Annotated in this window: 47 protein-coding genes (1 of these 47 only partly in view); 12 read left to right on the top strand and 35 right to left on the bottom strand. The window is 55.5% G+C overall.

Going from position 1 to position 57671, the window contains the following annotated elements:
• Positions 1-8: 8 nt before the first annotated feature.
• Positions 9-398: a YmaF family protein gene (locus K2F33_RS13780; protein WP_076173580.1), complete on the bottom strand. Its 390-nt coding sequence runs from the start codon at positions 396-398 to the stop codon at positions 9-11.
• A 14-nt stretch (positions 399-412) separates the two neighbouring features.
• Between K2F33_RS13780 and K2F33_RS13775 the strand changes: the two genes are divergently transcribed.
• Positions 413-637, top strand: coding sequence for a hypothetical protein (locus tag K2F33_RS13775; RefSeq protein ID WP_143811887.1), 225 nt, complete (start codon positions 413-415; stop codon positions 635-637).
• Between the two features lie 86 nt (positions 638-723).
• On the opposite strand, the gene hflX is transcribed toward K2F33_RS13775, so the two are convergent.
• From hflX to K2F33_RS13760, 3 genes are all read right to left on the bottom strand, one after another.
• Positions 724-1995, bottom strand: coding sequence for a GTPase HflX (gene hflX / locus K2F33_RS13770; RefSeq protein WP_263882008.1), 1272 nt, complete (start codon positions 1993-1995; stop codon positions 724-726).
• A gap of 508 nt (positions 1996-2503) precedes the next feature.
• The gene (locus tag K2F33_RS13765) at positions 2504-4102 is read right to left on the bottom strand and encodes a sensor domain-containing diguanylate cyclase (RefSeq protein WP_263882007.1); all 1599 of its coding nucleotides are present in this window, start codon (positions 4100-4102) and stop codon (positions 2504-2506) included.
• Between the two features lie 301 nt (positions 4103-4403).
• Positions 4404-5195 (bottom strand): TatD family hydrolase, encoded by a 792-nt coding sequence (locus K2F33_RS13760; protein WP_076173577.1) that lies wholly within the window; start codon positions 5193-5195, stop codon positions 4404-4406.
• A gap of 182 nt (positions 5196-5377) precedes the next feature.
• On the opposite strand from K2F33_RS13760, the gene K2F33_RS13755 reads away from it, so the two are divergent.
• Together K2F33_RS13755 and K2F33_RS13750 are read left to right on the top strand one after the other, a co-directional pair.
• Entirely contained in the window at positions 5378-6061 is a 684-nt protein-coding gene (locus K2F33_RS13755; RefSeq protein WP_263882006.1) for a DUF6273 domain-containing protein, read from the top strand.
• 24 nt (positions 6062-6085) lie between these two features.
• Positions 6086-6994, top strand: coding sequence for an RCC1 domain-containing protein (locus K2F33_RS13750; protein WP_263882005.1), 909 nt, complete (start codon positions 6086-6088; stop codon positions 6992-6994).
• Between the two features lie 134 nt (positions 6995-7128).
• On the opposite strand, the gene K2F33_RS13745 is transcribed toward K2F33_RS13750, so the two are convergent.
• The 4 genes from K2F33_RS13745 to K2F33_RS13730 form a co-directional block, all read right to left on the bottom strand.
• Entirely contained in the window at positions 7129-7299 is a 171-nt protein-coding gene (locus tag K2F33_RS13745; RefSeq protein WP_167372905.1) for a hypothetical protein, read from the bottom strand.
• Positions 7296-8312 carry a TIR domain-containing protein gene (locus K2F33_RS13740; RefSeq protein WP_076173574.1) on the bottom strand — a complete coding sequence of 339 codons (1017 nt, stop codon included), beginning with the start codon at positions 8310-8312 and terminating at the stop codon, positions 7296-7298. The genes K2F33_RS13745 and K2F33_RS13740 overlap by 4 nt, the downstream gene beginning before the upstream one ends.
• A gap of 300 nt (positions 8313-8612) precedes the next feature.
• On the bottom strand, positions 8613-11477 hold the full coding sequence (locus K2F33_RS13735) for a glycoside hydrolase family 78 protein (protein ID WP_263882004.1): 2865 nt from the start codon (positions 11475-11477) through the stop codon (positions 8613-8615).
• 503 nt (positions 11478-11980) lie between these two features.
• Positions 11981-12574 carry a nitroreductase family protein gene (locus K2F33_RS13730; protein WP_152398799.1) on the bottom strand — a complete coding sequence of 198 codons (594 nt, stop codon included), beginning with the start codon at positions 12572-12574 and terminating at the stop codon, positions 11981-11983.
• Positions 12575-12818: 244 nt separating this feature from the next.
• Between K2F33_RS13730 and K2F33_RS13725 the strand changes: the two genes are divergently transcribed.
• Positions 12819-14264 (top strand): esterase-like activity of phytase family protein, encoded by a 1446-nt coding sequence (locus tag K2F33_RS13725; RefSeq protein ID WP_263882003.1) that lies wholly within the window; start codon positions 12819-12821, stop codon positions 14262-14264.
• A gap of 106 nt (positions 14265-14370) precedes the next feature.
• Here the strand turns inward: K2F33_RS13725 and K2F33_RS13720 are convergent, their stop codons facing one another.
• From K2F33_RS13720 to K2F33_RS13655, 14 genes are all read right to left on the bottom strand, one after another.
• Positions 14371-16296 (bottom strand): PAS domain S-box protein, encoded by a 1926-nt coding sequence (locus K2F33_RS13720; protein WP_263882002.1) that lies wholly within the window; start codon positions 16294-16296, stop codon positions 14371-14373.
• 289 nt (positions 16297-16585) lie between these two features.
• Positions 16586-17116 (bottom strand): hypothetical protein, encoded by a 531-nt coding sequence (locus tag K2F33_RS13715; protein WP_263882001.1) that lies wholly within the window; start codon positions 17114-17116, stop codon positions 16586-16588.
• Positions 17110-18096: a Gfo/Idh/MocA family protein gene (locus K2F33_RS13710; RefSeq protein ID WP_263882000.1), complete on the bottom strand. Its 987-nt coding sequence runs from the start codon at positions 18094-18096 to the stop codon at positions 17110-17112. Before K2F33_RS13710 ends, K2F33_RS13715 begins: the two co-directional genes overlap by 7 nt.
• Positions 18097-18161: 65 nt before the next feature.
• Positions 18162-18743 (bottom strand): SLOG family protein, encoded by a 582-nt coding sequence (locus K2F33_RS13705; RefSeq protein ID WP_076173566.1) that lies wholly within the window; start codon positions 18741-18743, stop codon positions 18162-18164.
• A 339-nt stretch (positions 18744-19082) separates the two neighbouring features.
• Positions 19083-19715 (bottom strand): HlyD family secretion protein, encoded by a 633-nt coding sequence (locus K2F33_RS13700; protein ID WP_076173565.1) that lies wholly within the window; start codon positions 19713-19715, stop codon positions 19083-19085.
• Between the two features lie 41 nt (positions 19716-19756).
• Positions 19757-21394: an MFS transporter gene (locus tag K2F33_RS13695; RefSeq protein WP_076173564.1), complete on the bottom strand. Its 1638-nt coding sequence runs from the start codon at positions 21392-21394 to the stop codon at positions 19757-19759.
• Between the two features lie 158 nt (positions 21395-21552).
• Complete coding sequence (locus K2F33_RS13690; protein WP_240913402.1) at positions 21553-21981, bottom strand: MarR family winged helix-turn-helix transcriptional regulator; 429 nt, start codon at positions 21979-21981, stop codon at positions 21553-21555.
• Positions 21982-22353: 372 nt separating this feature from the next.
• Positions 22354-23316, bottom strand: a complete 963-nt coding sequence (locus K2F33_RS13685) for a glycoside hydrolase family 43 protein (protein ID WP_263881999.1) — start codon at positions 23314-23316, stop codon at positions 22354-22356.
• A 38-nt stretch (positions 23317-23354) separates the two neighbouring features.
• Positions 23355-23615: a DUF6171 family protein gene (locus K2F33_RS13680; RefSeq protein ID WP_263881998.1), complete on the bottom strand. Its 261-nt coding sequence runs from the start codon at positions 23613-23615 to the stop codon at positions 23355-23357.
• 60 nt (positions 23616-23675) lie between these two features.
• The gene (locus K2F33_RS13675) at positions 23676-25160 is read right to left on the bottom strand and encodes an alpha-N-arabinofuranosidase (RefSeq protein ID WP_263881997.1); all 1485 of its coding nucleotides are present in this window, start codon (positions 25158-25160) and stop codon (positions 23676-23678) included.
• A 53-nt stretch (positions 25161-25213) separates the two neighbouring features.
• Positions 25214-26059: a carbohydrate ABC transporter permease gene (locus tag K2F33_RS13670; RefSeq protein WP_263881996.1), complete on the bottom strand. Its 846-nt coding sequence runs from the start codon at positions 26057-26059 to the stop codon at positions 25214-25216.
• A 51-nt stretch (positions 26060-26110) separates the two neighbouring features.
• The gene (locus K2F33_RS13665) at positions 26111-26986 is read right to left on the bottom strand and encodes a carbohydrate ABC transporter permease (RefSeq protein ID WP_089548564.1); all 876 of its coding nucleotides are present in this window, start codon (positions 26984-26986) and stop codon (positions 26111-26113) included.
• A gap of 180 nt (positions 26987-27166) precedes the next feature.
• Complete coding sequence (locus K2F33_RS13660) at positions 27167-28381, bottom strand: extracellular solute-binding protein (protein ID WP_412974001.1); 1215 nt, start codon at positions 28379-28381, stop codon at positions 27167-27169.
• Positions 28382-28774: 393 nt separating this feature from the next.
• Complete coding sequence (locus K2F33_RS13655) at positions 28775-30370, bottom strand: arabinosylfuranosidase ArfA (RefSeq protein ID WP_105444973.1); 1596 nt, start codon at positions 30368-30370, stop codon at positions 28775-28777.
• Between the two features lie 302 nt (positions 30371-30672).
• Between K2F33_RS13655 and K2F33_RS13650 the strand changes: the two genes are divergently transcribed.
• Both K2F33_RS13650 and greA read left to right on the top strand, forming a co-directional pair.
• Positions 30673-31590 carry an ArsR/SmtB family transcription factor gene (locus K2F33_RS13650; RefSeq protein ID WP_076173556.1) on the top strand — a complete coding sequence of 306 codons (918 nt, stop codon included), beginning with the start codon at positions 30673-30675 and terminating at the stop codon, positions 31588-31590.
• Between the two features lie 103 nt (positions 31591-31693).
• Positions 31694-32167 carry a transcription elongation factor GreA gene (greA, locus tag K2F33_RS13645; RefSeq protein ID WP_076173555.1) on the top strand — a complete coding sequence of 158 codons (474 nt, stop codon included), beginning with the start codon at positions 31694-31696 and terminating at the stop codon, positions 32165-32167.
• Positions 32168-32616: 449 nt separating this feature from the next.
• On the opposite strand, the gene K2F33_RS13640 is transcribed toward greA, so the two are convergent.
• The 4 genes from K2F33_RS13640 to araA form a co-directional block, all read right to left on the bottom strand.
• Entirely contained in the window at positions 32617-34308 is a 1692-nt protein-coding gene (locus tag K2F33_RS13640) for a ribulokinase (RefSeq protein WP_076173554.1), read from the bottom strand.
• A 41-nt stretch (positions 34309-34349) separates the two neighbouring features.
• Positions 34350-35045, bottom strand: coding sequence for an L-ribulose-5-phosphate 4-epimerase (gene araD / locus K2F33_RS13635; protein WP_076173553.1), 696 nt, complete (start codon positions 35043-35045; stop codon positions 34350-34352).
• An 82-nt stretch (positions 35046-35127) separates the two neighbouring features.
• Entirely contained in the window at positions 35128-36228 is a 1101-nt protein-coding gene (locus K2F33_RS13630) for a GntR family transcriptional regulator (RefSeq protein ID WP_263882354.1), read from the bottom strand.
• A gap of 125 nt (positions 36229-36353) precedes the next feature.
• Positions 36354-37844, bottom strand: coding sequence for an L-arabinose isomerase (gene araA, locus K2F33_RS13625; protein WP_263881994.1), 1491 nt, complete (start codon positions 37842-37844; stop codon positions 36354-36356).
• A gap of 391 nt (positions 37845-38235) precedes the next feature.
• Here araA and K2F33_RS13620 point away from each other — a divergent pair, with 391 nt between their 5' ends.
• A complete protein-coding gene (locus K2F33_RS13620; RefSeq protein WP_263881993.1) occupies positions 38236-39135 on the top strand; it encodes a 3-hydroxyacyl-CoA dehydrogenase in 900 nt (299 codons plus the stop codon).
• Between the two features lie 121 nt (positions 39136-39256).
• Positions 39257-39841, top strand: a complete 585-nt coding sequence (locus K2F33_RS13615; protein WP_263881992.1) for a TetR/AcrR family transcriptional regulator — start codon at positions 39257-39259, stop codon at positions 39839-39841.
• Between the two features lie 33 nt (positions 39842-39874).
• Here the strand turns inward: K2F33_RS13615 and K2F33_RS13610 are convergent, their stop codons facing one another.
• Positions 39875-40738 carry a VOC family protein gene (locus tag K2F33_RS13610; RefSeq protein ID WP_263881991.1) on the bottom strand — a complete coding sequence of 288 codons (864 nt, stop codon included), beginning with the start codon at positions 40736-40738 and terminating at the stop codon, positions 39875-39877.
• Positions 40739-40919: 181 nt separating this feature from the next.
• Here K2F33_RS13610 and K2F33_RS13605 point away from each other — a divergent pair, with 181 nt between their 5' ends.
• Entirely contained in the window at positions 40920-41258 is a 339-nt protein-coding gene (locus K2F33_RS13605; RefSeq protein WP_076173548.1) for a TFIIB-type zinc ribbon-containing protein, read from the top strand.
• Positions 41259-41321: 63 nt separating this feature from the next.
• Here K2F33_RS13605 and K2F33_RS13600 read toward each other — a convergent pair whose 3' ends face one another.
• On the bottom strand, positions 41322-44345 hold the full coding sequence (locus tag K2F33_RS13600; protein ID WP_263881990.1) for a glycoside hydrolase family 2 TIM barrel-domain containing protein: 3024 nt from the start codon (positions 44343-44345) through the stop codon (positions 41322-41324).
• A 140-nt stretch (positions 44346-44485) separates the two neighbouring features.
• The gene (locus tag K2F33_RS13595; protein ID WP_263881989.1) at positions 44486-45979 is read right to left on the bottom strand and encodes an arylsulfatase; all 1494 of its coding nucleotides are present in this window, start codon (positions 45977-45979) and stop codon (positions 44486-44488) included.
• Between the two features lie 406 nt (positions 45980-46385).
• Between K2F33_RS13595 and K2F33_RS13590 the strand changes: the two genes are divergently transcribed.
• Both K2F33_RS13590 and K2F33_RS13585 read left to right on the top strand, forming a co-directional pair.
• Positions 46386-47612, top strand: coding sequence for an ROK family protein (locus tag K2F33_RS13590; RefSeq protein WP_089550361.1), 1227 nt, complete (start codon positions 46386-46388; stop codon positions 47610-47612).
• Between the two features lie 264 nt (positions 47613-47876).
• Positions 47877-49103 carry a formylglycine-generating enzyme family protein gene (locus K2F33_RS13585; RefSeq protein WP_318672447.1) on the top strand — a complete coding sequence of 409 codons (1227 nt, stop codon included), beginning with the start codon at positions 47877-47879 and terminating at the stop codon, positions 49101-49103.
• A gap of 169 nt (positions 49104-49272) precedes the next feature.
• Here K2F33_RS13585 and K2F33_RS13580 read toward each other — a convergent pair whose 3' ends face one another.
• Positions 49273-49632: a winged helix-turn-helix transcriptional regulator gene (locus K2F33_RS13580; RefSeq protein ID WP_076173545.1), complete on the bottom strand. Its 360-nt coding sequence runs from the start codon at positions 49630-49632 to the stop codon at positions 49273-49275.
• 134 nt (positions 49633-49766) lie between these two features.
• Here K2F33_RS13580 and K2F33_RS13575 point away from each other — a divergent pair, with 134 nt between their 5' ends.
• Positions 49767-50396 (top strand): FMN-dependent NADH-azoreductase, encoded by a 630-nt coding sequence (locus K2F33_RS13575; protein WP_263881988.1) that lies wholly within the window; start codon positions 49767-49769, stop codon positions 50394-50396.
• A 306-nt stretch (positions 50397-50702) separates the two neighbouring features.
• On the opposite strand, the gene K2F33_RS13570 is transcribed toward K2F33_RS13575, so the two are convergent.
• The 5 genes from K2F33_RS13570 to K2F33_RS13550 all read right to left on the bottom strand — a co-directional run.
• Positions 50703-51512: an AAC(3) family N-acetyltransferase gene (locus K2F33_RS13570; RefSeq protein WP_263881987.1), complete on the bottom strand. Its 810-nt coding sequence runs from the start codon at positions 51510-51512 to the stop codon at positions 50703-50705.
• Positions 51513-51820: 308 nt separating this feature from the next.
• The gene (locus K2F33_RS13565; RefSeq protein WP_263881986.1) at positions 51821-52858 is read right to left on the bottom strand and encodes a glycoside hydrolase family 18 protein; all 1038 of its coding nucleotides are present in this window, start codon (positions 52856-52858) and stop codon (positions 51821-51823) included.
• A 99-nt stretch (positions 52859-52957) separates the two neighbouring features.
• The gene (locus K2F33_RS13560; RefSeq protein WP_263881985.1) at positions 52958-55582 is read right to left on the bottom strand and encodes a transglutaminase domain-containing protein; all 2625 of its coding nucleotides are present in this window, start codon (positions 55580-55582) and stop codon (positions 52958-52960) included.
• Positions 55579-56610, bottom strand: a complete 1032-nt coding sequence (locus K2F33_RS13555) for a carbohydrate-binding family 9-like protein (RefSeq protein WP_263881983.1) — start codon at positions 56608-56610, stop codon at positions 55579-55581. The genes K2F33_RS13560 and K2F33_RS13555 overlap by 4 nt, the downstream gene beginning before the upstream one ends.
• A 35-nt stretch (positions 56611-56645) precedes the next feature.
• Positions 56646-57671, bottom strand: the 3' portion of a protein-coding gene (locus K2F33_RS13550; RefSeq protein WP_263881982.1) for an alpha-mannosidase. 1731 nt of this gene lie beyond the right edge of the window; 1026 of the gene's 2757 nt are visible here — the last part of the coding sequence; its start codon lies beyond the right edge, outside the window; the stop codon is at positions 56646-56648.

The following is a 57671-nucleotide window of genomic DNA, read 5'->3' as shown; positions in this document are numbered from 1 at the left end:
GGATCGGCTTAATCCTCCTCGTTCCCTGTTCTGCCTCCGTACCGATGCGAGTGCGGGATTCTGCCGTTTACCGTGGTATAACCCGCAAAATCGTGATAATGCCCGCCTCCCGGCAAAGGAATGGCCGGTCCCGTCGTCCCTTGAATATAATGAACATGCTGATCGTTAAAAGATGTTTCCACATGATAACGGTGGACATGGGGAACGCCGCTGGGGGCAGGTTCTGTTGTTCCGGCGTAGTGATGATAGTGCCCCACGTCAAACGAAGTATCACCTGAAATCGGATGAACATGGACCCGGACCGGCCTTCCGTCCCACGATGTAATAAGCAGGCTGTGATGATGCTCAGAACCGGAACCTTCAGAATGAAACAGCAAACCTGTGATTGGGATTTCCAATTGACTAACCTCCTATGATTCAAGTTATCGGTTTGATCAAGCAAAAAAACATCGGCTTCATCATACGCAGAAATCATATGGCGTTAGCCTGTTCCATTATGCAGAAATATGGTTTATGGTTAAAAATCTTACAAACGGTTGAAACGTTCAGCCATGGCGGTCATCCATCCGATGGACGGGCAGCAAAAAACCTGCCGGTCACGACACCAGATTGTCGTGAATCGGCAGGTTTTTTGTAGATGATAGAATTCATAAATTTTCAGCGGAGCTGAACCAATGCTTTCGGTCTCCGGCGAACGTACGTCGATAGACGTTTAATTCCGCATTATTCTATAACGTATTCGCGATATTTCTCAAAGTCCTGAAGCCGGCATTCCAGCGAGAGCCGTGTACCTTCATTTTCATACTCGGTCGCGTGGATGCTGGCATGCTCGTTCAAATACGAAACCACCTGGCCCCGGTCATACGGGATCAGCATTTCGCAGGTGACGTAATCCTTGAACACAGAGCTGCGGATCAGATCCACCAGCTCGGTCATCCCGATTCTCGGCTTGGCTGCCAGATAGACGCTTTTCTCCTTGATCTCTGGAATGTCCACGCCCGCCAGATCGCATTTGTTATAAGCAAAGATGGTCGGAATGTCCGTAACGCCGATGTCCTTCAGCGTGTCCTCCGTAATTCGGATCAGCTGCTCATACTTCGGGTTCGAGTAATCCACGACATGGATGAGCAGGTCCGCCTCGGACACTTCCTCCAGCGTTGACCGGAACGCCTTGACGAGATGATGGGGCAGCTTGCTGACGAACCCGACCGTGTCGGTGAGCAGAAAGGATTTATGATCCTCCAGCTGTATGCTCCGCACGGACGTTTCCAGCGTGGCGAACAGCATATCCTTCTCGAATACCGCCTTCTCGCCGGTCGGTCCGGCCGCAGAATAGGCCTCCAGCATAGCATTCATGATTGTCGATTTGCCCGCATTGGTATAGCCGACCAGCGACACGACCGGAAGCTCGTTTTTCTTCCGCTGCTTCCGCTGCGTCTGCCGCTGAAACACCAGCGATTCCAGCTCCTTATTCAAGGCGCTGATCTTCTCCTCGATCCGGCGGCGGTCCAGCTCCAGCCGCGTTTCGCCTGAGCCGCGGTTGTGCATGCCGACGCCGCCGCCCTGCCGTCCGAGAGACTCGCGCAGGCCAACGAGGCGCGGCAGCATATACTGCAGCTGAGCAACCTCCACTTGAAGCTGGGCTTCCCGCGTTTTGGCCCTTTTTTCGAAAATGTCCAAAATCAGAATCGTCCGGTCGATGACCTTGCACTCCAGATCCGCTTCCAGGTTGCGGAGCTGCGACGGCGAGAGCTCGTCATTGAAAATGATCAGATTCGCCTCGAGTCCCCGGAATAAGCCGCCCAGTTCCTCAACTTTCCCGGTACCGATGTAATGGGATTTGTTGACGCGCTCCATATTTTGCGTCAGCTGCCCAACGACCTCCACCTCGCAGGCTTCGGCCAAATTGCCGAGCTCCTCCATGGAGTATTCGAAATCGGGCTGATTGTTCAGGTTCACGCCGACCAGTATCGCTTTTTGTTGAATGGGTTCCATATATTTTACCTCCGGATTAGCTTAAATTGTTCGATGAAACGAAAAAACCGCAGGCTGTACCCTGTGGTTTAAAGCGAACGGATATATCAGCGCTGGAAAAGAAGAACCCCCTTGCTCGATGACAGCTGCCCGTCAAGCTTAAGGTGTCCTAAGCATTCTCCAATCAGGCTGGTTTTATGTTATTGCATGAGGAACGCCCTACGGCTGCCTGAAGACAGCAAAAAGAGGGCGGATCGCCCTCCCTCTCATACACCCGGCATAACTCAAATAATGAGCACACTCGGCACGTATATATCGGGTTCCATAAGATATGCAGACCAATCCCGTTCGCTCCGCACAGGGGCAGAGCCTTTGAGCACTATTCAGTTAGCGGCACAAAGTGAAAAAACGGAATTTGATGTAGTACATATCTTATTCGAACCCTCCGATCATTATAAGTATCCTCATGTTAACACAACAGCGCGGCGGATACAATTCCCAATTACCAAAAAGATGAAAAGATTTGCCGCTACCTTCCTGATCGTACCTGCTTAACCTCCGCTTCCCCAGACAGCGTGACGCGGTTGCGCCCGCCCGTCTTGGAGCGGTACAGCGCCTCGTCCGCTTTCAGGATCAAATCGCGCGGTGAGCGTCCATGCTCGGGATACGCCGCTACGCCGGCCGAGATCGTCACCGGCACTCCGATCGGGTTCGCGGTTCTCTCCATCTCTTTTCTTAAACGTTCGGCCACTACGCCGGCTTCCCTCGGCCCGCTGCGCTGCACCAGAATCCCGAATTCCTCGCCCCCATAGCGGAAGCACAAATCCCCTTCCAAGGACACGTTTCGCATCAGCTGGGCCAAGTGCTTCAGCACCTGATCGCCGAGCACATGCCCATAGGTATCGTTGACTCCCTTGAAGTGGTCAATGTCTATTAAGATGACTGCAAAGGGCACATGGTACTCAGTCCACTGCTGCAGCACCGTATCCAGCGTCCTCCGGTTGGCCAGCCCGGTCAGCTCGTCGACGCCCGCCTCGTTCCGAAGCTGGGTCAAATCCTGATTCAAGTGCTGGAACGCGATTTTGACGCTTTGCGACAGCAGCCTGACCTCATAATAAGCCGATTTAATGTCGGGAACGTTCTGCGGGCGTGCCGAGCCGAGCGTGGCCTGGTCGGAAAATTGAGCCAGCGTATTGAGCGGTTTGGCAATGCGGCTGGCCACCCACCATCCCAAAATGAGGATCAGCAGCAGGAACGGAAGGGAGGCGAGAAGCACCCTTTTGATCAAATCATGAAGCGGCTTGTCAATGACCGACGTCGGCGTCTGGGAAATAATCCCCCACGAGCTGCTCGGTTCATAAGCGTAACCCGCAAAGAATTGGCCCCCTTCGGAATTCGTCACCCGCTGCGACCCGCTTTTTTTCATCAGGACGTTCTTCACGACCGGATTGCTGATAACCGATTTGCCGATTCGCTGCTTGTCCGGATGAAAAATGATGGCCCCGTTCTTTTCCACTACGTAAACGTAAGACCCGTTGCCGAAAAAGTGCTCCTTCAGCATCGTGCTGAGCACGTTTTTATCTTCGAGATAAATGGTTCCGCCGACAAACCCTTGATAAGCGCCGGATGCATCGACGATTGGTGCTGAAATGAGGATAATGTACCTCCCTGTCGTCGCCCGGTAGGGGTTCGAAATAAAAGGCGCTTTCAAGGAAACCGCCATTTTGCTCTGGGCCGAGGTCAGCTGATCCCCGACTTCAATGCCGATCGTATGCGGACTGAGCGCCCGGACGATGCGGTCGGCGTCCGCAACGACTATAGAGTTAAAATACTGCGTATTCTCCTGAAACAGATCGTCAAAGAGCTGGGCGTCCATCTCCTGGCTCCGTCCGGATATTTTGGCAATCGCATTGATATTTTGCTGCATCGTAACGAGAAGCTCGTTCGTATTGGAAGCCAGCTTTTTGGCATACTGCTCGTTATTCTGAAGATAATTGCCAATTAAGGAGGCGCGGTTGACTTGAACGGCTGAAGTGATGCTGGTCAGCATCGTAAGCAGGATCGCAATAATGACAAGCAGGCTGATCGTAAACCGGAGCGTAAAACCTTTTTGGATCAAATATTTCAACGTTATATCCACCTTGAGTCTAAAAATAGAAAAAGATGTCGCATCGTGACGCTTTACATTATACATGAACGCCGGAAGTGCATCTATAGCGTGTTGTGCCATCTGCTGTAATAAGAAAAACGTCTATCGACGTACTTTCGAAGAAGACAGACCGCGTCTAGAGGAAGTTTTTCTTACGAGATCAGGAAGCAGAAGCTCCGAAACTTATACTTTCTTATCTCTTAAAAAAGGGCAGCCTTGTCGGCTGCCCGCTGCGGCTGTCCTGGGATGTCCAGCGTTAGGAGCGGCGTTATGCCGCGTCTTAAATTCCGAAAAAGCGCCGGGTCGTCCTTACCGTAGCCGCAGCCAGCGCCGCAGGCTCTTCCCCCCTGCAGTCGGCGATGACCCCGAGAATGTGCGCCAGGAAAGCGGGCTCGTTCCGTCCGCCCTTCGGCTTCGGCCGCAGATCACGCGGTGTCAGATAAGGCGCATCGGTCTCGATCATCAGGCGGTCCAGCGGAATGTCCCGGACGAGCTCACGCAAATGCCCGCCCCGCCGCTCGTCGCAAATCCAGCCGGTGATGCCGATGTGCAGCCCCATCTCAAGGTAGGTGTACAGCTCTTCTGCGCTGCCCGTAAAACAATGCACAACCGCGCGCCGAATCAATGCCGGGTGGTCTTTCAGCATCGCGGCAAAATCGGCATTCGCGTCCCTTTCATGCAGAAACAGCGGCATGTCCAGCTCTTCCGCCAGACGCAGCTGCTCCTCAAACCAGCGGCGCTGCACGTCGCGCGGGGAAAAATCCCGGTTGTAGTCCAGCCCGCATTCGCCGATCGCCACCACCTCAGGCAGCCCGGCCAGCCGCCGCAGCCGCTCCGCCGTATCCGGTCCGCAGTCCTTGGCGTCATGCGGATGAACGCCTGCCGTCGAGAACAGCCTGCCAGGATACGACTTTGCGTAGTGCGCCGCCTCCTCGCTGCTCTCCACAGACGTTCCGGTTATGATCAGCTGCTCTACGCCCGCTTCAGCGGCCCGGGCCAACACCTCCTCCCGGTCCCGGTCGAACGATGAATTCATCAGGTTAACGCCGATATCAATGATCGGTAAAGTCATGGCTGCCAAATCCTTTCGTTATCTATCTTAAGGCATCTACCTTAAAGTCAAACCATAAAGTACGGCACCAATATTATAGGGGACAACGATCCTCTGCACAAGGATTCCTGGCATTTCAAATGAAATCTTGCATGAATGTTATATGATCGAAGTTGAATTGAAAAACGGAGGAGGAAAACTTCATGGAAAAGGATCATTTAGCTTTTACGCACCGGAACTTAAAGCCCGGCGAATTCATTATGTTCGGCAAGTATCCGCAGTCTGCAGACGGTCAAGAACTGGCGATACAATGGCGTGTTCTTCATCATTCAGGAAGCGAGCTGTTTGTTTTGAGCGAGTATATTTTGGACTGCAGGAGGTATCACGGCAAGAACGCGGATCTGAAATGGCGCGAATGCACGGAAATAACTTGGCAGGACTGCGATTTGCGCGAGTGGCTGAATGATGAATTCTATAACGCCGCGTTTAGTGACGCCGAAAAGGAGTTCATTAAGACGACACCTTGCACGGACAACGGAGAAGGCTGCCCGGACACAGAGGACAAGGTTTTTCTGCTTAGCGCTGCCGAGCTAGAGAAGTTATCCGGGGTTCACGGCAAGGATGTGAGGCGTGCGGTTGGAACCGATTTTGCCAAGACGAACAAGCCCGATGGATGCCGCTTATATGTATATGACAAATCGAACAAAGACAACTATATCCTGAGGGACGGCGAAGAAACCGGCTGCTCCTGGTGGTGGCTGCGAACCCAAGGTAACAAGCCTTCACGCGCGTATTTTGTAGGGACAGGCTGCAGTATTCGCAGCTATGGGAATAACAGCATAAGCGGATATGGCGTACGTCCTGCTATAAAAATAAATCTTTCCTGAGTCTTGTTTTTAAGGGAGGCAGACATGGATGGCATGACATCGAAGGAAGCGGCGTTAAAGGTGAAACAGTGGCCTAGGCAAACTATAGCGGCGGGTCCTCGTCATACCGTTGGTCTAAAATCTGACGGCACGGTAACAACTGCGGGCGATAATAAATACGGCCAATGTGATGTAAGCGGCTGGCGTGATCTGGTGGCGGTTGCGGCCGGTAATGTTCATATGGCGGCGAACACAGGCAATGCTCATACCGTCGGTCTGAAGTCGGACGGTACGGTGGTCGCGGCGGGTTGGAATAAGCATGGCCAATGCAGCGTAGACGGTTGGCGCGATATTGCAGCGGTTGCGGCAGGCTGGCGCCGTACCGTCGGCCTGCGATCGGATGGCACCGTAGTAGCCGTGGGCCGAAACCATGAAGGCCAATGCAACGTCGGCGGCTGGCGTGATATAGCTGCGGTCGCAGCGGGTGACTGGCATACCGTGGGCCTTCAATGGGACGGCACGGTAACGGCTGTAGGTAATCATCGGTATGGCCAATGCAATGTTAGCAGCTGGAGCGGCATGGTCGCAACAGCCGCAGGTTACCTTCATACCGTCGGGCTTCACTCGGATGGTGCGGTGGCGGCTGTGGGTCTGAATAAGCATGGTCAATGCGATGTAAGCGGCTGGAGCGGAATGGTGGCGATTGCGGCGGGCAGTTATCATACCGTCGGCCTCAAATCGGACGGCACGGTGACGGCTGTGGGTCACAACGAATATGGCCAGTGCGATGTCAGCGGCTGGCGCGATATGGTGGCCGTCGCGGCGGGATGTACGCATACCGTCGGCCTGAAATCGGATGGCACGGTGGTGGCTGTGGGTCACAACGAATATGGCCAGTGCGATGTCAGCGGCTGGCGCGGCATCCTACTGCCCGGCACTTCGTTATCAATATAATAACTTGACATTCCACACGAAAACATGAGCTGGACTTCGAATTAGGCAAGGGGTATGCGACATTGAATCAGGCGGGTTGACACCGCCCGATCATATAAAAAGACCGCATCCTGACGGAGTGCGGTCTAGCGTCATTATTTGTATACGGGTTTGCCGTATTCCGCCTTCTTCTCAAAGAGAACGGTATACGTTTCGTCTGGGCCGTCAACGGACGGGGCTACCACTTTCTTCAGCCCGCTCAGAGGCAGGATCGCCGGACTCCTAAGACCATATTTGCGAAATGTGGGTCTGTGTCGTTGACTCATGACGATTCCCCTCCTAATAAATCATGAATTGAATCCAGTAACGCTTTATTGAGATAACATATCTCCTCAAAAATCTGCTCCGTGACCTGGACGGAACCTCTCAGGTGGACCGTGAACACGTATCTTCTCGCTAAAGGATAACACAAGATATATTCCTTCACAACCGATTTGCGATTTCGTTGACTAAATGTCACATTTCCGCTGGCGTGAACGTCCACCACATGGATCGGTTCTTCTCCCGGTCTCAGGTTGACATTGGCATCCAAGGAATATTCATAGCCGATTTCGCCAACCCCGTCGCTGCCGACCTGCTTTATTGTACGGTCCCCGGCTTTGAAAAGTGCTGTGCCGCTGACCGTATACGGCGTGGAAATAAACGACAGCCGCAGCGCCCGGCAGATCCGGTTGTAAATATCCGTATCGAGTGCAGGCTTATGATTCAATTCCTCAAAAAAGCCGATAATCTTCAGCAGCCTGTCCCTCTCCTCTTCGGATTCACGGAGCAGATCGTAAGGATCGCTCTGTTTGCTGCCCCAATGCTCGATCATGCTGCCGATTTTACTGCACGAGACGCCCACGGCCGCATTCCAGTTGCGCGGGTTCATCTGATAGGTGAGCGTGGTCATGCCGAACAGATCCGAAGGCGTCTTAAAGCCTTCAATCCGTTCCTCCTCCTCATCCTCCTGCTCAGGAATATGCGACGGAACGAGAAAAAATACCCGTTCTCTCCCCAGTTTACTCCAAAACAAGCCCATCTCAAACACCGTATTATCTCTGGCTGTATAATATAACTTACCCCGCACGAGCGTCACGTCATCAGGGTGGAACACAAAAACCGCAAAATCGCTACCCTGGATCTGGGCTTCCAAGTCCTCCATCGTATAACGGTTGGCGTGAAACACTCCTCTATGCCAAGGAGTCACGACCGCGTAGTGCTCCAGTTCCTCCTGCACCGCATTCACGATCGGAATGGCTTCCCTGGATGAGCCGATGAAAACGAAAGGTTTGTCCATAACTCCCTCCAGAACATCCATAATCTACCTATTATCAGTATATCATAGCATGGTAGATTCAATGACTGTTACTTTTCGCGCTTACGAAAGTCCGCCCATGATTTCAAAGTTTGCTATGTATGCCTGACAGAACTTGTCTATATAAAAAGGTTACAAAAAGTAAAGGACTGCGGACAGCCCTGCTGAACCGCAGCCTTCGTGTACAAGCCAATTACCGGGAACGGACGACCTGCCTCACAGACAGCATCTGCCGTATAAGGTACGTCTCCACCATAAACGCTTGAATGATATCCTTTTTCGCTATACCAGCTCAACTTCACCCTGCATTCCTTCCGGAAAACGCACCTCGACCTCCACATCGGCCGGAGACTCCACGCGCAGCGTCATCCGGTTGTCCGAAACGTTCCAGCGGACGCGGATTTCGCCGCCGGCCGGCAGCGGAACGGTCCCACTGGCCCAGCTTAGTCCGCACGGCTGGGGAGCGACCGCCACCTTGCTCCATCCGTCCTCCAGCCGTTTTACGCCGAGAATGCATTCGCCCAGAAAATATCCCGGGGCGGCGGACCAGGCATGGCAATGGCTCCGGGTAAGCTGGTTCGGATTGGCCCGGTTTTCGCTGAAGTTCGGGTACATCTCCCAGCAGGTGGTGGCGTCGTTATCGATCATCTGCCCGTAATGGGCCCGAATGTCGGCGAGCAGCAGCTCGAACTGGCCGGCTTCCTCCAGCGCCTCGTAATAGAAGAAGGACATGAACGGGCTGCCAATCTGCACGAAATCCGCGGGAGGAAACTTCAAATAGGCTTCCATCAGCGTTTTTCTGCCGCCGGAAGCGGCCCCGCACAGGTAGGCGACCACCTGGGTCTGCATGCTGAAGGTATCGGAACGGCGGCCGTCCGCATGGATGCAGTCCAGATAGGCGTGGCGTTCATCGGACCACAGATGCCGGTTAATGGCTTCCGTCAGCCGACCGGATGCTTCCTCATATGCGGCGGCGGTCCCTTTCTGCCCGGCCGCGGCCGCAATGGCTGCCGCATCGCGCAGCGCCTTGGCCAAGAACAGGTTCTGATGGGTCACGATGCCTTCGCGCGGCTGATCGATCGGGGCCCAGTCCAGGAAGTTCCAGCCCTTCATCTCCAGCAGTCCGTCCCCGTTCAGATGTTCCAGGTAGGCCTCCATGGTCAGCTGAACCGCCGGCCAGATTTCCGCCGCAAACGCCGTGTCGTTCGTATGGGAAATAAATTCGCGGCAGGCGATGGCCCAGAAGAAGGTCCAGTTCGGGATCACGCTGTTCCAGGCGCTCGGCACCTGGTTCAAATACAGCGGCGTCATGTCTGCCGATCCCGGAACCAACCGCAGGCAGCGTTTGACGATGTCGGTCACGCCGAACACATAATAATTGACGAGCGCCTCATTGCGGCTGTCCCCGACCCAGAACACCTGCTCATAGGAAGGGCAGTCGATGAACGTGTCTTCCATGCACAGCCGGGTCGTGTGACGGCTGATGTCCCAAATATCGTTCAGCCGGGCGTCCGAGCAGCGGAACGCGCCGATCTCGGCGGCGGGATACGTGCTCTGACGGATGTATACTTCGTGAAGCTTCACCGGACCACGCTGTTCGCGGATGGTCAGAATCAAGTACCGGAAGCCGCGGCGGACGGGCGACAGGTAGGACTGGCGGCCGGACCGGCATATATAACGGAACGTATTTTCGAGGCCGTACGTATGCTGCCGGTAATCGTCCTTGATGTATTCGACCCCGTACGCATCAATGACCGTGCCTTCCGGCGCGTCCAGTTCGAAGCCGATAAAACCGGAACGCTCCTTGCCCAGATCAATCACGATCTCGCAGTCACCATCGGGGAACGCCTCGAGCTGTGCGAAGTTCTGCGTCGGCAGCACCGCAAACTGCAGCTCCTGCGGCACCCGGTGTTTTTCGCTCAGCGTCCGCCACACGCTGGCCCCGAATACATCCACGGCCGAATACAGCTGTCTCGACACGGGCTGCATCCAGCGTTCATAGCCCCGAAGCTCCTGCTCGGTCCGGATCGTCTTCAGCCGTAAATAGTCCGGATCGTCCCTGTGGAGCTCCCGGCCGTCCTTGTAATCGATATACTCAACCGCATCGAAAGGGCCGACGGCCGTAAACGGATTGCCCTCCTCATTTCGTGCCGCGTGAAGTGGAGCCCGCAGCGTAAACGCCGCCTCGCTGTCCACTCCGATGTGGAACACCGAGCCATGGTCGCCGGACGTAATGTCCATCAGCAGCAGATGACTCCCGCTGCCCAAGGTCAGCGTGTAGTATGTTTCCGGCTGATCCACATGCGTCGGGGTGCAGCGGATGCCGTCGACGTACAGATCGTCGGCCCGCGTGCCGGTCGGAAAGCCGATGGCTACTTCGCCGTCCTCTTCCATGACCAGTACCGCAGCCAAGAGGCCGGTAAAGCCCACCGGATTGGCGTGTGTGATGCTGTCCTTCACCATCTGGTTCCGCAGGTCGATGGCGGCCGTGAACCTTGGTGCCTTGACGCGGGCCAAAGACATCACCTTGGACGGGTACTTCTTCTCCTCCGTCAGGAACGGGATGTCCCTTGGAATGAGCCGTGTCCACGGCTGCGTGCCTGCCGGGCCAATTTCCAACGCGGCACTCCAGGAGGCGTCATCGTATCCCGGCTGGTTCCATGCCTCATCCCACAGCCTGGCGTCGTACACTTCAGCAAATCCCTGCTGACAAGACATCCGCGGGGAAGTGCTGTCCTGGGCCGCCAGCTTGGCCGTTCTCCAGGTCCGGTCCGTGGCGGCGATCACCTCGTCCCCATACTCCACCTGGGCGATCAGTCCTCCGCGCCCGGCGAGATAATAGAAGTTGGCCAGTCCAAAATGAAGGACAAGCACCGCAATCGTATTGTCCGCCCCCGGACGCAGCAGGTGCCCGATGCTGTATGTATCATACATCTGCTCCTTCGGCCAGGAGCGCGTCGTTCCCCTGCCGGCCAGGTAACCGTTTACAAAAAGGACGTAGCGCGAGTCCGCGGTGATGCTGAGCGATACGGGCCGTCCCCGGTCCCCCTCATAGGCAAAGGTCTTGCGGAAGCATCTCCATTCATTCCGGGGGCTCGGCTCTCCCTCTCCCCAAATCCACATCGCCTTCCAATGCTTATCCATCATTAAGCCTCCTCTCTGCCCTTAGCTTTGTACAATCACCGCCCTGTTGTCAAGTAAAGCGGTGAAATTCAACTCAAGGAATTCAGTCACTCGGTGTAGAATGGAAAACACAGCATTGTAGCTGTACGCCTTGAATTTACGGTTATGTTATTGATGGTGAGGAGGAGGAAGATTTGAGGCTAGAAATCAGGAATATAACGGAGGGCAAATTGGACGAATTTTTTTCCATTCTGAGAGAAGCTTCGTTATGGTTACAAATCGAAGGCAAGGCGATGTGGGATCCCCATCAATTAACCCCTGAACATATACTGAAAAGCTGCTCCATCGAGCAATGCTATGTTGATTTAGAAAGGTGGACGAACGAATGATGTTTGGCGTCTATCCAACCGCATTTTATGAAATAGGCTCCCCCTGACGGGTCATCTTCCCGTTTCACGAAAAAAAGCCCGCGCTTGCCGCGCAGGCTCTTCTTCCCCACTAGAGCAGCCGGGTTATTCAGCCACCCTCTATTTCTTTAATGCATCCGCCCGGTCCACCCAGACGGTCAAGTCCTGGTAAGGCGTGCGTTTTCCTTGAGGCGCCTGTCCTTCTGCCGGAACGCCCAGATAAATAAAGCCGAGTACCTTGTCGTTCGGGCCAAGACCGAAATGCTCGTTCATCTTGGCGTGGTATGTCGGCTCGCCGGTTCTCCAGATCGCTCCGAGGCCCAGGGCATGCGCTTCCAGCAGCATATTCTGGATCGCCGCGAACACCGCTCCGTACTCCTCCAGTTCAATCACCTTGGGGTGATCCTTCGGCGTGACCGCCACCGCGATGACAACCGGAGCGCGCATCGGCTTCTGCCGGGCCGATTCCGCCGCCGCTTCGGCTTCCGGGGATCCTGGTCCGCCCGCCTGCTCCACAGCGACTTCCGCCAATGCGTTGCCGAGCAATTCCCGTCCTTCCCCGCGAAGGACGAAGAAGCGCCATGGCTCGGTCATCCGGTGGTTCGGCGCCCAGGTGCCCGCCTCCAGGATTTGTTCAATGGAAGCGGCAGGCACTTCCTCCTGCGTCACTTTCCCGATGCTCCGTCTGGAGCGGATCGCTTCCGAAACGTTCATATCTCATTCCCCACTCTCTTTAAGAATGCTTATTCAAGTCCTGTGTACTATTGTAGCAAAAAACGGACCGCGATTTCTAACCCGGCGATTCCACCGGGCTTCTCCAACTCCAAGGCAGCGTCAAGATGGATGATCCCGCCTTTTACCCTGCGGTGACGTTCCGATAATGATGCGTTAACACTGCAAGCGTACACTGAAGCAGACAAGCTGTTTATACATATCCTTCGGGAAGGGGTTCATCACTATGACAAAAAAATGGTTCGTTTCCTCCCTCGCGGCCTTGTCCGTGGGGGGCACAGCCCTGCTTCAGAGCGCATCGGCAGCACCGGCCGATGTGAAGTATTCCGTTAATGGACAGTCGTTTACACCGTCCGTCCCTGCCGTTGAGCAGCAGGATCACCTGTATTTTCCGATCCGCGACATCGGCAACCTGCTCGGCAAGTATGTCGACTGGGACGAAGTTCGCCAAACGGCTTCTTTTACGGACAAGCCCAAGCTGACCGGTAAGTACACGTTGGATCATGCGGATCTGGCGGAGGGCATCAAATTTGGCATCGGCTCCTCGCTGGCACATATCCCGGGCGACCCGGATAACGTCTTCTATACGACGGCTGACCGCGGCCCGAACGGGGAAATCGACGTAAACGGCGAGACCCGCCGGACGTTCCCGCTGCCGAACTATACGCCGTCCATCTATAAAATCCAGCTGGATCAAGGGAAAATCGCCGTCCTTGAGACCATTCCGCTCAAAATCAACGGAACCGATCCCGTGACGGGCAGCAGCAAGATTACAGGACTGCCGAACCTAAAATCCCGGGACGAGGTCCCTTATGAGACAACTGCCCAGAAAGTCATCTCTTACGATCCTTATGGACTTGATGTCGAAGGGCTTGCCTACAATCCACAAGACGATACATTCTGGATCTCCGACGAGTACGGCCCTTACCTTGTACAAGTAAAACGCGACGGTACGCTGGTGCAGCGCCTGGCGCCCCAAGGGATCAGCTCCGAGCTGAACACGGCAGCGCTGCCGCTGAAGGATACGCTGCCTGCGGTTTATTTGGACCGCCGCCAGAATCGCGGTGCAGAAGCGGTCGGAATTACGCCGGACGGGAAGTGGATGTTCATGGCGATGCAGAGCCCGCTGCGGAATCCCGACAAGAGCGTCGATAATTCCCGGGCGCTCCGCATTTTGAAGATCGACCTGGCCACTCTCAAGCCGGTGGCCGAATACGCCTATCTTACTGAAGACGCTGGCCAGTTCAAGGACCTGAAGCAATCCGATATCGTCATTTCTGATCTTAACGTCATCGATGAGAACACCCTGCTGATCGACGAACGCGACAAAAATGCCGGCGATGCCGCCCAGCTCAAACGGATTTATGCCATCAACCTGACCGATGCAACCAACATTCTCGGCAAGTATGACGAGGCGGGACCCAGCGGCAAAACGCTGGAGCAGATGAGCCCGGCCGAGCTTCGCCAAGCCGGCATTATGACGCCGCTCAAGCGGACTGTGCTCGATGCGGTGGAATTCAACTATCCGAACGAGAAAATCGAAGGCATCTCGCTCGTGAACGGACATACGCTGGTCATCGTGAACGACAATGACTTTGGCGTCACCAATCCGGATGCCAAGGAAAACGGTACGGACCTGTGGACCTTCGAGCTTCCCTACGATTTAAAATAAGGCGCAAATCCATAAAAGACCGGCCATGGAGACTTCCTCCGTGGCCGGTCTTTTTGGGTTCCGCGAAAACCCGTTTGGGAATTGGCGGTCAATCTTCGCCCTGCCGTTACCGCCGGCTGCCAACCTTTCGCTTGACCTGCTCCAATACAGCAAGAACAGGCTGGCTTTTGACGGGCTTGCTGATGTATTCGTCCATCCCTGCCCCGAGGCAAATATCCCGGTCCTCCTTCAGCGCGTTGGCCGTGACCGCCACGATCATCGGGCAGCTGTCCTTCGGCAGGATCGCCCGAAGCTTGCGGGTCGTCTCCAGACCGTTCATGCCAGGCATCTGGACGTCCATGAAGATGATGTCATACGTCGTGTTTTCGGCCGCGCGCAGCACATCGTGGCCGTTGGTGACGACGGTCACCGCATGGCCCTGCTTCTCCAGCATTTTGCGCAGCACGATCTGGTTGATCTCATTGTCCTCCGCAATCAAAATGTTGAGCGGATCGGTATCGGATGTTTCCTTTTGTTCGCAGCTATTGGCATGCTCAGGCTCCTGTCGATTCTTGAGAAGGACCGTAAACACAAAGGTCGTTCCGGGTCCTTCCTTTTTCTCTACCCATATATGGCCGCCCATGACGTTCACGAGCTTCTTGCTGATGGCCAGCCCCAGCCCGGTTCCTTCATAATTGCGGGTCATGAAATTGTCCACCTGGGAGAACGGTTCGAAGATCGCTTCCAGCTTGTTATCCGGAATGCCAATGCCCGTATCCGATACCTTGAATTCCAGATCAATCAGCTCGTCCTCCTCGAACACCTTCCGGACGTTGACCGTAATCCCTCCATGAAGCGTAAACTTCACCGCGTTGCCCACGAGGTTCATCAGAACCTGCTTGATCCGCTTGGGATCCCCGAAGAGCATCTCCGGAATGTCGTCCTCAACAGTAAAGGACATCTCCAGCTGTTTGGCGCTCGCCTTGGCGGACACCATATCGAACGTTTCCTGGATGCACTGCTTCAGATCGAACATATCCTCCTGCAGTTCCGTCATACCGGCTTCCACCTTGGAAAAATCCAGAATATCGTTGATGATGGCCAGCAGCGTTTCACCGCTCTTGCGGATAATTTCGATATATTCCTTCTGCTCATCGTCGAGGTCCGTCGTCGTCTCCAGCAAATCCGTCATTCCGATGACACCATTCATCGGCGTCCGGATCTCATGGCTCATCATCGCCAGAAATTCGCTTTTCGCTTTATTCGTACTTTCCGCCAGCTCCTTGGCCATAATGAGCTGCCGCTGCTCGGTGAAATCCTTGGCAATGATATAGAAGCCCACATTTTTGTTGTTGATGATGATGGGTGCCAGCGTCGTGATGACCTCCACCATGTGGCCGTCCTTATGCCGGAGCGTCTTGATATCCTGCTCTACGGTCGGGTTGTTCAGCGCTTCCTTCAACACCCGCTGCAGGTTCCGCTCCCCGATAAAGCGCGCAATGCTCCTGCCCGCCATCTCGCTGACCTTGCAGCCGGTCATCTGCTCGGCTCGGGTATTGGCATTCAAAATATTTCCATTTAAATCGAGTGAAATGATCGCGTCGTGGTTATATCTTTTTAGGGAGGTATACCGCTCGACGGTTTCCTGCAGCTTCTGCTCGGCAGCCTTCGTATGGGAAATATCGTTCAAAACGACTATGTAATGTTCGGGATTTCCCTCCGCGTCCGGCATAATAGAAATATGCACGGCCGCCCACACGGTTCTCTCATCTTTCCGGATGTAGCGGCCTTCGATTTCGACGGAAGTCTGCTCTGGATAATTTTGAATAAGCTTCTTCACCTGGCTCAAATTGGTTTCCAGATCTTCGCGGTAAATCAATCTTTCAAAACGCTGTTGCTGAAGTTCCTCCCAGGAATATCCCAGAATGCGGGTGAGCGCCGGGTTTGCTTGAACCCATTCTCCCCGGACGGTAATCACGGCAACACCAAAAGGAGCATTTTGGTACACATGCTGTAAATAAGAATACTCCTCTTCATTCTGTACTCTGTTCATTTTGCGCCTCCTGCCATGGTAGTACAGCCTGGTTTTTGTATTTTTCTCTCCATCGCGTTTATATCTTAAAGGAACTGTAGTCCGACCCCTGACAAACCAAAATAAGCATAAGCATGCTTATAAAGAGATATAAACAAAATTGACGATTTTGAAACCTCTTTGACGATAATTATGACAGAAATGTGGCGAAATTTATAGTTCCAACCTTTGCCGGAAGGCAATGCTATAGCGAACGTAATGATAAATCGGCAGAAAGAAAAAACCTGCAGATCTGCAGGCTTCCTTGCGTTTATTCGGATTTCAGCAGCGCGGTCAGTTCGTCAAGGGTCCGGACGACATGCTCCAGCAGCCCCGGCAGATCCTCCATCTGTTCCTCGCCGATTTTCCGGGCAAACCGGATTTCCGCCGTATTCGACAAGCGTTTTGTCTCATCGCCATAGCGCCAGCTGAGCGTCTGGGATACCGACTGCTCCGGCCACCGCTGTTCCAGCAGGCTCTGGATGACAGCACATTCCTCGCCCTGCGGACCGACTTCCATATAAAAGCGGATTCGGATCGTGCACCCTGGCTGTGCCTCCTTCTGCTCCAGCAGCTCCGCGGCCAAATCGGCCAGCGAGGCGGCAAGGCCGATCTCTGCGGTCACCGCTTCGTTCCCGCTGCGCACGAACCGAATCGCAAATTCCCTCGACATGACCGACATTTCCATCCGGTCGTCGCGGCCGGTGACGCGAACCGCACCGTCCAGGTTGTCCAGGTCGTAGACCAGGTTCTCCACTGCCACCTTCAGGTTGTCGAAAATGCTCGGATCGAACATCACCATACGTCTGCCGCATATTTGAGACCGATCTGGCGTCTCGCATCCTCCATAATTTCAGCCACGATGAGGGAGCTCTCCAAAGAATTGATCTTGCTGTCGCGTTTGCCGCGTTCGATCAGCCGGATAAACTCGTCCAGCTCATAGTACATCGATTCATGGGTCTGCAGCTGCGTGAGGTCCTCGACCGTGCCGTCCCTGTACTGGATTTTCACTTCATAAGGCTGGTTGATCCGGTCGATGACCATCGTTCCGTTCTCACCCTGAATCTCGGCAGGCAGGAAGGAGTCGGATATTTTCGAATACATGATGACCGCGTCCATCTCCGGATAGCGCAGCACCATGCTGCCTTCCCCATCCACGCCTGATGACAACATGATACCTGTCGCCTTCACGTATTCAGGCCGGCCAAAGAGCGAAACCATCGGATAGATGCAGTATATGCCCAAGTCCATGAGTGAACCGTTGGAAAACTCGGGATTGAAGGCGTTGAGCACCGTCCCCTCCTTAAAGGCGTCATAGCGCGAGGAATATTGACAGTAGCTGGCAAAATACCGCCGGATCTGGCCGATTTTGTACAGGTTGTCCTTCATGATTCTAAAATTCGGCATCAGCGTGGACTTCATCGCTTCCATGAGCAGCACGTCATTGCTGCGGGCCGCCTCGATCATCCGCTTCAGTTCCAAGCTGTTCGAAGCCATCGGCTTCTCGCACAGCACATGCTTGCCGTGGTTCATGCACAGGATCGCCTGGTCCGCGTGAAAAGAGTTCGGGCTGGCGGTGTAGACCGCGTCTACAACCCCGTCCGACAGCATTGCCTCGAGATCCGTGAACACCCGCGGAGATCCGTGCTCTGCGGCAAAAGCCTCTCCCTTTTCCAGGGTCCGGGAATATACTGCGGCAAGCTGAAACTGGTCATTCTCCGCGGCAGCCTGCAGAAACCGCTCCGTAATCCAGTTGGTTCCGATTACCCCGAATCGTATCATCTTCTCGCTTCCTCTCCTAACTTGTCAGTTCTGTCTTTGTGAATACTCACGATGACTATATTGTCTCATTCCCCAAAGAAGCTGTCCACTTCGGAATCCATGTCATGAGCGGCCTCGCCCACCATGGACTGAATATCTTCAGAGCTGATGTTAATATACTCATAGCCCTCTTCCTGCTGCTTCTTCAAGGCTCTCTCCTTATAAAATTTGCCGGTGCCCTCGCCTGCATCCTCGTCATATACGAGCACGATGCCGTCCGTCTTCCGGAACAGCAGATCATCCCTGGCTGCAAACTGCCACGGGCCGCTGTAGGGCTGGTTGCTGACGACGCCGTAATAGTCGATCTCTCTGAGAATTTGCCGGTAATACTCCTGCTTGTCTTCCTTCCACTTCTCTTCCGGGCTGGCAAAGGCCGAAATGATCGAGCATTTGAGCTCTGGATACTGCTCTTTCAGCGCAATAGCCGCCTCGATGCCCCACAGGTCCACGCCGTACTGCCCCGGGGTGATAACCCACTCCAGTCCCTCTTCAAGGAGCGGAATCAGCTTGGCCGTAATCGCCTGCTTAATATACGGAATGCCCGGATGCTTCTGCCCAAAGATGTTCAGCTCATGCGCCCGGTATCCGGTGACCAGACAATTTTTCATACCATCAACACCTTAACTTAGTTGGAATGCCTCTTCCTCAACAGATGATCCGCGAGTAATTCATTCCTTCTATCATACCTTGTTTTGCCTTGCGGCTTCCACCGCAAATTCAGATTGTGCTCGGTGCCGCTCTTCCCTTGTTGAAGTGATAGCGGCAGGGGACAGCCAAAAAAGGCACCCGCCGCCAATCCATCGTGGCGGGGAGGTACCCCTTTACAGAAATATATATAAGTTAAACCGTAGGTTCAATAAAATCAAGAAATCCGAAAACAAGAGCGATCGCAGGGACATTTTACGTACTTGCCCCATCATCCATTTCAATGTTTCAACTTATATAGATTACAACGAAATTTTCACTTCGGCGTTCATGCCGGGAAGCACTTTATCCGAAGGCTGGTTGATCGAAATTTTGACAGGCACCTTCTGGGTGACCTTGGTGTAGCTGCCGGTTGAGCTTTGCTGCGGAAGCACCGAGAATACCGAGGTCGTTGCATAGCCGATTTCGTCGACCGTTCCGCTGAACGTTTTGCCCGAATCTCCGTCCACGTTAATATCGACGCTTTGGCCGACCTTCAGGTCCTTCAGGTCCTTCTCCTTAATATTGGCGATGATGTACATATGATCCAAGTCGGCTTCCTGTGCGAGCACCTGTCCCGCCTGAACCAGCTCGTTCTTCCGCGCATCGCTCTTGATGATTTTACCGTTCATCCGGGTGCTGACCGGTACGGCCTTCGTTCCGTCGGATACGGTGCCTACGACGTCCTTGTCCGTCACGTTCGATCCGGTCTTGACATGCCAGTCGGTCAGCACACCGCTGTAAGTGGATACGACGGGCATCATGTCCGCGGACACGACCGCGTCGCTTGTTTTGATGTAATTTTCATTTTGGTAATAAACATAGGCGCCGGCTGCGATCAGTATAAACACGACCAGCACGCCCACAACATTTCCGATGATTAAACGAATGTTCATCTTGCCTGTTCTCCTCCATATCGTTCTATTCTGAATTTATCTTAAGAATGGGAATCCGCTGTTACTCTTTCCTTGGGACCCGGCAGGGCAAGCGGCTTTTTCGGCTTTTGCACCAGCGAAAGGCCTTTGCCTGTCACGATTTTTCCGATCGACGCCAGCAATATAATGACTGCAAGAACCAGCATCATCGTAAACAAGTGATGGTACGCTCCTAGGATGGCCGCCCGCTTCGTATTAGCAATCAGCTCATAGGAAGCCGTGCTCTGCGCCTGGGCCGCCGTCATTCCCGATCCCATCAGCTTCCGGGTCATCTGTGCCAGCTCCAGCTTCGTTTCGGCATCAAACTCGCCCAGATGGGAACGGATCTGCTCGTAATTCACGGTGTTCTGCCGGCTCAAATACCAGCCCAGCAGCGGAGACAGCACCGCGCCGACGATATTTCGCATCGTATGCAGCGTCGTGGAGCGCATCGAGGCTTTGTGAATATCCCCCGCGAGGGCCGTGCCGAGCGCTCCGCTGACCAGAGCCATGCTGACGCCGCCGCCAAGGCAGGCGGCCTGGAAGTAAAGCTTAGGCAGCGTTACGGTTGGCACCAGGTTTCGCCAGCTGAGGCAGACATAAATAATGGCCAGCGATCCGATAAAACCCAGGACGCCGGCGCCGAGCCGGTCGTACAGCAGGGTTTTCAAAATAGCCGTGATCAGAATGCCGACGAAGAACCACAGGAAAAAATGGGACAAATAACTTGGCGACAAGCTGACGTTATTTTTCAAAAAGCCGGTGATTCCCGCAATCGCAAAGATGAGCACCGCATGGGACGCGATCGCCATGATCGTGCCCGAAATCGGCTTGGGCGCCTTCAGCGTACGGAATGGCACGAGCGGCGTCTTGGCCCTGAGGTCGACGATGACGAACAGAACCGCCAATATGACGGCGACGGACAAAAACGGCCACACCTCATACGAAGTGAACCCCTTTTGCATTAAATTGCACAGCGGAATCACCAGCGAAATCATGGTCAATACAAACAAAAACACTCCCGTTTTATCCAATGGCTCGTGCTCGCCGTGATGCTCCTCCGACTTCGGGAGGCCGTAATAGCCAACGGCCAGACAGAGGACGGCGGAGACGACGTTCAGCACGTACAGCCAGCGCCAGGCGTCCAGGCTGAGGGAGACGGCTCCGAAATAGGCTCCGACGGCACTTGCCCCAAACAGGCCCGTAATGACCATAAACAGAAATGTATTGCGGATCTTGTTCGGAAATGAACGGAGGCTCACCGGCAAAATCGCCAGAAACAGCGTACCGGCGCTGAGGCCCTGGATCACCTTCCCGATCGTCAAGGCGGCCACATCAGTGGACACTGCGTTAATCAACGAGCCGCACAAAAAAATAAACACCATCGTCAGATAGTGCGCCTTGAGGCCGAATCTGCGGGCCAGCACCGGTCCAAACGGTACTCCGAGCGCGAAAGCCAGGTTCGACAGCGTGGACGGCAGCTGCAGATCATTCGAGCTCATATCCAGTCCGTTCTGAATTATCACTTGGTTGATGGTATAAGCCAGATTGCTGAAGTATTGGGGCCCGATCGCAAAAATCGTCAGCAGCGATATGATCAAATACTGCGGAACGGCCACCCTTTCTTTCTCCGACATCGGAGTGCTAATGAGTTGACTCATCCGGATTCCTCCTTTCGTCTTGTATATGATTACGTCCGTATGCAGAACAACTTGTAAATAGCAAGTTGTATTATACAACATATGCAGATCAGCTGGCAACGGGATTTTCGCAGGCAGCGAGAAAAAGCTATTGGATAAATCCACAGCTTTTTCCTGATCTACTTATGCCGTTGTTTCAAATCCCGGTTAAGCCGGGTCAGGCTGTCCTCCAAGTGCTGCAGCCCATCACCGTTCCATTCCTTGAGGATGTCCGCGTACGCATCATGTCTGGCTTTCTGGACTTTGTGGAGAATATCCAGCCCGCCGGGTGTAATCTCAATGAGGCTGATTCGGCCATTGTTCGTGTCCGGATACCGCTTGACGTAATCTTTGGATTCCAGCACGGCGATTTGCCTGCTGGCCGTGGACAGGTTCAGCAGCAGATGCTCTGCCAGCACGTTGATCGCCAGCGGGCCCGCGTGCTCCAGCTCGCTGAGCAGGAGATATTCCGACCGGTCCAGGTTCCCGAATCTGGGGCTGAGCGCCGTCGTCAGCCGGACCAGCAGGGCGATCTGGTACTCGATCATATCCAGTCGATCTTTGTTCAACTTCCTCCCCCTCTTCTCTCGCTAAACCGCTCTCATAAATATATCATACCACTGTGCGAAGGGACTTTGCATCCGGAGGGCCTGGGTAAATAGAAAGAACGTCAATCGAGTACATTCATCATGTTACTAAGTTAAAAAGTCGAGATGGATGATAGTGCAAGTACGTAAAATGTCCCTACGATCACTCTTGTTTTCGGATTTCTTGATTGGATTGAACCATTGCATGGTAGAAATCCGAAAGCCAAATGTGACCGCTTCGCTTCTTCGGAATTATTTTTCTCCCTTGCTTGCATCGTTTTCGTTAATTCAACTTAAAAACTTAAAAGAGCCTGCAGCCAAGCTGCAGACTCTTTCGATTTTATTCCCGGCAAATTACCGTTCTCCGTCCTTCACCGGCACCCCGAAATTCGGCGTCCCGTCCTCATTCCAGCCGAACACCTGCATCCGCGTATGCCGGTTCGGATCGTACAGCGGATCGCCGATAATTTCTTTATAATTCCGGGCATGATAAACGATGACGTCCTCCCCGTCCTCGGATACCGTGAAGCTGTTATGTCCCGGCCCATACTGCCCGTTCTCCTCGTTGGTGGCGAATACCGGCTCCGGCGACTTCACCCAGGAGGCCGGATCGAGCAGATCCGCCGATTCGTCGGCATACAGCAGGCCCATGCAGTAATTGTGGTCGGTGGCGCTGGCCGAATAGCTGATGAAGATGCGTCCGTTCCGCTTCAGTACGGCCGCCCCTTCGTTGACTTTAAAGCCGATTACTTCCCACGGAAACTCCGGGGTCGAGATCATAACCTGTTTGCCCTGCAGCGTCCAAGGATTGCTCATTTCCGAAATGTACAGATTTGAATTGCCCTCGATGTCCGGGTCTTTCTGGGCCCAAACATAGTACAGCACTCCGTTATGCTCAAAAGTGGTCGCGTCCAGCGCAAAGGACTCCCACTGGGTGCGGATCTTTCCCTTCTCCGTCCAGGTTCCTTCCAGCGGATTGGCCGAGTCGTTCTCCAGGACATACATCCGGTGGTCGAACAATCCGTCATTGGTCTCGGTCGTCCGCGCCGCCGCAAAGTAGATGTACCATTTTCCGTGATTAAAATGAATCTCCGGCGCCCAGATGTTCGCGCTGAGCGGTCCGGTCTCGTATTTGCGCCATGCCACAACCGGTTCGGCTTCACCCAAACCCTGCAAAGTCTTGGAACGGCGGATTTCGATCCGGTCGTACTCCGGCACAGAAGCCGTGAAATAATAATAACCATCCGTATGCTTGTAAACCCATGGATCGGCGCGCTGCTCCACGACCGGGTTGTTGTAAGTTTCGTTTCTCTCCATATCAGGCTCTCCTTTATGTCTAGGTCTTCATGCCAAAATCAGTTCCATTTCGGGGCAAAAGGATAAGGACAGGCGGATTCCAGCAGCCGGGTCTTCACCTCAACGAGACAGCCGCAGTATTGGCAGGTCGTTCCGTATTGAAGCCCCGGACACTGTTCGCACTGCCCGATCCGCTGGCGGTATACCTCTTCGGATGCCGTCTCCCTGCCGCGGGTCGCGATCTCTACGAGCCGCTGCAGTTTTTCCGGCGATACCTGGACGCTCTCGCTGCACCCTTTGCAGCCTTCCTGACGATCCATGACAATTCACCCTCCCTATTTGTTGTAAATGTAATGGCACTGCACGCAGCCAACCTTCGATTAATGAATGGCCAGCGTAACGACGGACATCGGCGGCAGCTTCACGCTCAAACGACCGCCCTCAACATTGGCGCCGTCAAACGATTTTGGTGCCACGGCGTCCGGCTGCTCGAACGTATTGTGCGCGTTCATCCGGTCGGCCGTCAGAATCGTGCCGGAAGCCTGCACGCTTTCGGCAGCAAAGCCGCGAAGATCCAGGCTGATTTCGGCTTCGCCGGCATGGTCGATATTGACCAGGCTGACATGCACCTTGCCTTCGGCATCCTTGGAAGCCGACACGGTTACCTGCGGCAGTGCCTCTCCACCCATTTCATAGCTTCCGACCGCAGACTCGACGGCCAGCACCTCGGCATCCTGATGGACCTTGAACATATCGAACACATGATACGTCGGCGTCAGGATCATCTTCTCGCCTTCGGTCAAAATCATTGCCTGAAGGACGTTCACCGTCTGGGCGATGTTCGTCATCTGGACACGGTCCGCATGGTTGTGGAAAATGTTGAAATGCACGCCGGCCACCAGCGCGTCGCGGATCGAGTTTTGCTGGTACAAAAATCCCGGATTTGTGCCCGGCTCCACGTCAAACCAGGTGCCCCACTCGTCGATGATCATGCCGACGCGCTTCTCCGGATCGTATTTGTCCATGATCGTGCTGTGCTTCGTGATCAGTTCGTCCATATGCAGCGCCTTCTTCATGGTGATAAACCATTCGCCTTCTTCAAAATCGAGCGCCGAGCCTTTGCCCAGCCAGAAGTCGCCCGGAATCGTATAGTAGTGCAGGCTCAGACCGTCCATCAGCCAGCCGGCATTTTTCATCAGCACTTCCGTCCAGTTATAATCGTCCACATTGGCGCCGCCGGCGATTTTGTAAATCTTATTGTCGCCGTAATTGCGCACGTACGTCTGGAAACGGCGGTACAGATCAGCGTAGTATTCGGGACGCATGTTGCCTCCGCAGCCCCAATTTTCGTTGCCGACGCCGAAATACTTCAGCTTCCACGGCTGCTCTCTGCCGTTCTCCTTGCGCCAGTTGGCCATCGGCGATTCGCCGTCAAACGTCATGTACTCCACCCACTCGGACATCTCCTGAACCGTGCCGCTGCCGACGTTGCCGCAAATGTACGGCTCGCATTCCAGCAGCTCGCAGAGCAGCAAAAATTCATGGGTGCCGAAATGGTTGTTTTCGACGACTCCGCCCCAGTGCGTATTGACCATCCGTTTACGGCCTTCCCTTGGGCCGACGCCGTCCTTCCAGTGGTACTCGTCGGCAAAGCAGCCGCCCGGCCAGCGCAGAACCGGCACCTTGATGTTCTTGAGTGCCGCCACAACGTCGTTGCGGATCCCCTTCGTATTCGGAATCGGCGAATCCTCGCCGACCCAAATCCCTTCGTAAATGCAGCGGCCCAGATGCTCCGCAAAATGGCCGTATATATTTTTATTGATTTTTCCTTTGGAAATATCCGTATTGACGATCACGTTATGCATAACTGAATCCTCCCACGAGATGCTAAGTCTTTTATTTTGATAAAAACTTCCTATTATCCTTTAATGCCAGAGTTCAAATTGATCGACTGAATAAAATATTTCTGGGCGAACGCGAACAGAAGCAGCGTGGGAATGATCGCCAGCATCGCCGAGCCCATCAGCTGCCCGATCATGCGGTAGTTGCCGTAAATATCCTGAAGCAGCAGCAAGCCCGCTGTAATCGGCATTTTATCCACGTCCGTATATACGATAACCGGCCACAGGAAGTCGTTCCACGATCCGACGAAGGAAAATAGACCGCACACGATCAGCACCGGCTTGATGAGCGGCAGGATGATCGAAAAATAAATACGGAAATCCCCTGCGCCGTCCACACGCGCTGATTCGTCCAGCTCGCCCGGAATACCTTTCATAAACTGCCGGACCAGAAAAATGTTGCCCATACCTGCGAGACCGGGGATGATCATGGCCCAAGAGGTGTTCACCCAGCCGAAGGCGTCGATGATTTTATAGGAAGGGATGATGTTGACGACGCCCGGAAAAAACGAAATGCCCAGCAGCGTGAAGAACAGCGTGTCTCTCCCTTTGAAGTTCATGCGGGAATACCCGTAACCCGTAAGCGAAATAATGACGATGACGAGCAGGGTGTGCGATACCGCGATAAAGACGGAATTGAACAGCCAGCGCATAATCGGCGCCGTGGACGTATTCTCCAGAATGGCGACGTAATTCTCAAATATCCATTCCTTCGGAAACAGCCGAAAGCCCGAGGACACGACCTCAGTCTGCGAACGGAAGGAAGTCGTAATTCCGAACACGACCGGAATCACCCAAATGACGCAAAGCACGATCAAGAACAGGTAAGCGATATATTTGGAGATACTTACTTTTTTGGACATTTTGATTAACCCTACCTCTCGTATCCTAAATCCAGCCTCTGCCTAAGCGGCCTACCTCGTATTTCGATTCATGACATAGTACTGCAGCGCCGAAATGACCAGAATGACCAAACCGAGCAGTACGGCCATCGCCGACGCCATGCCGGCAATCGATTCCCCTTGGCCGAAGGCCAGCTGGCGGATGTACATCATCAGGACGTGCGTGCTCTGTCTCGGTCCCCCATCGGTCATCATTAACGGCTGGCCGAACACGTTGAACGCGCCTGCCGTCGTCATGACGAACGTATAGATCAGCGGGAAATTGATGGATGGCAGGGTAATGCTGAAAAATCTGCGCACGGATCCGGCTCCGTCGATTTCCGCCGCCTCGTACAATTCCTTGGAGACGCCGGCAATGGACGCGCGGTAAATGATCATGTTGCCGCCAACGCCGCCCCATACCGTGATGACGAAAATAATGATCCACGCATAAGGCTGCGTCGCCGCCCAGGCCACCTGCGAATGGAATACGTTGCCGGTAATGCCCAGCTGTTTATTGAAAATAAGCAGCCAGATCAGTGCAGCCGCGGAAATGGAAATCAAGCCGGGAATATAGATAATCGACTGAATGACACCTTTCAGCTTGACCTGCTTGTGCTCGAGCGCGACGGCGACCAGCAAAGGAATGACGATGAGCAGCGGAACGCTGATCACGACGAACAGCAGTGTATTTTTCAGGCCGTTGAAAAATTGGGTGTGGAAGGTCGAGCTGCTGTCGAACAAAATCGTTTTATAGTTGGCCAGGCCGATCCATTCCGGATCGTTCATCAGGTTCCACTGCGTAAACGAAGCATAGATTCCGTAAATCGTCGGGATCAGAATAAAGATCAGAAACAGAATCAGATGAGGGCCGACAAAGAAAAACGGTGCAAATAATTTCTTATTCATAGCCTTGTAATTTCTCCTTTTGGAGAAATAATGCACCAGACGCTTTCGGTCCGGCACACTATTTCCTTCGTTCTATATAGATTGAACTAAAGTTAGTGCATGGAACCTCCTGTTAAAACGGCCCTCATACGGCCTATAACATTCATTTCTTTAGCTCATTCTATCTGCTTAGCAAAAGGCCTACTTGGTCGCCTGTTTACTGCTGCTCTCTGCGATCTTATCCTCGACGAACTTCTGCATCGTCTGCAGCGTTTCGTCTAAGTCCACATTGCCCCGGACGATATCGGCACAGTACGTATCCACGGCTTCGGCTACGTACGGATAGTATTCGTAAGTGTAGATGTACAGCGATTTGGTCTCCTGCTCATTCGAGGTGAAGAAGGACTGCATGAACTGCTTGTACTCCGGACTTTCGTTCACCTGCTTACTTGCGACGATTTGTCCGGCTTTCGCCCATTCCAGGGAGTGCTCGCGCACGAATTCCAGGAAGGCGCCGATGCCCGCTTCTTTCTCGTCCGAGCGCTTGTCGTTCTTGAACATCGTGAACAAGTGGGAGGAAGCGCGGTTCGTGAACTTGTCCGCCGTCGGCGAGTACACGTTGGTTACGCCGAAATTCAGACCGTCGACCTTGGCATGGGCCGTCGAGCTCCAGGTTCCGTCTGTCGAGAACAGCACTTTGCCGGACTGGAACATCAAGTAGCCGTCTTCGCCGAACGGTGTCATGAGGCCGGCGTCGGCGATCTTTTTCACATTTTCAAAAGCCTGCTTCATCACCGGCGTATTGACGGCCGGCTTGCCGTTGTCCTGGATGTCTCCGCCCAGGTCCTGAACCTGTGCCAGAATGACCCAGCCCAACAGCGCATCGTTGACGACATATTCGTCCGAAGCCAGCTTGCCTTTCAGGGACAGCATTTCGTCGATGGTCACGACATTGTCGTCGAGAATGGATTCCGCGTTATACTTTTTCAGCAAATCTTTGTTGTAGTACATGACGTTGCTGTGAATGTCGAGCGGAACCGTATATTGGGTGCCGTCGATGCTGCCTGTGGACCAGGCTTGCGGCAGGTAATTCGCTTCCTTGATTTCCGGCTGCCCCTTGATCGCGCTTTCGATCGGTTCCAGCACGCCCTGCTTCGCGAAGCCGGGAACGCGGTCGGCATGGATAATGGCCAGGTCCGGAACGCCTTTGCCCGAGTTCAGCACGGTCGAAAGCTTGGTGTACATATCGGAAGTGATGACGTGCTTCACTTTGATGTCGGGATTCGTCGCGTTGTATTCTTTAACGATCTCATCCATATATGCTCCGTCGTCGCCCGTCAGCGGCGTCCAGAACGTAATCGTCTTCTCGCTGCTGTTTCCGCATGCCGACAACAGCATGCTTGCCGCAAATATCATCAATAATGAAATAACAAAGCTCTTCTTCAAAACTTCCGCCCCCTAAATGGAATACTATATCTCGTATTTTTTTATTGTTCAGCGTACTTCTTTTGATTTGAAAAACTTGAAAGCTTGCAATTTCACACGAGCCCTTTTCACTTGTACGTACATGTTGATGTACATCAAGGCCATGTTGGATAGATGCCGCCATCGCTCCTGCGGGTCGTTTCGTCCCACAAAAAACATCTGCCGTTCCTCTTGGCACGATCTTTCCTTTGCCAAACGTCAAAGAGGAATCGGCAGATGCAGTCATGCGAGTCTATGATGTTATGGGTTACGTCCATGCCAATGGGTTATGAAGCTGGTATGCCGGAACTCGCCGGCCAGCCAGGCAGCAAGGACCTGCCCTAATTAAGCCTTTTTCAGCCGGATCACGTTCCAGGATGCCTTGGACAGGCGGGTGCTCACAAACCCGTCCTTCAATGCCGCACTGCCTCGCGAATGCGGTTTAACGTTCTCTTCGGCCGCGGTATTGACCGCTTTCAAATCGTCGTTCTCCAGAACGATATGCTCAGCAATCTGGTAGCCTTCAAAGCCTCTGACGTCGCATTCCACGTCAAGCGCCTCCTCCAAATGGCGATTCAGCGCAAAGATGGTCAGCTCTTCTTCCTCTTCGTTATATACGACCGCCGTCTCCAAATAAGGCACATCGGTGTAATCCTGGGCGTCATATTTCGGCGAATCCACGATCGGTTGCAGGGATACCCCGCGTCCGTAACGTGAAGCGTGCAGGTATGGATAGAAAATCGTTTGCTTCCAGGAGCGCCCTCCGGTCTCGGTCATGATCGGCGCGATCACGTTGACCAGCTGCGCAAGGCAGGCCATCTTCACCCGGTCGGCATGCTTCAGGAAGGTGATGAGCATCCCACCGACCAGCAGCGCATCTTCAAAGTTGTAAACATCCTCCAGCTGCGGCGGACCGACGGTCCAGGGATCGATCTTCGTATCCGCATCGTTTGAATGGTACCAGACGTTCCACTCGTCGAAGCTCAGGTACATCGTCTTCTTGCTCCGCTTCTTCGCCTTCACGTAGTCGCAGGTGGAAATGACGGTGCGGATAAAATGGTCCATGTCCATCGTCCGCGCCAGGAAATTTGCCGAATCGCCGTCCCGGTTGCCGTAGTACTGGTGCAGGGATACGAAGTCGGCTACGTCATATGTATGATCCAGTGTAATGGCTTCCCATTCCGGGAATGTCGGCATTCCCGTGCTGGAGCTGCCGCATGATACCAGCTCGATATCGGGGTCCACCAGCTTCATGGCCTTGCCGGTCTCATAAGCCAGGCGTCCGTACTCCTGCGGCGTCTTCTGGCCAATCTGCCAAGGTCCGTCCATTTCGTTGCCGAGGCACCAGGTCTTGACCTTATGGGGCTGATCATAGCCGTGGCTGCGCCGCAGATCGCTCCAGTAGCTTCCGCTTGGATGGTTACAGTACTCGAGCAGGTTCCTTGCCGCATCCACGCCCCGTGTTCCCAGGTTGACCGCCATCATGACCTCGGAGCCGATCTCCTTGGCCCATGCCATGAACTCGTTCGTCCCGACTTCGTTCGGCTCGATTGTCCGCCAAGCCAGCTCCAGCCTTCTTGGACGCGACTCGCGCGGACCGACGCCATCTTCCCAATTGTAGCCGGACACAAAATTACCCCCGGGATAACGGATAATGGGCACGCCCAGCTCCTGGACCAGCTGCTTTACGTCCTCCCGGAAACCGAGGCTGTCCGTCTCGGGATGGGACGGGTCATATATGCCGCCGTATACGGCGCGGCCTAAATGCTCAATAAACGAGCCGTAGATGCGCTTATCCACTTCGGCGATCCGAAACGCCTTGTCCACGACCACCCTGGCCTTATTTGCTGCTGATGCCACTGATATCACCTTCCATTTTAGAAAATAATAAAATAATTTGAGATAAATTGAATGAATCCGTTTACAAGTATAAAATAACATACATGAAGTATGCTGTAAATAAATAAATGTAAATCTATTTATATTTTTTTAAATCAAAATGAAATTTCTGTGTCCGGCGCTATGTATAAACTCTAAGAAACCTTATAAAATCAAGGGGAATGCTAGTTTGTTTTACTTTAAAAATACCTAAAGTCCCCTCTGTGATTTGTAGAATATGCTATGACTATTTCGTATATATCTACAAAAAAGGAATGCATGCTTTCATTAACGATTTAGTTAGTTTATAATTATTTAAAATAAAAGAACACCACCTCTACAATCGGAAGAAGGTATTCAATTCCATGATCTATATTAAAAATCTGATGAGCGGGATCGACATTTTCAAGGCCCTCAGCTCGGAAATCCGGATCCAAATTCTCGAACTGCTCGCGAAAAACCAGGCGCTGAACCTGAACGACCTGGCCACCCGGCTGAACCTCAGCAACGGTGCGATTACCATGCACATCAAAAAGCTGGAGGAAAGCGGTCTGATTGAGATCAATACCAGCGTCGGCAAACACGGCATTCAGAAGATCTGTTACTTGAATAAGGACAAACTGATGGTCGACCTGCGCAGCAGGGACGTCGAAAACCTGTATGAGGTTGAAATTCAAGTCGGCCACTACAGCAACTATCAGGCGGTTCCCACCTGCGGTTTGGCCACCAAGGACAGCATCGTCGGCGACTTTGACGACCCGCGTTATTTTGCGGATCCGCAGCGGATCGACGCCGAGATCATTTGGCTGGCGGAAGGGTTTCTGGAATACCGGATTCCGAATTATTTAAAGCCGAACCAGACGTTCCGCGAAATCCAGTTTTCCATGGAGCTCAGCTCGGAAGCACCGGGATATAACGATAACTACCCGTCGGACATTTATTTTCACTTAAACGGGATCGAAATCGGTTCCTGGACCAGCCCGGGGGACTTCGGGGATGCCCGCGGCACGTTTAACCCGGATTGGTGGCCGCCGCATCTGAACCAATACGGCATGCTGAAGCTGATCCGCATCAACAACGATGGCAGTTTCATCGACGGCTGCCGGATTTCCGACGTGACGCTGGACCAAATTCAGCTGGATTACAAGAGCGAGCTTACCTTCCGCCTCTCGGTCACCGAGCAGTCGGTCAACAAGCGCGGCTTGACCATCTACGGCAAAAACTTCGGCAACTACAGCCAGGATCTGCTCGCCCGCGTCCTGTATGATGTTAAGGAAGACTAATACTCGACTGATCTTGCCGTCTCTTCAATTTACGCGCTGACGTCGAATGTTTCGCATGAAATATGGATATCGTGTAAAATGTAATGAAGAGGAGTTGTGAACTATGTCCAATGACGAAATTATTTTGACCCCCGAAGGCCTTGCCCAACTGGAGGCAGAGCTTGAGGAATTGAAGACCGTCAAGCGCAAAGAGCTGGCCGCACGCATCAAGCTGGCGATCAGCTACGGCGACTTGAAGGAGAACAGCGAATATCACTCCGCCAAAGATGACCAAGCTTTTATGGAGACCCGCATTTTGCAGCTGGAGAAAATGCTGACCAAAGCCCGCATTGCCGATAAGGCAGACTCATCCGCTGTCAGTGTCGGCTCGTTCGTGAAGCTGCACGATATCGAGTTCAAGGAAGATCTCGAGTACCGCGTGGTTGGTCCGGCGGAAGCCGACGTCTACCAGAACAAAATCTCGTATGAAAGCCCGCTGGGCAAAGAGCTGATCGGTAAAACGGTCGGGGACGTCGTGACCGTCGACGCGCCGATGGGGCTGATCAAATACGAGGTGCTGGAAATCCGTTCTTCCTAAAAGACGGCTGCAGTTACCTAATAGGCCATACGTCTAAACAAGGACCGTTCCTGAATACAGGACGGTCCTTTGTTATGAGATCAGAAAGTATAAGTTTCGAAGCCTCCGCTTCCGGATCTCGCAAGAAAAACTTCCGCTAAATGCGGTCTGCCTTCTGTGAAGATACGTCGATAGGAGTTTTTGTTATGAGATCAGAAAGTATAGGTTTCGGAGCCTCCGCTTCCGGATCTCGCAAGAAAAACTTCCGCTAAATGCGGTCTGCCTTCCGTGAAGATACGTCGATAGGCGTTTTTGTTATGAGATCAGAAAGTATAGGTTTCGGAGCCTCCGCTTCCGGATCTCGCAAGAAAAACTTCCGCTAAATGCGGTCTGCCTTCCGTGAAGATACGTCGATAGGCGTTTTTGTTATGAGATCAGAAAGAAAGTATAAGTTTATGTTTCGGAGCTTATTACCGGACGGGCTTCAGCTCCGCTTCCGTGGACAGCTTGATCTTCTTCAGCCGCTTCATCACATCATTCTCGCCGCGGCCAAAGTAATCGTGCAGCAGGTTGTATTCCTGATACAGCTTCTCGTATACTTCAACGTTCTCCGGAATCGGCTTGAACGTCTCCTCCTTAACGCGCGCCATTTGCTGCGCCGCAGTCACGACATCGTCGTAGCCGCCGGCTTCCTTGCCTGCAGCCACCGCGGCGAAAATCGCAGCCCCGAGCGCCGGCGTCTGCTTGGAATCCGCCACGAAAATTTCGCGTTTGGTCACGTCGGCGTAAATCTGCATCAGCAGGCGATTTTTCTGCGGCAGGCCGCCGCAGGCGTAGAGCGCATCCACATCGACACCGCTCTCCTGGAACGCGTCGACGATTTTCCGGGTGCCGAAGGCGGTCGCTTCAAGCAGGGCACGGTATACTTCCTGCGGCTTCGTCAGCAGCGTCATGCCAAGGATCATCCCCGTCAGGTCGGTATCGACCAGAACGGATCGGTTGCCGTTCCACCAGTCGAGGGCGAGCAGGCCCGATTGGCCCGGTTTGTAGGCGGAGGCTTCCCTTTCCAGCCATTGGTGAACACTCAGGCCTTCCTTCGACGCAGCTTCCTTCACATAGGCAGGCAAGGACTCTTCCACGTACCACTCAAAAATATCCCCGACCGCTGACTGCCCGGCTTCGTATCCGAAGAGCCCCGGAATGATGCCGTCCTCCACGACGCCGCACATGCCTTCGACTTCTTTTTCTTCCGTGCCGAGCACCATATGGCAGATCGACGTGCCCATGGCCATGACGAGCTTGCCCGGCGTCACGACGCCGACCGCCGGCACGGCCGCATGAGCGTCCACGTTGCCTGCCGCCACCGCAATGCCCGGCTTAAGGCCCATCATCTCCGCCATGGACGGCTGCAGTCCTCCGGCATTGCTTCCAAGCGGAATGACCTCGCCGCGCAACTTCGTATCGGTCAGATGCTCCAGGCGCGGATCGAGCGCTTTGAAGTATTCCTTCGACGGATAACCGTCACGCTTATGCCAAATGGCTTTATAGCCCGCCGTACAGCTGTTGCGGACGATGTTGCCCGTCATCTGCGAAATGACCCAGTCCGTCGCTTCCAGAAACATGTTCGTCTTCTCATAGATGTCCGGCGCCTCGTCCAGGATTTGCCAAATTTTGGCGATCATCCACTCGGACGAAATTTTGCCGCCGTACCGGGCCAGAAACGCTTCGCCGCGCTCCTCGGCGATCCGGTTGATCTTGTCGGCTTCCGGCTGCGCCGCGTGATGCTTCCACAGCTTCACCCAGCTGTGCGGCTGGTCCGCCAGCTCGGCCTGGAAGCACAGAGGCTCACCGGCCTCGTCGACCGGCAGCATCGTACAGGCCGTAAAATCGATGCCGATGCCGATGATATCCTCAGGATTGACGCCCGATTCACGAACGACGGCCGGCACGGAAGTTCTCAGCACCTCCAGGTAATCGTCCGGATGCTGCAGCGCCCAATCATATTCCAGCTTGATGCCCGATCCAGGGAGACGCTCGTCAATGACATGGTGCGGATACGGCGTTACATGGTCGGCGATTTCATGGCCGTTCGATAAATCCACCAGTACAGCACGTCCGGACTGGGTCCCATAATCCACTCCGATGGTATACTTTTTCCCCATTTTGGATTCCTCCGCATTTCAAATTTATAAGTGCTGCTATATCACTTCTGCCCGTAGTAGGCGTTAACTCCATGCTTCCGCAAAAAGTGGCGGTCCAGCAGGCTTTGGTCCATCGGCGGCGTCTCCGGGTTCAGCTGAAGCATCCGGGCCGTAATCTTGGCCACTTCCTCGAGCACCACCGCATTGTGCACCGCATTATGCGCATCCTTGCCCCAGACGAACGGGGCATGCGCATGCACGAGAATCCCCGGCACCTCAAGCGGATCCAATCCCAGCTCGTGGAAACGTTCCACGATGACGTTGCCGGTCTCCAGCTCGTAAGCGCCTTCAATCTCCACCTTCGTCATCGGTCGGGTGACCGGAATTTCACCGTAGAAATAGTCGGCATGCGTCGTCCCGCAAGCAGGCAGCGCCCGCCCGGCCTGGGCCCAGCTCGTTCCCCACGGGGAGTGGGTATGCACCACGCCGCCGATTTCCGGGAAGGAGCGGTACAGCACCATATGCGTCGGCGTATCGGACGACGGGCGCAAATCCCCTTCAACCACCCGGCCTTCCAGGTCAACGACGACCATGTCCTCGGCCTTCAATTCTTCGTAAGGCACCCCGCTCGGCTTGATGACGAACAGCCCGCTCTCGCGGTCGATGCCGCTGACATTTCCCCAGGTAAACGTGACGAGCCCGTGTTTGGGCAGGTCCAAATTCGCTTCCAGCACCTGCTGTTTCAGTGCTTCCAGCATTGCAGACACTTCCTCTCCTACTATAGTTGTACGTACAAGTTGTATGATGAAAGTCCGCATATTCGGACTTTCATCTGCCTTTTCACACGTTAACGTTCAGGTTTACAACCGAGTCCCGCTCCACCAGCTCGGGTTCGTACAGGGTATCTCCGGGAGCCAATCCCTCTTCGATCATCGCGATCAGCTGGCTGGCCGCATCCCGGCCCATGGCCGTCTTGGGATGGGTCAGCGTCGTCAGCTTCGTTCCGGAAGCCGAGGCCAGCATCGAGTCGTCGAAGCCGACGAACGACACGTCCTCCGGCACTCGGAGTCCGAGCTGCAGCGCGGCCCCCATCAGGCTGACCGCCAGTTCGTCGTTGTAGCAGACGAATGCGGTCGGCCGTTCCTCCTCCGCTCCGCTCAGCAGCTGCAGCGCCTGCCGGAACGGCAGGTCGTTCTTCTGCTCGGTCGTATACGTGACGACCCGCTTGGGAGCTACGGCGACGCCGCGCGCTTTGTGGGCGGCCAAAAAGCCCTTCAACCGGTTGACGCCCTGCAGGTCGTCCCGCTTGAAAAATCCGGCGATCCGGGTATGCCCGTTCGCCAGCAGATGGTCGGCTGCCTTGTAGCCGCCCATCTCATCGTCGACCCGAAGCAGCGGGCACTCGAGCTCCCGGTACTTCTCGTTGATCATCAGGTAAGGAATGCGCTTCTCCTGCAGCTCCAAATAATAGCCAAGGTTCGGGTTGCCCTCCGCGCTCTTCGTCGGTTCGATGATCAGTCCGCTGAGCGGCTGGCTGGTCATCAGCTTCAGGCTTTCCATTTCCTTGTCCTTGTTATTGTCGGTGCTGGACAGCAGCAGCCGGTAGCCTCTGCTCCGCAGCTCGGCTTCCGCACCCCGTACGATATGCGGGAAGATGTAATCCGATATATAAGTCGTCATAATGCCGATCGTCTTGACCAGCTCGCTCTCGCGACGTCCCGGAAACCGGGCAAAGGTGCCTTTGCCCTGGATCCGTTCAAGCCAGCCTTCCTTCTCCAGCTCGCTGTATGTCTGGCGCACCGTCTGGCGGCTCAGGCCGAACTGTTCGGCAATTTCATTTTCAGAAGGAACCTGCTGCCCGGGCTTCAGCTTGCCCGATTCAAACCAGGACAGCAGCTCGTTCTTCAGTAGAATATATTTGGGAATCCGTCTGTTATTCATCATTCACCTCAGCGGCATGCTCTGTATTTCGGCCTTGCGGGCTGGATCTTCCGATTCATCCCGGAAGGCTTCGTTCTCTTTGAGTATTGTAACACAAGGCCGGGTGAACACAGACATCGGTCCGGTTATCTCAAGCGGTAAGCTGCCTCGCTCCAGCGGAGCTCGTTCTTCAGGCGCTGCACGGACGTATCTTTATCGATGACCACGGCTTCGATGCCGGCCATTTCGGCGAAGTCCGTCAGGTTCTCGGCCGTCATGGCATAAGACAGCACCGTGTGATGCGCGCCGCCGGCCAGGATCCAGGCTTCGGCCGATTCGCGGAGCGACGGCTGCGGCTTCCACAGCACGCGAGCTACCGGAAGCTTCGGCATCGGCTTGTCGACCTTCACGCCGTCCACGACGTTCACCAGAAGGCGGAAGCGGTGTCCAAGGTCGACGAGGGAAGCGTTGACCGCCGGACCGTCCTGGCCGTCGAACACGATGCGGGCCGGATCCTCTTTGCCGCCGATGCCGAGCGGATGCACTTCAATCGTCGGCTTCGTGGCCGCGATCGTCGGACATACCTCAAGCATGTGCGCTCCGAGAATCATATGGTTGCCCGGCTCGAAATGGTACGTGTAATCCTCCATGAACGACGTGCTCTTGTTATTTGCAAGAACCTTTAGGACGCGGGTCAGTGCAGCCGTCTTCCAGTCGCCTTCGCCGCCGAAGCCGTATCCGGATTCCATCAGCCGCTGCACGGCAAGACCCGGAAGCTGCCGGAATCCGTGAAGGTCTTCGAACGTCGTCGTGAAGGCCCCGAATCCGCCTTCCTCCAGGAAGCGGCGCATGGCGATTTCGATCCGCGCCTGGTAGGCGATCGCATCGCGCACCGGACCGGCGGACAAGCCTGCCTGCGTAATGCTGTATTGTTCTGCATACACTTTCAGGAGCGTCTCTACTTCGCTGTCCTGAACTTCGTTCAGAACCTGGACCAAATCACCGACGCCGTAGCCGTTGACCGACCAGCCGAATTGAATTTGCGCTTCAACCTTATCGCCTTCCGTAACGGCTACTTCGCGCATGTTGTCGCCAAAGCGCGCTACCTTCAGGCTGCGGCTCTCCGCGAAGGCTGCCGCCGTACGCATCCACCCGCCGATACTGCGGCGCACGTCTCCGTCTTCCCAGTGGCCGACGACCACTTTGCGGGCGATGCCCAGTCTGGCTCCGATATGGCCGTACTCGCGGTCGCCATGGGCAGCCTGGTTAAGGTTCATAAAATCCATGTCGATCGTTTCCCATGGGATGTCGCGGTTAAACTGTGTATGCAGGTGAAGCAGCGGCTTCTGGAGCTGCGTCAGGCCGCGGATCCACATTTTCGCCGGAGAGAACGTATGCATCCACGTAATAATGCCGGCACAGGATTCGTCGCTGTTCGCCTCAACGATCAGCTGGTAAATCTCGTCGGACGTCTTCACGATCGGTTTAAAAACGACCGGATACGGAATCGCAGCGGTATCCTGTCCGAGCTGCTCCGCGATGATCCGGGAATGATCGGCTACCTGTTCCAGCGTTTCGGGTCCGTATAAGTGCTGGCTGCCGGTTACAAACCAAAATGAATGCGGTTTCAATTTCATGATTATAGCCTCCCATGTTTCGGTTTCGTCCACTTGCTGTGCGTAAACTGATATTTTTACTTGTACATACTTATATATAGTAATACACAATTTATCAGAACATGTACGTACAAGTTGTATGGGTACATTGTATCCCCGCCATGTGAAAAAGGCAAGAACAATTTTGCCTGATCTGTGCTGTTGACTTGGTAGGAAAAAAGGAGCATAATCGGTTTGAAAATAAGTTAGTGAGTACTTACTTTTTAATTCCATTTGCTGCTGGGATATGCTCTTGCCGGCCGGCGGGCGGTCCTGGCGGCAATCCACGCGGGCCTTCTCCACTATGCTTTACGCATGAATGGATAACCCGAAGACGACAATAACCACATCTAAGTAAAAGGAGCAATGCATCATGAATTTCAAACATATTACGGTTGCCGGCAGCGGCGTGCTGGGCAGCCAAATTGCTTTTCAAACCGCCTTCAAGGGCTTTGAAGTCACCGTATACGACATTAACGATGAGGCACTGGACCGGGCCAAAAGCCGGATCCACGATCTGATGCCCCATTATCGGCACGATCTTGACGCCTCGGAGGAAGAACTTGCCGCAGCTTTTAGCCGGCTCTCCTTCAACAGCGACCTGGCCCAAGCGGTTGCACAGGCCGATCTGGTGATCGAAGCGATTCCCGAAGTGGTGCAGATCAAAACCGATTTTTACCAGGAACTGGGCAAGGTTGCCCCGGAACGGACCGTATTTGCCACGAATTCTTCCACCCTGCTGCCTAGCCAGTTCGCCGAAGCAACCGGGCGGCCGGAGAAGTTTTTGGCGCTCCATTTTGCCAATGAAATCTGGAAAAACAACACCGGCGAAATCATGAAGCACCCCGGCACGGACACAACCGTGTTCAACGACGTCATCGAATTTGCCAAGGCCATCGGCATGGTGGCCCTGCCGCTGCACAAGGAGCAGCCCGGCTACATCCTGAACTCCCTGCTGGTCCCGCTGCTGGAAGCCGCCCAGCTGCTGCTGGTCAAAGAAGTGGCCGACCCGGAAACGATCGACAAAACATGGATGGTGGCAACCGGCGCTCCGATGGGACCGTTCGCCATTCTGGACGTGGTGGGCATCAACACCGCCTACAATATCGGCCTGGCCAAAGCCAAGGCGACCGGCGACCCGGAATTCGAAAAGATCGCGAATCTCCTGAAATCCGAATACCTCGATAAAGGCAAGATTGGCCGCGCTGCCGGCGAGGGCTTCTACAAATATCCGAATCCGAGCTTTGCAGAGCCTGGATTTTTAAAAAGTTAACCTGATATAATCATCTAAAAAGGCATACAAAAAGACCAGCTTACATGCTGGTCTTCTTTGTCACTTCTATTATAATTTTAAATACACGGACACCCTTTTCACGAAACTGAAGGAGATCGATATGAACAAAGGCGAACAGACCAAGCAGCGGATCATCCAGCAGGCAAGGACACTTTTCTCTACGACGGGCTATGACGCCACGAAGACGAGCGAAATCGCCAAAGCCTGCGGCATTTCCGAAGCGGCCATGTATAAATATTTCAGCAGTAAAATGGATCTGCTCAAAGCGTGCGTTGTCACGGCCGAGCCCGATGAAGAAACCTTGGCGCACACAGATTTGAGCCAGTGCACGAACGAAGAGCTGATCGAGCGTTACGTGAATAAACGGATCACGATGATCGAGCGCAATCATGAGCAGTACAGCATTCTTTTTGCCGAATCCTCGCGTTACCCCGAGCTTTCCCAATACTTTGACCAATCCTTGTACCGGCAAAGCGCCGAAATCAAGGAGATCAAGCGGCGGATCGGGGAAGGGAGCATGAACGGGATCCAAGAAATTTTCACCCTGGAGCTGGGTCTGACGGCCGGCATTTGCTCCATTCTCCAGCATGACCAAATGAATCAGGGCGCACTGCTGCAGAACCTTTCCGAGTTCCGGGGCGAAATGACCCGGTTTATGAAATACGGTTTGATCGGCAGGCCATGACTTTTTATTAAAAAGCGGTTATTTAAAATATGCTCAGCCGCGACCGGCCGAAGTCAGCCGCACCCCTATATTCCACGGATCCCTGACGAGAAAGGCGCCTTCTTCCTGCTTTTCCGCAGCCATTCCCGCTTCACGGACCCGCTGGACGAGCTCCTCTACCTCACGCGCCCCCGGCAGCACGATCGTCATATAATCGATGCCGGTGCCATTGGCCGGTACCGGCGGCGCTCCAGCGCCGGCCCAAATATTCAGGCCGACATGGTGATGGTAACCTCCGGCCGAGATGAACAGTGCGCGCATTCGCGCATAATCGCCGACCACGTCAAACCCCAGTATATCGCAGTAGAAACGCTTCGCTTCGGGCAGGCTTCCGACATGGAAGTGAACATGCCCGATCACCGTTCCCGCAGGCAGCCCCTGCCATTCCAGCCCGGCCGACTGCTCCAGCAGGCCGCGAATGTCCACCGCTTCGGTGACCATAACGTAATTCCCGTCCGGCTCCTTGCGCCACGTATCTCTTGGACGGTCTGCATAGACCTCGATCCCGTTCTGATCCGGATCGCTCAAATAGATCGCTTCGCTGACCGCGTGGTCCCCTTGGCCAAACGGCGTGTCGGTCTGGATGAAATGGCGGACGACCGTTCCGAGATGTTCCCGGCTCGGCAGCAGGATCGCAAAATGGTACAGTCCCGCATGCGAACGCTCCGGCACGATGACGGCGTCCTCCAGCTCCTCGAGGATCAGAATCGGGCTCGCAGATCCCCTGGGTCCCAGCTCCGCCGTACTCCCCTCTCTTTTCAACACTTCCAGTCCGATAATTTCTGTATAAAAGGTGATGGAACGGTCCATCCGGCTGATCTTGATTTTAACCGGTCCAAGCTTCATTTCAGGATGCATGTCGGCACTCCCCTAACTTTTATTTAATTACTTTTTGTAAGTAAGTATATTTTTATAATGAGTTCTTGTCAAGCAGAAGCTTTACAGCGAGGATCGGGAGACCGGTTGAACATTTTAGAAGAAACCATCCGGCTCCCTATCCGTATACATTAGAAATATGGCATGACAAGGAGGAATCGAGATGAAGTGTCCGATATGCGAAGACTCCCGCATGAAGGAAGTGGAAAAAGACGGGATCCTGATCGACATTTGCCCGACATGCAAAGGTGTGTGGCTGGACCGCGGAGAGCTGGACAAGCTGATGTCCGACGTGCGTGAAGTCCGCGGAGACTATAATGAATGGTATTACGGAGATGCTGACCGAAACCAGAGGCCGAGGGACAGCTACCCTTCAGGCCAGCCCTATCCGCCGCAGCAGCAGTCCTATGACAAATATGACAAGCATGGCCATTCCTCTTACCCGCATCATAAGAAAAAGAAAAAAAGCGTGCTTGACGTGTTCGGTGACTTGTTCGATTAACACCCGTCCATGCAAAAACCCCTGGCTCCGTGCGGAGCCGGGGGTTTCGTTATGTTCTGCCTCTTATTCGTCCTCTTTGAAAACCGGACGCAGCCGGATGGAAAACTCGAATTCCCGCTCATCGAGCCGGTACTTCTCCAACAGCTCTGGACCGCAGGAGTTGGAACCGACGCCGCTCATTTTGTAGTCAAGATGAACGATCGTCTCCTTCCGCTTGACCAGCTGGTGCAGGTGGACGGCTTCCTCCAGGTCTTCCGGTGAGTAATGGGAGGCGTTAAACGAAAACGGCGCAATTCCGTGGAAAGCAAGCCCCATGCCCCGTTCGCTTGTCACCGTCGCCCACTCCGTCCCGTACCGGGAGCCGTTCTCCTGCGGCATAATGTACGGCTCGAACATGTCGTCGACGCGAAGAAGGTATTTGCCGACCCGTACGCTTTTGCGCTTGTCGACATAGCTCGCATGCGGACCCAGACCGAAATACTCAACCTCCTCGGTTCCGGCCGGCATGACGGCCTTCAGCCCGAAGCGGGGCAGAAACGGCAGCCCCTCCCGAAGCTTGACACTCGTGGCCAGCGCGATTTCTCCGGAACCGTCCACCCGCCATACGGCCTGTCCATGAAGGACAGGATGCTTCATGTAGCCGCCGAGCGAAAAATCCACGGTCATCTCGATCGCATCGTCTTGCGGCTCGCTGATCCGGACCTGGTATACTTTCGTGCCTGCCCGGTGATATCCCGCATCTTTCCATTGACGCTGGACGTTGCGGTCATTATCCGTCGGTGCCCGCCAGATGCTAAAGGATAGCGGCGCTGCGAGCATATCCACCCCCTGCTTCGAGATGCGGACGAAGGTTCCCAGGTTCCGGTCGAACACGTGGCGGAAATCCATCCCCGTCACGATCAGCTGCGCCCCGTCCTCCGTGACGTGCACGGGACGTGCGCGCAGAGCCGTCAGCCACCCTTGCTCCGGCTGGACTGCAGAATCCTCCGCCGCCATCTCAAACTGGGCGAACGCGATTTCCTCCCCACGGTCGGCCCATTCCGTGGATTCGCAGAGCGAGGCGGTCAGCGTCAGGAAGCAGCGGCCGTCGGGGAAAGCCTTTTGGAACGGAATGATGACCGTCACGCTCTCCTGCGGGCCCGCCTGGATCGTCCCGAGGCTTCCCTGCTCCACGATTTCTCCGCAGCGCTCCAGCGTCCAGTCGAAGGTCAGATGAGACAGGTCCGAAAAATCGTACAGATTCGTAATGATCAGCGTGCCGCGCGACAAATCCTCGGCTTCCATTCGCACGGGCGCAATGACCTGTTTGAGCTCCAGCAGTCCGGCATGCGGAACCCGGTCCGGCGACACGAGGCCGTCGATACAGAAGTTGCCGTCGTTCGGATGGTCTCCGAAGTCCCCACCGTATCCGAAATATTCGCGCCCGTCCGGCGCTTGGGTGCGGATACCGTGATCGTTCCATTCCCACACGCAGCCGCCCATCAAATTCGGGTACGCGTAGAACAAATCCCAATACTCCTTCAGATCGCCGGGCCCGTTGCCCATGGCATGGCTGTATTCGCACAGGAACAGCGGCTTCGCGTGATCCGGATTTTGTCCGTAGCTCTCGACGTATTCCAGCGTCGGATACATTTCACTTTCGATGTCGAGCGCCTCGGTATCGGCGTCGCCATGGTAACGCCGGGAGGCGCCTTCATAATGGACCAGCCTGCTGTCGTCGCGCTTACGGGTCCATTCGGCCATGGCGATATGATTGCGGCCGTATCCCGATTCGTTGCCCATGGACCAGATGATGACGCAAGGATGGTTTTTGTCGCGCTCCACCAGCCGGATGGCCCGGTCAACAAACGCCTTTTCCCAATCAGGATCGCGGGTCAGCTGATGGAAATCGCCGGATACGGCCAGCCCGTGGCACTCCAGATCGGCCTCGTCGACCACGTAGAAGCCCATCCGGTCGCACAGCTCCAAAAACCGCGGGTCGTTCGGATAGTGAGAGGTACGGACCGTATTGACGTTATGCCGCTTCATCAGCTTCAGGTCCCGGATCATGTGGTTCAGCGGCACCGTCTGTCCCAAATCTGGATGGGAGTCGTGACGGTTCACACCCTTCAGCTTGACAGCTTGGCCGTTGATCCGGAATACGCTGTCAACGATGTCAATCCGGCGGAATCCGACCGGAAAACGGAGCACTTCCCTTCCGTCCTGCACAAACAGCTCATACAGATATGGCTGTTCCGCGTTCCACAGCACCGGATTTTCGATGTCCAGCGCGATGACACTCCGCCCGTCTGCCCGCACCGCCCCTTTGGCGACGGTCGTCCCTTCCGCGTCCTGCAGCAGCACCAGCGCATCCAGGGAGCCTGTCGTCTCCAGCTCACACAGCAGCTTCGCTGAGGAATGATCCGGCAAAATGTCCTGTTTGATAAATACGTCGCGGACATGGGCCTCATCCCGGGCTAGAAGGTATACATCCCGGAAAATCCCGGAGAAGCGCCACAGGTCCTGATCTTCCAAATAAGTGCCGTCGCACCATTTCAATACCATGACGGCGATGCGGTTCGTACCTGGCCGGATCAGTCCGGAAACGTTAAACTCGGCCGGAATCCGGCTGCCTTGGCTGTATCCGGCGAACTGCCCGTTGATCCACAGGTAGAAGCAGGAATTGACCCCTTCGAACATGGTATAGACCTGCTTGCCCGTCCAGTCTTCGCGCACCGTAAACTCTCTGACGTAGAGCCCTGCCGGATTCGCATCCGGGACATATGGCGGATCTACCGGGATCGGATAATTGACATTCGTATAATGGAGCTGGTCGTAGCCTTCGGTCTGCCAGCATGACGGGACGACAAGCTCATCCCATGATGAGGCATCGAAAGCGTCTTCATAAAACGGATCCGTCACGTCCTGGACACTTTCGTGGTACCTGAATTTCCAGGCCCCATTCAAGGTTTGGAACAAAGGGGATCTCGAGCGCTTGCCGGAACGCGCTGAAGCGGCGTCGCCATAAGGAATGTAATAGGATCTCGGCTCTTCGCGGTGAATATGAAGGACGCTTGTGTCTTCCCAAACCCGGTCAAGCTTTATCATTCGGATCATCTCCTTAATTTACGGTTAACGTATCGCCAAAAACAGTTCAAGCTGTATTCGCTGCCTGCAGCCAGGCAGCCGTCCTAAGGTTATATTTCGATAATGCAATAACGTTAGTTCAATGAATCCGCTGCTGCGCATCAAACCCGGATATGGGACAGTACGGCCGCCTGCTTCCGGCCGGCGATAAGCCGCTCCCCGTCCGTAAAGCCTTCCTCCCGCCCTTCCAGCTCACGGATGAGAATGGAACGCCAATGTTCGATCCGGTCCCGGCAGGCTTCGTCGGAAATGGCATTGTGCAGCTCCATGGGGTCTTCCGCCAGGTTAAAAAACTGCTCTTCGCCGGTTTGCGGATACCAGATGAACTTCTCGGTCCCGTCCGTGACCCATTGGGTAGATTGATGACCGTAGGCATGCTCCCCATGCAGATGGCTCCGCCATACCGGCGATGCTGTATCCGCTTCGTTCCTGGCCGCTGCCAGCCTCCAAATGCTGTCCCCTTCCACGCTTTCCGGGATCTGAACCCCGGCTGCATCAAGCAGCGACGGCATGATGTCACGCAGCTCCACGACCTCATCGGCCACGGTGCCCTGCTTGAGATCGAGCCTGCCGCCAGGGTCGTTCACGATCAACGGCACGTGGGCACTTCCTTCATAGGGCAGCGCCTTCCGGAACAAGTGATGATCGCCAAGCAGCTCTCCATGATCCGAGGTAAACATGATCACCGTGTTATGGAGCTCTCCGTACTCGTTCAGCGCCTGCAGGAACCGGCCGATTTGGTGGTCCAGATGGGTAATCAGCGCATAATAAGCGGCCATCGCCCGGCGCAGCCTACGTTTGGGGACGAGCCCCTTGCCCGTTGTCGGCGCCAAACCTTCCAGGGCGGGGTCATCCCCCTGCGCCCAGTCTCCGACCGGCGGATCCGGAATATCCGCATCTTCGTACAGGTCCAGATACGCCTGCGGCGGATCGAACGGCGGATGCGGACGGACGAAGGACATCCACAGGAAGAACGGCTTGCCCGGGTCTCTGCGGCGCAGAAAGTCGATCGACTGGGTCACGACCCAGTTCGTCGGATGCTTCATTTCGTCCAGATGCCACGGACGTGCGACGGTCGATGCGTTGCAGTCCAGGCCCGTGTCGATCAGATCCGCGCCGGGCACCCTTTCCCGGAGCCATTGCAGGTAATCATCCACCTGATCGTAATGCTCCTGCATCGGGATGCCGTGAAAATTGCGGTTGTGATGCAGGTAGCCGTCATGCAGCACCACGTTGTGAAAGCCCATCAGGTTTCGGGCGGGATACACATGCATTTTACCGATGCACTGCGTATGGTATCCCGCTTTGGCCAGCTCCCCGGGCAGCGTGACCGGATAATTCCACGGTACCCGGTCCTGATACCCAACGCGTCCGTGCGTCCGCTGAGACTGGCCCGTAAAGATGGCCGCCCGCGCCGGCACGCAGGTCGGGGTGGCCGAATAGGCGCGGCTGAACCTCACGCCGGTCCGGGCAAGCTCGTCCAGATTCGGCGTTTCCACGACGGGGTGGCCGGCGATGCTGAGGCAGTCGAATCGCATCTGGTCCACGGTAATCAGCAGCACGTTGGGCCTGCCTCGCTCTTCGTTCCTATTCATCGGCTCTCCTCCTTGAATCCAGCGGATATGATCGATAACCCTGAGAGAATCCTTGAAAATGCCTGTTCCCCCTTATTAAACCCTTCACGTGATGAAAAGTAAATGAAATTATTCGTTTTTTCGTGCAGATTACCCCGATGGGAAAACGATGAAAACGGATTACTCTGATTACTTTATTTCAAAAAGAAATTAAGATCGGTATAATGGGGGTTAACACCTCACAGATGAGGATGCAGTCCGGTTGCCACTTGCTGGGGCCGTGTGTATGATAATCATGAAGCAGCCTGTACGTATAATTGTAGAAAAACCATTGCCAGCAGAGCCCTTCCGGCGTTGGCCGCCGGATTATATTGTGGGGTACCAGCCGCTGGCCTTAACGGTTCAGAATAGTGAGGATAACGACGATATGCAAGATTTTAAGGAAGAGAGATGGAATGTAAAAGAACGCATTCCATCACCGAAAGCCAAGGAACTGTTCTATGATATCCGGCGCAAGCAGGAGATTTCCAAGAGCGACCTGCTGGCGTCAAGCGGACTGACGATCAGTACGCTGACCCGCGTCCTCGACGAGCTTGTCTCCATCGGCGTCATTAGTGAGAGCGGCCTCGGCGCTTCAACCGGGGGACGGCGTCCGATTCTGTACCAGGTCCGGGGCGAGTACGGCTATGCGTTTGGCCTGGATGTCTCCCGCGTCGTCTCCCGCCTCATTTTGCTCGATTTAGCCGGGCAGACGCTGGAAGCAGCTGAATGGGACATGACAGTCGACATGACGCCGGAGCGGCTCATCGGCGAGGTTGTCGGCCGGGCCCGGGAATGGATTGCCGCGCACGGCATCCCGCTGGATCAAATCATCGGCATGGGTATCGGCGCCGTCGGCCCGCTCGACCGCGAGGCGGGCATCATCGAGGAGCCGGAGTGGTTTGCCGCGCCGGGCTGGCAGCATGTCGAGATCGTGCGCCTGATCGAGGAGGCGCTGCACGTTCCAGTGCTGCTCGACAACGGCGCCAATGCCGCCATCGTCGCCGAAGCATGGGCGAACCGCGGCAAGGATTTCCGCCACATGCTGTATGTGCATGGCGGCACGGGCCTGCGGCTGTCCATGATGTCGGACAGCAAGCTGATCTATGGGGCAGCCGATATGGAGGGCTCGTTCGGGCAGATGATCATCCAGGCGGATGGCATCCCTTACCGAACCGCCAAAGGCAACCACGGCTGCCTCGATTCCTACGCGTCGGTCCATGCGATCGAACGCGAGGTGAACTCCCGGCTGCGGATCGGCCGCAGCAGCCGGCTGCAGCAGATGCTGGAGCCGGGCGAGCCGGCCCGCTTCAGTCACATTATGCAGGCGCTGAAGCAGATGGATCCGATGGTCACGGAAGTCGTGACCCAGGCGGCAACGTACTTCGGCATCGGCCTGGCCAACCTGCTGAACATTTTGTATCCCGAGAAGGTCGTTCTAGGCGGACCGCTGATGACGGATTCGAACCTGTTCTTCTATACGGCGACCCAGACCGCCATCCGCAAGACGTACCATTACCCGAAATATCAGGTCATTTTCAGCAAAGGCAGCTATGGCGAAGAAGCGATCGCCGTCGGGGCGGCGCTCCTGATGCTGGAGCAACTGACCTGCTGAGCTGGTTGCGGCCGTGAAGCCTTGAGGGCCAGCAGCGCCCTCATAGCTCGTTTTTGGGGGCCGCCTTGCCCTCAAAGCCTGTTGAGACCCTCAGTGCCCGCTGCGACCGCCGCCCTCCCAGAGGGCACACGGATGCTTGCCCAGCTATGAGGCCAGACGGGCTTGAGCTGTTGCCAGCAAGCGGACGGACACGGGTTAAATCCGAACGGACATAAAACATGAAAGAAAGAACATCCTCCTACCAGGAAAGGAGCAAGGACCAAAATGACCCAAGAGACCTCCTCCACCGTTCCAACGTCGGGAAATGCCGGGAAGGCCGAAACCTCCTCCTGCTGCTGTTCTGCCGGGCGTGAAGCCGCTTTGCAGGCTCCCGCCTGCGGAACGCCTGCTGCCGGGGACTTAAACGCGCGTGAAGCAAAGGATTTTCACGAAGGGGAAACAGGGGCCGCAAGCAGCTTTCCGCAGCTTCAAGGATCCGGCAGGGCAGAAACCGGCCAGGAATCGAGCACACCGGCGGCAGCATCAGCTGATCCCAAGGAAGCTTCGCCGGCTTATACCGGCTCTGCAGCCGAGCGTTTCCACAGCTCAGCCGCCCAGCAGGAGCCGAGCCTGGCGGAACATTCCGCTCAGCCCGATCCTTCCCAATGGCCGATCATCCCCGAGGGTACCTATATCCTCGGCACCGATGACGGGGAAGGCTTCGCCTCGGATGCGGAAGGGCCTGCGCGGCCAGTGCACATCCCGGCATTCCGCATGTCGCCTTATGCCGTCACGAACGCCGAATTCGCCGCTTTCGTCCAGGCGACCGGTTACGTCACCGAAGCCGAGAAATTCGGCTGGTCGTACGTTTTCCAGCTGCTGATCCCGGATCCCCAGCAGGTGGAGATCGTTGGCTCTCCGGAGCGGACGCCATGGTGGCTCGGCGTCGAAGGCGCCACCTGGCGGGAGCCGGAAGGCCCCGGCAGCGGCATCGGTGACCGGATGGACCATCCCGTGGTCCACGTCTCCTGGAATGACGCTGCCGCTTACTGCGCCTGGGCCGGCGTTCGGCTGCCCACCGAAGGAGAGTGGGAAGCCGCGGCCCGCGGCGGCCTGGAGCGCAAGCGTTACCCTTGGGGCGACGTGCTGCGCCCCGGCGGCGAACACCGCTGCAACATTTGGCAGGGCGTATTCCCTACCAAAAACCATGCCAGCGACGGCTACCTCGGCACCGCTCCCGTGGATGCCTATCTTCCGAACGGATACGGGCTGTACAACATGTCGGGCAACGTATGGGAATGGTGCCGGGACTGGTTTACATCCGACCCGGCACAGCGCGGATCTTCGGACCGGCCGGAAGGGCCTGCCCAGGGAAACGCCCGCCTCATGAAGGGCGGATCGTACTTATGCCATCAATCCTACTGCAACCGGTACCGCGTCGCTGCGCGCAGCGGCAACACGCCGGACAGCTCTACAGGCAACATCGGTTTCCGCGTGGTAGCGGATCTGTAACGACGAGCCCAAAAAGGCACCGCTCCTCATGCGAAGCGGTGCCTTTTTGGCGTTAGCTTATTTGGCTTCCTTCGAGCTGACGCCAGGCTGCGGTCCCAGACACGCTTCGCAATCACCGCTCGGTATTATGTGTTTCGAAACAGAATGAAACGGACTAGCGATTATGATGCTAGTCCGTTTCTGTTTGTTCTTGATTATTCATTTTGAGCTGTTTTCGCTTAACATGGGCTACTCCCCATTGATGCAGAGATTCCAAAATCGGCGACAGGCTCTTGCCGTATTCCGTGATGGAGTATTCCACTTTCGGCGGGACTTGCGGATAAACGACTCGTTTAACGATCTCCTCTTCCTCCAATTCGCGCAGATGGAGCGTAAGCATTCTTTGCGTGATATCAGGCAGCAATCTTCTGAGTTCATTGAACCGCAAAGGCTTGCCTTGAAGCAAATGATAAAGGATAATCGGCTTCCATTTGCCAACGATCGAATCCAGCGCAACTACGAATTGACATTGGGCAGGGTTCTTTTGCATAGGCCCACCTCCGTTTACGGTACCTTTTTTGTTACTATACCACATTAATGTGCCTACTTACCATAAGTAAGTTAGTATTATATGATCAGCATTGTAAGTGTCCTTAATCATATTACAGAAGGGAAGTTTGAAGCATGGCAACTGTACTGTACATCACCGCTCATCCCCTTAATCCGGAGGAATCTTATAGCCTTACGGTGGGCAAACAATTTATTGGAGCGTACCGCGAAGCAAATCCAACCGACGAAGTTGTTCATTTGGATCTGTATAAAGAAAACATTCCGCAAATCGATGCTGATGTTTTAAGGGGGTGGGGAAAGCTTCGGGCGGGTTCGTCTTTGGATCAGCTGTCCGAGGCTGAAAAATCAAAAGTGGCTCGTCTTGAGGAAATTCTTAATCAATTTATGGCAGCCGATAAGTACGTTTTTGTGTCCCCGATGTGGAATTTTACGGTTCCGCCGGTTTTGAAAGCATACACGGATGCGACCTCCATTCCGGGCAAGACGTTCAAGTATACCGAAAATGGTCCTGTAGGTCTGCTGCCCGGCAAGAAAGCCTTGCACATTCAAGCCAGCGGTTCCGTTTATTCGGAAGGCCCTTTAGCTTCAATAGAAATGGGATTCAGCTATATGAAAACCATTTTACAGTTCTATGGAATCGAAACTGAAGCTATTTTTGTTGAAGGAACGGCGGTATCAGAGCAGGCTCCTTTTATAAAAGAAAAAGCGATTGCACAGGCTAAGGAAGCTGCCAAACGTTTCTAATTGAGGACGCCATCGTTCTCGCCGAACTGACAGCCGCAAGAATGAATCCACCGGAAGTGAAACTCATCTTGTGAAACCCATCTTCACTTTTGGATAAGGGGAACCTCCCATCTCCTTAGGAAATCAAGCCGCATCATTTCCTGAATGATAAGAAAAACGTCTATCGACGTACTTTCAAAGAAGACAGACCGCGTCTAGAGGAAGTTTTTCTTGCGAGATCAGGAAGCAGAAGCTCCGAAACTTATACTTTCTTATCTCTAAAAAAAAGCCCGTTGAAGTTTCTCAACAGGCAGAAGGCACCGCTTCTTATGCGAAGCGGTGCTTTTTTAACCATGAAGCCGCATAATCCACGGCCGCCCTGACGGGCAGCAGCCGGCATTCCGCCATGCCCACCTTACCGACAGCAGCATGTCCCTGCTCTTCAAAATCCTGCCCGAGCCGGTCAAAGTCGTCGGAATCGTAGGCATAGTCTTCGAACCATTTCCACGTTCTCACGCCGTCCTCCCGAATGGCGGCCCCCATTCTTTTCCGCGGCATATCCTCGATCTGCGTCTCTGCCATATGAAAGGTCGTGCATGAGTCGTATCCGACCCCAAGCAGCAGCACCTTGGCATCCAGCCGGTACAGGGCCCCCAGCGGCGAATCCTGGCCGAACTGCGGCGTCAGCGCGTGTACACCTGTAATTTCTGCCGCAAGCGGGCCCCTGGCTGCAAACGACACCTGCGGATGATACGAGCGGAGGGTTCCCGGCAGCGAGCGGAACTGCTCCGCGATTCTCCCCATCGCCCGGGTCGCCGTGTAATCCGGGTCAAACGCCGGCATATGCGCGTAAATTTCCTCCAGCCATGCGGATGGTACGGGCGGGCTCACCCATTCCGCCGGATCGGAATTCTGGCCGCTGTGGGCCGGCATCACCAGCGTCCCGGCACTGCCGAGCGCCTGCTGCAGCGCCAGAATGACGGCTTCCGCATCGCCGCACACCCAGCCGATTTTGGATAGCGAGGAATGCACCAGCAGGGTGTCACCCTCCCGGACGCCGAGACGGCCGAGATCCGCCCGGATCGACTCCACCGTGTTCAGCTTCGCCGAAGCGTCAATGACTTTTCTTTCTCCCATGTCAATCCACCTCCATTGTTCCATTGTGGCAAATTGGGGCAGCTCCGATCAAGTATGGGATGAACATCGGGACCAAGCCATGCAAACGGCCGTGCCATGAAGTAAACGGGTATGAAACGAGCCCTATGGAAAGCTGCCTGTACGAACCCGGGCATTGGATAAAGAAAAATGCATCCTTCCCCTGGATCAAGGAAAGGATGCATGAAATCCGAGGCGTTAGACAAACCGGTGGTCTTGAAGCATCGTCTGTTCAAATCGTGGTACTTTCATTCGGCTCGTTTTGGCTAATTTCGGCTAGGACCTTCCCTTTACTTGGCGCCCAGCCCTTCGTGCATCGCGCCCAGCAGGCGGTGCGTCCGGTCGCAGCCGTATTCCCAGAACATGATGCCGGCCAGTCCCTGCTCCTTCACGTACTCGCATTTATGCCGGATGGATTCCTCGTCATCGTAGGAGATCAGGCTCGACCCGTTAAACAGGAACGGCGCGCGGGCTTCCTCATCCCAGTAGCGCGTATAGCCGTTTTTATCGATATAATCGGCAGCCAGTTCTGTAAAGGATGGGCCGTATCCGCCTGTCGTGCCCGCCATTTGGTACAGTCCGCGGTTGCGGTCCGGGACCTCGTTCCAGATGCGGGAGTAGAACGCCGCTCCGATCACGATTTTTTCCCGCGGCACGCCTGCCCGGACAAAGATGTTCACGGAAGCATCCGTGCTGATACGGAACAAATCGCCCGTTCCGGTGTACAGGTTCGTATGATGGCCTGTCAGCACCTGGAAGCCGCCCCGCATGTCGTAGGTCATCAGCTGCACGAAATCGAGGTACTTCTGCACCTGATCCATCTCTGTGCCGTCCACGTAATATTGGTCCGCCCCCGCCGCGATCGTCAGCAGGTAGTGGCGGCCGTCCGCGGCGCCTTTGGCGTCGAGCGCTTCCCGAATCGCCGCCAGCAGCAGCGTAAAGTTGTGCTTGTCATCCGGACTGGCGGCGATGTCCGCCTCGCCGTAGCACGGATACTCCCAGTCCAAGTCGATCCCGTCAAACGGGTACTCGTTCAGCACCCGTACGGCCGATGCCGCCATGCGGGCTCTTCCTTCTTCGGTTGCGGCCGCTTCGGAGAAGCCGCCCGCGCTCCAGCCGCCGACCGACAGCAGCAGCGTCAGCTCGGGATGCTCCCGCTTGATGGACCGGATCGCCTCGCCGTTCTTCAAATGCTCCGTCGTAATCTCGTCATCCCGGACATGGCCGAACGCCACGTTCAGATGGGTCAGCCTGGACAGGTCCTCCGCCGTCATCTCCGGCAGCACGGCGTCCACGGCGTAACCCGCCACAATATATTTTTTCGACATACTTAAGACACTCCGTTTCTTATTGGGTTGTACCAGAATCTCGATCCCGGTTGAGTTGTTATGTTAGGTTGTTCTGTTGGATCGGCTTGCTCTGCCGGCTTACCCCTGCTTTGTTACCGCCGATAAAATCTGCAGCGCCTCTTTCCCCGTGCCGATCTTATAGCCGGATGCCGTGTACCGGATCTGATTCTGGCCGTCCAGCACGAACAGATGCGGGTAGCCCGCTTCGTTTGCAGCCGAAGACGAAATCAGGTCAGGCAGGGAAGCATAGCTGGAATCCCGTACAAACGCCGTTTGCGCCGGCAGATTCGGATAAGCGGCCGGATCGAACGACGCCGTCCACTCCCGATCTCCAATGATCAGGACGATCGGCAGCGCCAGCTTGTCAAACGACTCCGCCAGCTCCCCGAGCTCACGCAGTAGGTGCTTGGTCGGCTCGCGCTCAGGCTCGATCCAGGCCGTGATGGCACCCTTGGAACCGATCAAGCCGCCCAGCGCGGCGGCCGTCCCGTCAAAGCGCGTAACTTCCCCGCCGCCATCCAGCGTGCCCAGCACCGGCACCTCCTCGGCAGCTTCGCGGAACGTCAGCGGAACCTCCGTCGTGTCCCCTTCGCTCACCGTAAAGTAGCTGAGGCGCACCCGTACGGTCCCGTCCTTCAGACGGATGCCCGTTGTCAGGCGATAGGCACCCGGCTCCACTTCAAAAGGCACGTCGTACACGTCGGTTTGGCCAAACGGGTATACCAGCGTTTTGTATACGCCGTTTTCAAGCCGGGCGAACGTAAAGTTCTCGCTGTAGGATGCGGCAGGCGCATCCGGGCCGGCCGCCTCATCCCGCAGCAGGCGCAGCATGCCCCAGCCTGCACTTCCGGTCTCCTCGGCGGAGGCATACAGGGTGAATGGCGCGTCTTTCCATCCGCCGTCCTGCCAATACTGCGGCTTCTGCTCGCTCGGGTGCAGGCGGGCCGGGATGCCAAGGCTGCGGCTGGCGGCCACGAACAAGATGCCGAGCGACACCGGGTCGCCCTTGCCCAGCCGATAGGTACCGACCGGATTGCCTTTGCCAAGCAGATTCGGCAGGTCCTCCCATAGACCGAAGCCCTGCTCCAGGCGGCGGGCCAGCTGCGCCGGATCGGCCTGATACGCGGCTGTCTCCTCCGGCGTAAAGGCTTCCTGGAAGAATTTCCGGTACGGCACGATCATTTCGAACAGCACGCGCGGGCACAAAATGTACCGAACGAAGAGCTCCTCATCCCAATCGCCGCGGCGAGTCAGCGCTCCGGTCAGATGGTCGTCCAGCGCCGGCCGGAATGTATCTGCCAGGTCCTTGTCGTTCAGCGATTCCAGGAGCCGAAGCGGCCATTCTCCGAATTCGCCGGAACGCTCTTCCAGGAAAGCCGCGATTTCACGGCCGTTGCCCCGGGCCTTGCCCAGCACCGCCTCGACACGCTCGGCCGGAAGCCCCGCCGCCTTCGCCAATCGGGCGGCTTCGTCCCCGCCGAGGAAAGTTTCCTCGAATGCGGTCCGGATGCGCGTACCTTCCTCGATCTGGGCGTTGTGGCGCTGCTGCTTCTCTTCCGTGACGGCATCAGCAGCTTCCCCTTCCCGTTCGGGCGGCGGCACCATGTCAAAGTCGGCCGTTCCTTCCGGCTGAACGGAGCAGTCCAGAGTCAGCTCAAAGCGCTCGCTGTCCCGGACCGAAATCTTGGTCTCGCCCCAGCGGCCGTCCTTGACGGCGCGGATGACCAGGTCGCCGAAGCCCGTCTTGAAGGAGGCTTCGCCCCGCTCGTCCGTCGGAAGCGTGGCGATCGGGTACAGCTCCGCCATGTTGTACAGCTCGAAGCGCACCTCGGCCCCCTCTACCGGAACGCCGGCCTCATCTTTTACCGTCACGCGGATGGTCTGCGTCGGCGCGTAATTTTCCAGCAGGTTGATCTCCGTAAACCATTCGTCGGCCAGCGTAATATCTTCAGGCCCCGGATAATCGGCGTAGATTCTCGTGTTGATCAGCATCGCACGTCGTGCCGGCGGAGTGAACCAGCCCTGGTTCAGGCGGGCTTCCGGCTCGCAGGCGCCGATGTAGTACCACTGCCCATCGGCCCACGCTTCCACCCAGGCGTGGTTGTCGTCGCAGTGCGCCCAGCGCGGGGTATAGACCTGGCGCGCAGGAATGCCGATGCTGCGCAGCGCAGCCACGGCGAGCGTCGACTCTTCCCCGCAGCGGCCACGGGCCGTGCGGATCATCGTCAGGGGCGAAATCGTCCGCAGATCGCTGCCGACGTAGGTCGCCTTTTCGTGGCACCAGTAGTTCGTTTCCAGGATCGCGTCCGCCATGGACAGTCCGGCGGTCCGCTCCGCCAGTTCGTTATACAATATGCTGCGCGAATCCTCGATATTTTCAGTATTCACCCGGTATGGGAGGACGAAGTGCAGGAAGAGGTGATCCGGCACCCGCTCTCCCCAAGGCACCTGCTTGCGGATCGCCAGCGTGCGGCGCACATGGCTCAGAAACAGCGCACCGTCGTAATCCGCCAGGTCGTTGACCGGCATGTACGCGTACAAATATTTCAAAGCCCATGTCTCCTCGGCGGTCAAAGCCTCCTCAAACACGCCGAACAGCTCCTGTTTCCGGGATTCGGCCAGTGCCATCTTCTCCTGAAATTTCTCCTCGATCCGCTTCAGCATCTCCTGATCCAGCGAGAATGCGGTCGTATGCGTCGTCATTTCGCTTCCTCCTTCCACAGCTTTCCGTCTTCGCGGATGCAGTACACCGCTCGTCCGTCCGCGGACGGCGCCGTCAGTTGAAACAGGCTGCGGGTTACTTCGATCTCCGGTTGAATCGTCCAGGAATCTTCACCCTTCAGCTGCTCCCATTCCGCCGTAAACCGTCCATGGGCCTCATAGTGGTTGCGCTCGCGGTAATAGAGCTTGCGAAGCTCCCACTTGATCCGCTCGTCCTCCGGCAGCTCAAAATCCTGGGGCACTTCTCCGTCCGAGAATACGACGTACCCCCAGAGCTCCGGATAATGCATGTTGATGATGCCCATCGGCGACCATACCCAGTTGTCCTCAGGGTACGGCTTGCCGGTCTCGGGGTTCAACACCTTGCGGTATTCGCCGTCCTGAACCTCCGTCCGCCACTCTACCCGCGAGAAGTTGACGCGCCAGAACTCGCCGGTAGCCGGGCGGCGCCCCTCAGGCGCACATTCCTTCAGGCTCGCCCACGGGATCGCCACTTCCACGCTCCACTTGCGGTTGTCTGCATCCGGACGGTTCAGCTCGCCGTCAATATGCACCGCGGTCTGCAGGCCGGCGATATCCCAGCCGTTGACCGGAGGTCCGCCGTCGCGGTAAGGCTGTACCAGCAGCAGGTCCCAGACCGTATTCAGCGCATTGATTTCAAACTCGTAATATTGGTGCGTATCCCCGTCGGGATCGATAAAGATTTCAAAATCGTTGTCGTAGAAAATGACCGAATCCCGCTCGGTCAGCGTGGCCCAGATCTGATCCTCGATCAGCTCCGCGCCGAAGTAGAAATATTCGTCGTCCCACAGCATTTTGACCCGGGTCTGCTTGGCCGGCTTGGGGCGCAGATCGCCCTCGATATCGACGAAATCCTCCGTCCACTGCGCTTCGGACCAGAATGGCTTGTCCAGGCGTCCGTCCAGGACGAGCGGCCCTTGCGCCCGCCGGCAAATATAATGTTTGGGAGCATATTCAATCCTAGGCTCCGGCACTCCGCTTAGATTCATCGCGATTCCCTCCGTTATTCGTTCTGCATCGATCGTTAACCTATATTGCCGGTATCCGCAATCTCCAAGGCCAGCGTCACGATCTCGGCCGGCCCGGCCGCTACGCGGAGCGCCCCTCCGGGCTGCACCGCTTCCACCGCATCCTGCCGCTCTTCCAGAATATTGCTTCGATATGCCTGGCGATACGCAAATGTCGGCGTTACGGCAAGCTCGCTGCCGCGCGAGGTCAAATTGTACCAGCGGAAGATGAGGTCTCCTGTCTCCTCACTTCTTTTCACCGCGGACTGTGCTATTCCTTCTCCCTGCCAGCCGAACCATTGATAAACCGGCGGGAGGCTGCCCGCATGCAGGCCGACCTGTACGCCCGTCCACGGTACCTGGAACTGATAGGCTTCGTTATACGCAGCCTCAGGTTTCGCAAGACCGTGCGGGATGATCATCAGCTCGGCATAGGCTTCGCCCAGGCACTGCGCCTCTGGTGTCGGGAATACGCCCCAGTCGCCCAGCTCGCCGACGGAGCGCAGCAGCGTCACCGCAATCGTGTTCTGTCCATCCTGCAGCACCTCGTATTCGTTCAGGCCCAGGTTCGCGACCGTGAGTCCCGTCCGCCCGTTCTGGATGCTGGCAAAAGCCTGCTGGTGGTGACAGTAACTCGGGTTGGTCCATTCGGCGGACGGCTCGTTGCCGCGGGTCACGACCTCGAACATGGAATCCGCCTGGTGAACGTTGCTGGCAAGACCGGTCGGGAACAGCATCCGCAGCCGGTGATCCTTGGCTTGGTTATTGAAGCGGGAAGTTACCTTCAAACCGCGTGATCCCTTCTCCAGCGTCAAGTTCGTCTCGATGACGATCCGGACGGTCTCCTTGGAGCGGCCAGACGATCGGCCGGTGAACCATATGAGCTCCTGCTGCTCCTGCGCAAGCTTCTCCTCCGCTCCCTTGGGAATGTCCCAGGCATGAACGACCCGGAAGGACGCCTCGTAAGGCTTGTCGGCCAGAATCGTAATCTCGGCTGCTGTATTCCGGGTCGTCAGCGGGGTTTCCCCGTCCGGCTGGCGGTA

This window comes from Paenibacillus sp. PSB04, assembly GCF_025809195.1.
GTDB classification, from domain to species: Bacteria; Bacillota; Bacilli; order Paenibacillales; family Paenibacillaceae; genus Paenibacillus_AQ; species Paenibacillus_AQ favisporus.
Note: the sequence above shows the minus strand (reverse complement) of the source record. Positions and strands in the feature narration are given on the sequence as shown.

Bases quoted from the DNA above. Each gene is read 5' to 3' on its own strand.
- K2F33_RS13775 (WP_143811887.1), top strand. From the start codon at position 413: ATGATTCAAGTTATCGGTTTGATCAAGCAAAAAAACATCGGCTTCATC.
- hflX (WP_263882008.1), bottom strand. From the start codon at position 1,995: ATGGAACCCATTCAACAAAAAGCGATACTGGTCGGCGTGAACCTGAAC.
- K2F33_RS13760 (WP_076173577.1), bottom strand. From the start codon at position 5,195: ATGACTTTACCGATCATTGATATCGGCGTTAACCTGATGAATTCATCG.
- K2F33_RS13755 (WP_263882006.1), top strand. From the start codon at position 5,378: ATGGAAAAGGATCATTTAGCTTTTACGCACCGGAACTTAAAGCCCGGC.
- K2F33_RS13750 (WP_263882005.1), top strand. From the start codon at position 6,086: ATGGATGGCATGACATCGAAGGAAGCGGCGTTAAAGGTGAAACAGTGG.
- K2F33_RS13745 (WP_167372905.1), bottom strand. From the start codon at position 7,299: ATGAGTCAACGACACAGACCCACATTTCGCAAATATGGTCTTAGGAGT.
- K2F33_RS13740 (WP_076173574.1), bottom strand. From the start codon at position 8,312: ATGGACAAACCTTTCGTTTTCATCGGCTCATCCAGGGAAGCCATTCCG.
- K2F33_RS13735 (WP_263882004.1), bottom strand. From the start codon at position 11,477: ATGATGGATAAGCATTGGAAGGCGATGTGGATTTGGGGAGAGGGAGAG.
- K2F33_RS13730 (WP_152398799.1), bottom strand. From the start codon at position 12,574: ATGAACGTTTCGGAAGCGATCCGCTCCAGACGGAGCATCGGGAAAGTG.
- K2F33_RS13725 (WP_263882003.1), top strand. From the start codon at position 12,819: ATGACAAAAAAATGGTTCGTTTCCTCCCTCGCGGCCTTGTCCGTGGGG.
- K2F33_RS13720 (WP_263882002.1), bottom strand. From the start codon at position 16,296: ATGAACAGAGTACAGAATGAAGAGGAGTATTCTTATTTACAGCATGTG.
- K2F33_RS13715 (WP_263882001.1), bottom strand. From the start codon at position 17,116: ATGGTGATGTTCGATCCGAGCATTTTCGACAACCTGAAGGTGGCAGTG.
- K2F33_RS13710 (WP_263882000.1), bottom strand. From the start codon at position 18,096: ATGATACGATTCGGGGTAATCGGAACCAACTGGATTACGGAGCGGTTT.
- K2F33_RS13705 (WP_076173566.1), bottom strand. From the start codon at position 18,743: ATGAAAAATTGTCTGGTCACCGGATACCGGGCGCATGAGCTGAACATC.
- K2F33_RS13700 (WP_076173565.1), bottom strand. From the start codon at position 19,715: ATGAACATTCGTTTAATCATCGGAAATGTTGTGGGCGTGCTGGTCGTG.
- K2F33_RS13695 (WP_076173564.1), bottom strand. From the start codon at position 21,394: ATGAGTCAACTCATTAGCACTCCGATGTCGGAGAAAGAAAGGGTGGCC.
- K2F33_RS13685 (WP_263881999.1), bottom strand. From the start codon at position 23,316: ATGGAGAGAAACGAAACTTACAACAACCCGGTCGTGGAGCAGCGCGCC.
- K2F33_RS13680 (WP_263881998.1), bottom strand. From the start codon at position 23,615: ATGGATCGTCAGGAAGGCTGCAAAGGGTGCAGCGAGAGCGTCCAGGTA.
- K2F33_RS13675 (WP_263881997.1), bottom strand. From the start codon at position 25,160: ATGCATAACGTGATCGTCAATACGGATATTTCCAAAGGAAAAATCAAT.
- K2F33_RS13670 (WP_263881996.1), bottom strand. From the start codon at position 26,059: ATGTCCAAAAAAGTAAGTATCTCCAAATATATCGCTTACCTGTTCTTG.
- K2F33_RS13665 (WP_089548564.1), bottom strand. From the start codon at position 26,986: ATGAATAAGAAATTATTTGCACCGTTTTTCTTTGTCGGCCCTCATCTG.
- K2F33_RS13660 (WP_412974001.1), bottom strand. From the start codon at position 28,381: ATGATATTTGCGGCAAGCATGCTGTTGTCGGCATGCGGAAACAGCAGC.
- K2F33_RS13655 (WP_105444973.1), bottom strand. From the start codon at position 30,370: ATGTTATTTTATACTTGTAAACGGATTCATTCAATTTATCTCAAATTA.
- K2F33_RS13650 (WP_076173556.1), top strand. From the start codon at position 30,673: ATGATCTATATTAAAAATCTGATGAGCGGGATCGACATTTTCAAGGCC.
- greA (WP_076173555.1), top strand. From the start codon at position 31,694: ATGTCCAATGACGAAATTATTTTGACCCCCGAAGGCCTTGCCCAACTG.
- K2F33_RS13640 (WP_076173554.1), bottom strand. From the start codon at position 34,308: ATGGGGAAAAAGTATACCATCGGAGTGGATTATGGGACCCAGTCCGGA.
- araD (WP_076173553.1), bottom strand. From the start codon at position 35,045: ATGCTGGAAGCACTGAAACAGCAGGTGCTGGAAGCGAATTTGGACCTG.
- K2F33_RS13630 (WP_263882354.1), bottom strand. From the start codon at position 36,228: ATGAATAACAGACGGATTCCCAAATATATTCTACTGAAGAACGAGCTG.
- araA (WP_263881994.1), bottom strand. From the start codon at position 37,844: ATGAAATTGAAACCGCATTCATTTTGGTTTGTAACCGGCAGCCAGCAC.
- K2F33_RS13620 (WP_263881993.1), top strand. From the start codon at position 38,236: ATGAATTTCAAACATATTACGGTTGCCGGCAGCGGCGTGCTGGGCAGC.
- K2F33_RS13615 (WP_263881992.1), top strand. From the start codon at position 39,257: ATGAACAAAGGCGAACAGACCAAGCAGCGGATCATCCAGCAGGCAAGG.
- K2F33_RS13610 (WP_263881991.1), bottom strand. From the start codon at position 40,738: ATGCATCCTGAAATGAAGCTTGGACCGGTTAAAATCAAGATCAGCCGG.
- K2F33_RS13605 (WP_076173548.1), top strand. From the start codon at position 40,920: ATGAAGTGTCCGATATGCGAAGACTCCCGCATGAAGGAAGTGGAAAAA.
- K2F33_RS13600 (WP_263881990.1), bottom strand. From the start codon at position 44,345: ATGATAAAGCTTGACCGGGTTTGGGAAGACACAAGCGTCCTTCATATT.
- K2F33_RS13595 (WP_263881989.1), bottom strand. From the start codon at position 45,979: ATGAATAGGAACGAAGAGCGAGGCAGGCCCAACGTGCTGCTGATTACC.
- K2F33_RS13590 (WP_089550361.1), top strand. From the start codon at position 46,386: ATGCAAGATTTTAAGGAAGAGAGATGGAATGTAAAAGAACGCATTCCA.
- K2F33_RS13585 (WP_318672447.1), top strand. From the start codon at position 47,877: ATGACCCAAGAGACCTCCTCCACCGTTCCAACGTCGGGAAATGCCGGG.
- K2F33_RS13580 (WP_076173545.1), bottom strand. From the start codon at position 49,632: ATGCAAAAGAACCCTGCCCAATGTCAATTCGTAGTTGCGCTGGATTCG.
- K2F33_RS13575 (WP_263881988.1), top strand. From the start codon at position 49,767: ATGGCAACTGTACTGTACATCACCGCTCATCCCCTTAATCCGGAGGAA.
- K2F33_RS13570 (WP_263881987.1), bottom strand. From the start codon at position 51,512: ATGGGAGAAAGAAAAGTCATTGACGCTTCGGCGAAGCTGAACACGGTG.
- K2F33_RS13565 (WP_263881986.1), bottom strand. From the start codon at position 52,858: ATGTCGAAAAAATATATTGTGGCGGGTTACGCCGTGGACGCCGTGCTG.
- K2F33_RS13560 (WP_263881985.1), bottom strand. From the start codon at position 55,582: ATGACGACGCATACGACCGCATTCTCGCTGGATCAGGAGATGCTGAAG.
- K2F33_RS13555 (WP_263881983.1), bottom strand. From the start codon at position 56,610: ATGAATCTAAGCGGAGTGCCGGAGCCTAGGATTGAATATGCTCCCAAA.